Origin of the sequence: Tsukamurella strandjordii (assembly GCF_039525985.1) — a bacterium.
GTDB classification, from domain to species: Bacteria; Actinomycetota; Actinomycetes; order Mycobacteriales; family Mycobacteriaceae; genus Tsukamurella; species Tsukamurella strandjordii.
The window spans coordinates 279548-335717 of record NZ_BAAAII010000008.1; the positions used below are offsets into that span (position 1 = coordinate 279548).

Consider the following 56170-nt stretch of genomic DNA (forward strand, 5'->3'; position numbering starts at 1 on the left):
CTGATGCCGGACCTGGTCGCTCGCCTCGAGGATCTCCTCCGGGAGAGCGGTCGCCGCCCCGAGGAGGTCCGCGGGGTGGGGATGAGCATTCCCGGCACCGCCGATCCGCAGCGCGGATGCAGTCTGGACTCTCCTGCGATCAGCGGTTGGGACGGCATCGCGCTGCCGCCCTATCTGCGATCGATCACGGCTGCGCCCGTGTTGCTGGACAACGATGCGAATGTGATCGTCCTGGCCGAGCGTCGCGGACAGCGCGATCGGTTCGACGACATGTTGCTGATCAAGGCGTCCACCGGACTGGGCGCGGGCATCGTTGCCGGTGGCGCGCTGCAACGCGGTAAGCGCGGCGGCGCGGGCGAATTCGGGCACACGAAGATCCCCAGTGCCGCCGGCATTTCGTGCCGCTGCGGCGACACGGGTTGCCTGGAGGCGGTGGCCGCGGGCTGGGCACTCGTCCGCGACCTACGCGATCAGGGTCGCGAAGTGGCGCACGTCCGCGATCTGGTGGACTTGGCGATCGCCGGTGATGCGGAGGCGCGCAGGCTGATCCGGGACAGTGGTCGCCATATCGGCGAGGTGCTCGCCGGCGCCGTGAACCTGCTCAACCCGGACGCGTTGATCATCGCCGGCGATATGGCCGGAGCCTACGACCTCTTCGTAGCCGGACTCCGGGAATCGGTGTACGGCAACGCCACTACGCTGGCGACCCGTGAACTTCAGATCCTTCCGTCGACACACGGCGAGATGTCCAGCGTGAAGGGGAGCGCTACGTTGATCCTGGATCACGTGCTGCGGGCGGAGGCGATCGACGCAGCGCTGTGATCGAGGCCGCACGCTGCGGGAGGTGGGTCCAGTCGGTGACGATCAGCGCGGGCGCAGGACTATCTCCGTGGGGTGCGCATCGGCGGGGGTGTGCACGGCCTGCACCACCGCGCGCGCCACGGTCTCGGGGCGCAGCAGGTTGTCGGCCGAGTAGTCCCGGCCTTCGAGGGCGAAGATCCCCTCCTGCATCTGCGTGTCGATGCGGCCGGGGAAGATGCTCGTCACCCGGAGGGCGGGCTCCTCGGCGCGGAGCGCCTCGGCGAACGAGGTGAGGCCGAACTTGCTGGCGGCGTACGCGCCCCAGCCGGGGTTCGCGCGCTTGCCCGCGCCCGAATTGATCAGTACCACATGGCCACCCGCGTCGCGCAGTGCCGGCAGCAGTGCCTTGGTCAGCTCGACCACGGCCAGCAGATTCACCTCGAACATGGTGCGCCAGTCGTCTGCGGTGGTGTCCTCGATCCGTGCGATCGAGGCGATCCCGGCGTTGTGCACGAGCACGTCGAGGCGTGGAATCGATTGCGCGAGAGCGGCCACCGTCGCATGGTCGGTGAGATCGGCGGCGAAAGTGAGTGCCCCGAGCTCCGCGGCGAGCGCGTCGAGTTCGGGGGAGGGGCGGCCGCCGAGCACCAGGTCGTGCGTCTCGGCGAGCTGCCGTGCGATCTGGGCGCCGAGCCCGCGGGAGGCGCCGGTGATCAGGGCGAGAGGGCGTTGTTCGCTCATGCGCTCCACGGTAGTTCACCGCCGAACGACGAGAGCGGCACCGTCCGGCGTGGACGGTGCCGCTCTGCGCGCGAACGGATCAGAACTCCTGGTCTCCCACCAGGGCGGCCTCGGCGGGCACCTCGTGGGTATCGGCCTTGCTGTCGCGCACCTGGGTGAGCACCACGGCGGCCACCACGCAGGCCAGGGCGCCCACGAAGAAGGGCGCCGCCGGGCTGCCGAACCACTGCGCCACGTGGGCCACACCGGTCGCGGCGATGGCGCCACCGGCCCAGCGCAGGAAGTTGTAGCCGGCCGAGGCCACGGGCCGGGGTGCATCCGCGATCGACATCGCGGTGCCGGTGAACAGGGTGTTGAGCACGCCGGACGGGATACCCGACAGCACCACCACGGTGACCACGACCGCCACGTTCTCGTGGCCGATCGCCGCGATCAGTAGCAGCACGCCGTACCCGAGGACGGCGGCGATGGCGCCCCGTCGTTCACCGAGCGAGGCGGCCACCTTGGGGGCGAGCCACACGCCGCTCACCGCCACCAGCAGGCCCCAGCCCACGAACACGGCGCCCACGAAGTACGGGCTCTTGTGCAGCACGAAGGGCGACCAGGCGAGCACTGTGAAGAAAGCGGCGGTGTAGAACGCCGAGCCGAGACCGGTGAGGAACAACCCGCGCTGGCGCAGCGCACGCAGGGGCGCCATGGGGGAGACGGTGCCCTCGGTGGCGCGCTTCGCCTTGGCCTCGGCCGCATCGGATGTGAGCATGGTGGCGCACAGGATGGCGCCGATCAGCATCAGCGTCGCGGTGCCGGCGAACGGACCGCGCCAGGAGATGCCGCCGAGCACGGCGCCGAGCAGCGGACCGACGGCCAGGCCCACGCCGAGCGCGGCCTCGTACAGCAGGATCGCGCCCTGCTGGCCGCCGGTGGCGGCGGAGACGATCACGGCGAGCGCGGTGGCGATGAAGAGGGCGTTGCCGAGGCCCCACACGGCGCGCCAGGCCACGAGCTCACCGATCGAGCCCGCCAGGGCGCAGGCGCCGGAGGCCACGACGATCAGCAGCAGGCCCGCGATCACGGTGCGCTTGGCCCCGAACATCGAGGTGAACCAGCCGATGAACAGCATGGCGATCACCTGCACGCCGAGGTACGAGGAGAACAGCAGCGTGGTCTGGCTCGGGGTGGCGTTGAGCCCCTTGGCGATCGATTCGAGGATCGGATCGACCAGGCCGATGCCCATGAACGCGATCACCGCGGCGAACGCCGTGACCCACACCGCCTTGGGCTGGTGGGAAAGTGTGTCGCGCAAGCTCGGGTGTGCGTGGTCCGCGTTCTGTTCGGCGGTGATCGTCACGTGCAGCTCCTCTCGTATTACTACGAAAGTCTAAGCAATATGGCTCACGAAGAGCAAGCTCCTGTGACGGATTCCTCAGCCGTCCTCGCGGTAGCGGTCGATCAGCAGGTTGAGCGCCGGAATCGCCGCGTTCAGATGCACGCGGTCCTCCTCCGACAACTCGTGCAGGTGCCGCGCCAGGACGGCGTTGCGCGCCGCGATCAGCTCCGAGGTCAGCTGCTGGCCGTGCTCGGACAGCTGTACCACCACGGCCCGCCCGTCGTCCGGATCGGGGCTGCGCTGCACCAGGCCGAGCCGTTCCAGACCGTCCACCGCGCTGGTCGCCGAGGGCAGCCGGATCCGCAGGAAGCGGGCCAGCTCGCCCATCCGCACCGGACCCAGCCGCAACAGGCTCTGTAGGGCCGACTGTTGCGCCGGAGTCAGATCCGGCCCCGGGGTCGTGCGCTTCATCAGGAAGTGCAGCTGCAGGAGTGGGGAGCGCAGTTGGGCGGCCAGCTCACCGATGCTCGCATCGAGTGCGGCGGTGGAGGCGGCGCCGGAGTCATGGGACGCGGGGGTCATGACTCCGATACTAGGCACAGATTATGGCGGTGCCGGTCCCCCGAACGGCCGGACCGACACCGTCAGATGGCGGGAGAGTTTGCGATCGCGCTACGAACCAATGCTCCCGTTTGTTTTCCAGATCGCCACCACCGCAGGTCGGGGCTCATTCGTCCCGCCGTCGGGCCAGTGCGAGGTGGGGCTGCCGGCGCCGCCGTCGTCTGTCTCACCCGGATGCTGAACTGCGACAAGAACGCGGTTATCCCGGATCACCGGACCACAGGTCTCCGCGCCGTAGGGCACGGTGAGGAACTGCTTCGTCAGGCCCCGGTCCTTGCCCTCCAGCACCACGCCGAACAGGCCGTCGTTGCTCTTGAAGGTGTCCTGCGTGCCGTCGGTCGAGATCCACAGATTGCCGAAGGAATCGAAGGCCACGTTGTCGGGGCAGCTGATCCGGGAGACCTTGGTCTTGTCGTAGCCGCCGTAGTAGGTATCGGCCGCGGCCGGGTCGCCGCACACCAGCAGCAGGTCCCAGGAGAACTCGGTGCCCGTGTGATCGTCGGTGATCTCCAGGATCTGGCCGTTCTTGTTCTTCACCCGCGGGTTGGCGGCGTCGATCCCGGCCTTGCCCTCCGCGCCGCGATCGCTGTTGTTGGTGAGCGCGCAGTACACCTTGCCCGTCTTCGGGTGCGGCTGGATGTCCTCGGGACGATCCATCTTGGTGGCGCCCGCCTTATCGGCCGCCACCCGGGTGTACACCGCCACGTTCTCGGCCGGCATCCCGTCGATGTGCGAGGTCGCCTTGCCCGCGGCGTCCACCGTGAGCAGCGGCATCCACTTGCCCGTGCCCTTGTAGCCGCCGGCGGGCACCTTGCCGTCCTCCACCTTGGGGCCGTCGAACTTCGCGACGTACAGCGTGCCCTCGTCGAGGATCCGCATGTTCGACTCCATCGCGGCGGGACCCTTGCCGTCCTGGATCTTTCGCGAACTGACGAACTTGTAGATGTACTCGAACTTCGAATCGTCGCCCGAGTACGCCACCACGGTGCCGTTGGAGGTCACGTGGATGTTCGAGCCCTCGTGCTTGAACCGGCCCATGGCCGAATGCTTCACCGGGGTCGAGCGCGGATCGTGCGGATTGAGTTCGACGATGTAGCCGAATCGGTTGGCCTCGTTGGTCTCCTTGGCCAGGTTGAACCGGTCCTCGTACTTGCCCCAGTTGTGGTAGTCCGAATCCTTGCCCAGGCCGTACCGCTTCCAGCCCTCCTTGAGGCCGTCGATCGGCGGGGTGTCGGCACCGGAGAAGTAGTTGGTGTAGTTCTCCTCGCCGGACAGCATGGTGCCCCACGGGGTGATGCCGCCCGAGCAGTTGGCGATGGTGCCCAGCACCCGGGTGCCGGTGGGATCGGTCGCCGTCTTACAGAACCACGAACCCGCCGCCGGGCCGCGCAGCTCGAACTCCGTCGAGGCCGTGACGCGCCGGTTGTACTCTCCCAGAACGGGAGTCAGCTTGCCGGAACCCGGCTCGCCCTTCACCTCGACCACGGCCAGGCCGTGTGCGGCCATCTCCACGCGCACCTGGTTCTCGGTGGGGTTCTTCTCGTCGTAGCCCTTGAACATGTGCTTGCCCGTGGTGTACTCCTGGTTGCACACCATCAGGAAGGTGTCCGGCTTACCGTCCACCGGGATCAGATCGGTGAAATCGTTGTTGTAGCCGAACTGCTGGGCCTGCGCCTCGGGAGTCTGGTTGTCGAAGTCGAACTTCGGCGCACCGGGCAGCACCGGATCGCCCCAAGCGATCACCACGGCCTGCTCGTACCCCTGCGGAATCACCACGCGGTCTTCGCTGTTCGCGGCGACCGAGGTGAAATTCAGTCCGGGAGCCTTGATATCGGCGCCGGGCGCCGCACCTGCCGACGAAGACGAACCCGCCGAGCCCGTGCTCGCATCACCGCACGCGGCGAGCACCGTCGTCGCACCCACGCCGACCGCGGCGATGCCCGCGCCCTTGAGCACCGTGCGGCGGGTCAGATCGCCGAAGTACTCGTTCTCGGAGGTGTTGTCGTGCGGACGGAAGCACTGCTCGCCGCACTTGTACTTGCAGGTGGTGTGCGAGCGGGTGGACTGGCCGTCGTGATCGACGAGCAGGCGCAGATTGGGCAGACGCATGAGGCTCCCTCGGGGCTGAGGCGGGGATCGGCTGAGTGAATCAGCGACAATGTCTCAGGGCCACGTGAGCGGCAGGGAAAGTCTTGGTAACGCGGAGGCAAAGTACCGTCAGGCGGCGTCCGCGGGAACCTGCCCCGCCGCGATCCGGCGGTTGCGGATCACGCTCGAGATCATCGCCGCGATGATCAGCACCAGGCCGATGAGTCCCGTGACCACCTCCGGTACCGGGGTCCCGATCGAGTACAGCAGGATCACCGCCAGGGCGCCGATCGCCCAGTGCGCGCCGTGCTCCAGGTACACGTACTGCGACAGCGTGCCCTGGCGCACCAGGTACACCGTGATCGAGCGGACGAACATCGCACCGATCAGGCCCAGGCCCAACGCGATGATGATCGGGTCGGCGGTGATCGCGAAGGCGCCGATCACCCCGTCGAAGGAGAACGAGGCGTCGAGCACCTCGAGGTAGAGGAACAGGAAGAAGCCCGCCTTGCCCGTCGCCTTCGCCAGGTCCGACGGTCCGCTGTTCGGCTTGCTCTGCGCGTCGAGGTCGGCGATCTCCGCCTCCTCGTCGATGTGGAAGAGCTCGCCCAGCCCGTTCACCACCAGGTAGGTGATGAGGCCGAGCAACCCGGCCACCAGCACCGTGGTCTCCTCGCCCGGGTGGGCGATGTACATCGCGGTGTACAGCAATGCGCCGCAGGCGATCACCACCGACAGCTGATCGAGCCGGCCGATCTTCTCCAGCGGCTTCTCGATCCAGCTCAGCCAGGTGACGTCCTTCTCCGACAGCACGAAGTCCAGGAACAGCATCAGCAGGAAGATGCCGCCGAAGGCCGCGATCTGCGGATGCGCCGCGGTCACCAGCGATTCGTAGGTGGGGGAGCCGTCGGTCGGCGGGTTCAGCGCGAGCCGCATGGCATGCACCGGATCGAGCCCGGCGGTGATCCACACGATGGCCAGGGGGAACAGCAGTCGCATGCCGACCACCGCGATCAGGATGCCCACGGTGAGGAACATCTTCTGCCAGAAGTCGCTCATCCGGCGCAGCACCGTCGCGTTGATCACGGCGTTGTCGAAGGAGAGGCTGATCTCCAGCACACCGAGGATCGCCGTGAGGAACAGTGCCTGGGGGCCGCCGTAGAGGTACGCGACGATCAGGGCGGCGATCGTGACGACGATCGAGAGGCCGAAGGTCCGCAGTGCCACCGGGCGCCTTTCCATGGGGTCGGGCTCGGTGGGTCACCGAGCTGGTTCGCACATCGAACCTACGCCGCTCGTAGCCCGCACGCTCACAGGGCCGTAGTGACGCGGCGTCGGGTGACCGCAGCAGTCGGTGGTGGCCGAGCTGTGAGCGGGTCAGCCGCGGTCTTCGGGGAGGCCAACAGCGATGACTTCCTGCGCGTCGGTGTGCACCGCCTCAGCGGCGGTAATCCTGCGCACGGCGAGATAGGTGTCGACGAGCCGATTGCCGACTGCGTAGCCGGCACCGGTCGGCACCCCGAGAGGAGGGGCACCGAACCGGCCCGCGATCGCGTCGCCTAGCACCCATGAGGCGAAGTTCTGCATCCCCGTGACATCCAGATGGTCGGCAACGGTCGCGAACAGCGCATCGTCGTGACGGTGACGCACGCCGATCCGGGAGGCTCCGAGTTCGTCGCCGAACTGCTGGCGGGCAAGTGCATCCGCTAGCCCCTCGGAGACGATCTGCTCGCCGACGGTGACCGTCGTCGGGTCCCAGACGACGCCGCCTGGCGCATACCGCACGTTATGGTCGAATTCGTGCACGGCCGTTGCCTCGACCCGCTCGAGATTCTCCGGGGATGGCCAGATATTCAGATACAGATAGCCGGTGACGCTGCCGTTCGCGGTGAGGCCGAGCGCCTCCTCGAGAAAGATCCGATCACCCGGGTCGCCCACGACCAGCAGGACTGTGACTGCCGGTAGATCGACCCGCTCCAGCCCATCCTGGAGCCAGGCGGAGGCCTCATGAAGCGCTCGCTCGACCCGTCCCCAGGCATCCGCCGCATGCAGACGCTCGACGGCGTCGATGCAAGCTTCCGTGTCACGGTCAAGCGGAAATCCCGACGAGGCCCGGTGCATCGCCGCCAAGTCCACGGGTCCGGGGAAGTACCGGTACATCCCCATCATCGGCTGCCACATTCGCTCAAGTAGCGCCGGGCGCTCAGCGGCAGGCGCCTGCAGGACTGTCAGCATGGATGTGTACGTATCGAGGACCGTGATCTCCATACCGCGACCGTAAAGCCTCCCGTGACGGGAGGGTCAAACCGTAGCGCTACCTACCACTGCGCCGGGACGAACCTCCGTGCGGTGAAGCCGGCCCAGTCTCCCGATCAGGACGTTGCGGGCGTGAGGTGCCGCGCGGCGAAGGCGTCGAGGGCGTCCTCGGTCCCGAGGTAGGGCTCGTCGGGGCGCGGCCAGTGCAGGATCACGTCGGTGAAGCCCAGCTCCGCGGCGCGCCCCACGGCATCGTCGGCCGCATCGGGTGAGCTGAGGCTGTAGGTTCCGCCCGAGTCGATCGACAGGTGCCGCTCGATGCTCGCCGGATCGCGCCCGGCCTCGGCCAGTGCATCGTCGAGCCGCGTGCTCAGCTCGGCGACGCGCGACCACCAGGCGTCGCCGCCGTCACCGTCGGGGCCGGTGGTCACCCAGCCCTGCCCGAGTTCCGCCACCAGTCGCAGGCCTTTCGGGCCGTTGGCGGCGAGCACGAAGGGCATCCGCGGGCGCTGCGCCGGCTCGCCCACCATGCGGGCGTCGACGGCGCGGAAGAAGTCACCGTCGAAGGAGATGCCGCCGGGCTCGGTCTCGTACCGCAGCAAGGCGTCCAGGCCGCGGGTGAATTCCACGAAACGCTCGTGCCGCCGCCGCGGGCTCAGCTCCTCCTGCCCGAGCACGAAGGAATCGAAACCCGTTCCGCCCGAACCGATCCCCAACACCAGGCGGCCGCCCGAGATCTCGTCGACGGTGCCCAGGTCCTTGGCGAAGGGCACCGGGTGCCGGAAGTTCGGCGAGGTGACGAAGGTGCCCAGACGGATCTTCTCGGTCACCAGCGCGGCCGCCGTCAACGTGGGGATCGTGGCGCCCCAGGGCTGATCGGCCAGGGTTCGCCAGGACAGGTGGTCGTAGGTCCAGGCGTGATCGAAGCCCAATTCCTCCGCCTTGCGCCACCGCCGCCGGGCCTCGGGCCATGGGAATTGAGGCAGGATCACCACACCGAAACGCAGGGGATTTCGCACCCCGCCAGCCTACGACTCGGTACCTCACCGCACGACCTGTCCCGTTTGCGGCATACGATCGCGGCCTTGGTCCTAGGGTTTTCTCGTCGGTCGACCCGACCCTCACCGCTGATAAGGGGTACACATGTCCAGTCCGGCTTCCGCCGCGCCGCGATCCGGCGTGCGCGAGCTGACAGTCCGCGGCATCGCACTCGGTGCCGTGATCACGCTCGTCTTCACCGCCGCCAACGCCTATCTCGGGCTCAAGGTGGGTCTCACCTTCGCCACCTCGATCCCGGCCGCCGTGATCTCGATGGCGCTGCTGCGCTACTTCGCGAACCACTCGATCATCGAGAACAACATCGTCCAGACGATCGCGTCGGCCGCGGGCACGCTCTCGGCCATCGTCTTCATCCTGCCCGGCCTGGTGATGATCGGCTGGTGGCAGGGCTTCCCGTACTGGACCACCACCCTGGTCTGCCTGGTGGGCGGCGTCCTGGGCGTCATGTACTCGATCCCGCTGCGGCGGGCACTGGTCACGGGATCGGATCTACCGTTCCCCGAGGGTGTCGCGGCCGCCGAGGTGCTCAAGGTGGGCGACACCGCCGAGGGCGCCAAGGAGAACAAGACCGGCCTGCGCCTGATCCTCGTCGGCTCGCTGGCCTCCGCGGGCTACGCGCTGCTGGCGAAGATGAAGGTGGTCGCCGAGTCGATCTCGATCCCGGTGAAGATCGGTAGCGGCGGCACCATCGTGGTTCCCGGCCTGTCGTTCGCGCTGATCGGCGTCGGTCACCTGGTGGGCGTCACGGTGGGCATCGCGATGATCGTGGGCCTGGTCATCTCCTACTTCGTGCTCCTCCCGATCTGGACCGCGGGCGATCTGGGCGGCAGCGAGGCCTTCTCGGACGTGGTCAACAGCGTCTTCAAGAACGACATCCGGCTGATCGGCGCCGGTGCGATCGGCGTGGCCGCCGTGTGGACGCTGCTCAAGGTGCTCGGACCGGTGCTGCGCGGCATCGGCGAATCCATCGCCTCGGCGCGCAAGCGCCGCGACGGCCAGCTGGTGGACATCACCGAGCGGGACATTCCGTTCCCCTACGTGGCCGGCGTCGTGCTGGTCTCCATGGTTCCGGTCGGCGTGCTGCTGTGGCTGTTCACCACCGACACCGCGCTCGACGGGAAGGCCGGCGGCATCATCGCGCTGAGCGTTCTCTTCGTGCTCGTGCTGGGCCTGCTCGTGGCCTCCGTGTGCGGCTACATGGCCGGCCTGATCGGCGCCTCCAACAGCCCGATCTCCGGTGTCGGCATCCTCGTGGTGATCGCCGCCGCGCTGCTGATCCGCGCGGTGTACGGCCCCTCGACCGGCGACGAATCGCTGGCGCTCGTGGCGTACACGCTCTTCACGGGTGCGATCGTCTTCGGCATCGCCACCATTTCCAACGACAATCTCCAGGACCTCAAGACCGGTCAGCTGGTGGGCGCCACCCCCTGGAAGCAGCAGGTGGCCCTGGTGATCGGTGTCGCCTTCGGCTCGGCGATCATCCCGCCGGTGCTCGATCTGCTGCAGAAGGGCTTCGGCTTCGTCGGTGCTCCGGGCGCGGGCGATAACGCGCTCGCCGCACCGCAGGCCTCGCTGCTCGCGAAGCTCTCCGAGGGCGTCTTCGGCGGCGATCTGGACTGGGGCCTCATCGGCCTGGGCGCGCTGATCGGCGTGGTCGTGATCGTGATCGACGAGGTGCTCACCCGCGCCGGCAAGTTCCGGTTGCCGCCGCTCGCCGTGGGCATGGGCATGTACCTGCCGATGAGCGTGACGCTGATGATCCCGGTGGGTGCCGCACTCGGCTACTACTACAACCGCTGGGCCGACCAGTCGGCCAACGCCGAGGGGCGCAAGCGCCTGGGCACGCTGCTCGCGACCGGCCTCATCGTGGGTGAATCGCTGTTCGGCGTGCTGTACGCCGCCATCGTGGTGGTCTCGAACAAGGACGAGCCCCTCGCGCTCCCCTTCATCGGCGAGGGCTACCTGCACTGGGGCGAGGCCCTGGGCGCGCTCATCTTCGTGGGCGTGATCTACGTGCTGTACACCCGCACGAAGAAGCTGGCCGCCGCGGAGGGCTGACGATCTTCTCGCTCCCAGAACAGACTCCCGCTCCCGGAATTCCGGGAGCGGGAGTTCGTTTCGGGAGCGAGAGTGCGGGCCGACGGTGCGCGGGACTAGAAGTCGAAGCCTCCGAAGTCGCCGCCTCCGAAGTCGCCGCCTCCGAAGTCGCCGCCGCCGAAGTCGCCGCCTCCGAAGTCGCTGAAACCGCCGCCGTCCCCGCCGAAGTCGCCTCCGCCGATGTCACCCCCGGTGTCGCCGCCGTCGAATCCGCCGTCCATGCCGGCACCGTCGGCCATCACGGCCGGACCGACCCCGGCCATACCGGCGAACAGCGAGCTGAACAGCAGGTAGCTGCCCACGCCCCAGGCGCCGGCCACCAGCGCGGGCTTCCACCAGGGCTCGCTGTACCAGCCCGCGGGCACGGGGCGGCCGGCCACGACGCCGCCGGGGTAGTAGTTCGGCGTGCGGTCCGACGGCCCGGGGGAGGCCGCGAGCTCGCGACCCTCGACCTCGACGGTGCGGTCCTCGGTGACGGAGCCCGCGGCGCGCTGACCGTCGAGCTCGGGGATCGGCGGCCCCGGATCGAGATTCATGGCCACCCGGGCGGCCCGGGTGTAGTACAGGCCCTCCAGCGCGGTCTGCTTGGCGAGCCGGGCCTGCGCGGGCGTGGTGGCCTGCGCGATCTGGGAGCCCGCGGCGTTGTACCGCTCGCCGGCATCGGCGAGCGCCTGCTGCGCGGCCTCGTTGGACCCGACCAGGTTGTTCACCTGGCCGGAGAGCCGTTCGATGGTGGCGCGGGCGTCGGCCTGTGCATCGGCGAGGGCCTCGGCCTTGTTGTTGCGGCCGCGGGCCACGCTCACACCGGCGAACGCGACGGCGGCGATCACGACGAGGACGAGCACGATTTCCATGTCTTCGACGCTACCGACGGCGCGTGCCCCGCGGCTTACAGAAGTATGAAGAATCGGACCTTTCGCCGGCAGCGAAAAGCCCGCCACCGCCGGACGGACCGGGGGTGACGGGCTGATCGAGTCGAACGCGGGGACTAGTCCGCGCCGATGATGAACTCCTCGAGCTGCTTGCGCGCGACATCGTCGGCGATCTGCTCGGGCGGCGACTTCATCAGGTACGCCGAGGCGGGGATCACGGGGCCGCCGATACCGCGGTCCTTGGCGATCTTCGCGGCGCGCACGGCGTCGATGATGATGCCGGCCGAGTTGGGGGAGTCCCACACCTCGAGCTTGTACTCCAGGTTCAGCGGCACATCGCCGAAGGCGCGGCCCTCGAGGCGCACGTACGCCCACTTGCGGTCGTCGAGCCACTCCACGTAGTCCGACGGGCCGATGTGCACGTTCTTGTCGTGCACCTTGCCCGACAGCGGGCCGGTGAGGTTCGAGGTGACGGCCTGCGTCTTGGAGACCTTCTTCGACTCGAGGCGGTCGCGCTCGAGCATGTTCTTGAAGTCCATGTTGCCGCCGACGTTGAGCTGGTACGTGCGGTCCAGCGTGACGCCGCGGTCCTCGAAGAGCTTTGCCATCACGCGGTGGGTGATGGTGGCGCCCACCTGGCTCTTGATGTCGTCGCCCACGATCGGGACGCCGGCCGCGCGGAACTTCTCGGCCCACTCCGGGTCGGAGGCGATGAACACGGGCAGCGCGTTGACGAAGGCCACGCCCGCGTCGATGGCGCACTGCGCGTAGAACTTGTCGGCCTCCTCGGAGCCCACGGGCAGGTAGGAGACGAGGACGTCGACCTCGTTGTCCTTGAGCGCCTGCACCACGTCGACGCCCTCACCCGGCGCCTCCTCGATGGTCAGGCGGTAGTACTTGCCCAGGCCGTCGAGGGTGTGGCCGCGCTGCACGGTGACGCCGGTGGGCGGCACGTCGGCGATCTTGATGGTGTTGTTCTCCGAGGCGTTGATGGCATCGGAAAGGTCGAAGCCGACCTTCTTGCCGTCCACGTCGAACGCGGCGACGAACTCGACGTCGCGCACGTGGTACGGGCCGAACTTGACGTGCATGAGGCCCGGGACCTTCGCATCGTCGGCCACGTCCTTGTAGTACTGCACGCCCTGCACCAGCGACGAGGCACAGTTGCCCACGCCGACGATCGCAACGCGCACCTTAGTGGAATTGTCAGTCACCGTTCTTCCCTTCATTCGGTGTCAGTCGGTCGGCTCCGGGAGCGGAGCGAGCGGGCCGATCCAATTGGTCGGAGCGCGATTCAGCGGCGATCAGCTCATTGAGCCACCGCACCTCACGCTCCGTCGTCTCCAGTCCCAGCTCGTGCAACTGCCGCGTGTACGTCTCGCTGGCACCCCCGGCCGCGAGGGCCCGACGGAGCTCCTCCCGCCGCTCCTCGACCTGCCGGCGGCGTCCTTCGAGGATGCGGAGCCGGGCCTGGGCGGGAGTGGCGGTGAAGAAGGCGAGATGCACGCCGAAGCCGTCGTCCGTGTAGTTCTGCGGACCCGTGTCGGCGACCAGGGCGGAGAACCGCTCCTGACCGGCGGGGGTCAGCTGGTAGACACGGCGCGCGCGGCGCTTGCGGGCAGCTGCAGGGGGGCCCGGCGCGGCTTCTTCGACGATGTACCCGGCGTCCTGCGCGCGGCGCAGGGCGGGGTACAGCGAACCGTAGGAGAAGGCGCGGAACGGGCCCAGCAGTTCCGTCAGCCGCTTGCGGATCTCGTAGCCGTGCATCGGGGAGTCGTGCAGCAGGCCGAGAACTGCGAGTTCGAGCATGTGACGCCTCCCTTCCTGCGCGGCGCCGGGCCGCAGGGGGCTGACGCGAGTGGATCTATCTCTTCAATGCGATCGGCTGTTGTATCGCGCCGATATATAGGACGATACCCCAGCGTGTGATGGGCGTTGCAATGGCACGGCGGTGTGAGGGCACGCCGCGGGCGGTATCCCCTTGTCGAGGCGTATCCCAGCCGGGGCACGTACATTGGATCCGTGCGAACGCAGAGGCAAACGGTGGACTACGCGCTGCAGCGGCGATCGCTGCTCGCGTCGGTCAACGCCGGGCGCACTGCGGTGAAGTCGGTGTGCGACGCCGATCCGTACCTGTTGCGCGCGGCCAAGTTCCACGGCCGACCGTCGGAGGTGCTGTGCCCCATCTGCCGCAAGGAACAGCTGACGCTGGTGTCCTGGGTGTTCGGGGATTCGCTGGGTCCGGCCTCCGGATCGGCCCGTAGCGACGCAGAGCTCGGTGAGCTCGAATCGTCGCGGCCGGAGTTCTCGGTGCACGTGGTGGAGGTCTGCCGGTCGTGCAACTGGAATCATCTGGTGGAGTCCTACGTGGCCGGGCTGCCCCCGCGGCCCAAGCGCAAGCGCCGCGCGGCGCCCGGATGAGCGCGCACGGGGGAAGTAGAACGATCACGACGAAAGACGGAGCGGAGAGCAAGCGGTGACGAACCCGGGCGGAAACGACGAGCGGAACGGGGCGGTCGGGCGACCGTCGCGCCCCGAGGGCGATGCCCCCGGGCCCGCCGGACAGAACCGGCCCCCGCAGAGCCCCGCGCCCCAGAACGGTCCGCAGGGCCCGCCGCAGGGCGGCCCGCAGCGGCCCCAGCCGAGCGGTCCGCGGCCCCCGCAGTCGCCCACTCCGCAGGCCGCGCCGACCGCGCAGTTCCCGGTCGTGCCGCCCCAGCCCTCGGACCCCACGCCCGCGGCCCAGAAGCCCGCGGACCCCAAGCCCGCCGATTCGAAGCCTGTGCCTCCGTCGCAGGCTCCGCAGTCCTCGGACCCGCAGCCCACGACCCCGGCGCAGGCTCCCCGGACCGAACCCGCGGCGTCCAAGCCCGCACCCCCCAAACCCGTCCCGCTGCCGGGCGGCCCCGCGAAGTCGGCCTACCAGCCGCTCTCCGGGCGCCCCGTCGACGAGCAGGAACTCGCGGCCGAGGCCGATCGCGGCGGTGCGTCGCGACCCGAACCCGAGGCGCCGGCCGAGGAGCCGCCCGTCGTCTCCCGGGGTATCGATCCCGCCGTCCCCGCCACCGGCGGCGGATCGGGCGGTGACGGACCGAAGGGTCCCGACGGCCCGGACGGTCCCGACGGCCCGAAGGGTCCCGATGGGCCCGACGGCGGAGACGATGCCGGAAACGGCGAGGAGGGACCCGACCGGAAGGGGTTGCGCGGACTCGTGGGTGGATCGACGATTCGCAAGGTGGTGACCGCCGGCGTGACCGCGGTCGCCGCGATCCTCGTGGTGGCCGTCGTGGCCTTCGGTATCGGGTATTGGCGCGCCGATGTGCCGCAGCCGGGCGAGATCGAGACCAACCAGGTGGCCACCATCGTCATGAAGGACGGCAACACCCCGATCGCACGGGTGGTTCCGCCGGAGGGCAACCGCACCATCATCCCGTCCGAAGAGATCCCGCAGGTCATGAAGAACGCGATCATGGCCATCGAGGACCGCGACTTCATGACCAACCCCGGGTTCTCGCTCAAGGGCTTCGCGCGCGCCGTGTGGCTGCGCATCCCGGGCGTCGCCAGCGACGGACAGGACGCCGGCGGTGGCTCCACCATCACGCAGCAGTACGTGAAGAACGCGGTCGTCGGCGACGAATCCTCGCTGACCCGTAAGTGGAAAGAGCTCATCATCTCCACCAAGATGTCGCGCAGCTGGTCCAAGGACGACATCATGGCCGCGTACCTCAACACCATCTACTTCGGTCGCGGCGCCTACGGCCTGCAGTCGGCCTCGCGCACCTTCTTCAACGTCGACGCCAAGGACCTCAAGGTCGATCAGGCGGCGCTGCTCGCCGCGATGGTGCGCGCACCGTCGATGTACGACCCGGCCACCAACCTCAAGGACGCCACGGGCCGCTGGAACCAGGTGCTCGACGGCATGGTCGAGATGAACAACCTCGACCCCGCGCAGCGCAAGGCCCTGAAGTTCCCGCGCGTGGCGCAGCAGTCGAAGAACCAGGGCGGCGATGAGCTGTCCGCCGGCCCGAACGGGCTGATCCGCACCCAGGTGCTCCGCGAGCTCAAGGACGCCGGGATCGACGAGTCGACCCTGAACACCCAGGGCCTCAAGATCACCACCACCATCGATCCGGCGGCCCAGGCCGCGGCGGTCAAGGCGGCCCGGAACATGGCCGAGAACCAGCCGAAGGACCTGCGCACGGCCATCGTCTCGGTGGATCCGAAGACCGGCGGCGTCATGGCCTACTACGGCGGCGAGGACGGCAACGGCTACGACCGCGTCCAGGCGGGCCTGCAGACCGGATCGTCGTTCAAGGTGTTCGCGCTGGTCGCGGGCCTGGAGCAGGGCATCCCGCTGTCGCGGGTGTACTCCTCGGCGCCGCTGAAGACCACCGGCGTCACGGTGACCAACTCCGAGGGCGAGTCCTGCGGCTCCTGCAACCTGGCCACGGCCATGAAGATGTCGCTCAACACGGTGTACTACCGGCTGATGATGGACCTGCGGAACCAGGCCCAGGACGTCGCCGACGCCGCGCACAAGGCGGGCATCGCCGAGAGCTTCGGCGGCATCTCCAAGACCCTGCAGCAGAACGACGGCAGCGGCGTCGAGGGCGGCGTGGTGCTGGGCCAGTACCAGAGCCGGCCGATCGATATGGCGTCCGCGTACGCCACGCTGGCCGCCGAGGGCATCTACCGCGCACCGCACCTGATCTCGAAGGTCACCACCGCCGACGGCCGCACCCTGCTGGACCGGCAGAGCGATCCCGGTGAGCGCCGGATGAGCAAGGACGTCGCGAACAACACCACCGCCGCCCTGCAGCCGATCGCCTCGTACTCCAACGGCAACGGCCTCGCCGGCGGGCGCGCCTCCGCCGCCAAGACCGGCACCGCGCAGTACCAGGACACCGGCCAGAACAAGGACGCCTGGATGGTGGGCTACACCCCGTCGATCTCGACCGCGGTGTGGGTCGGCAACGATGCGGGCGGCCCGATCAAGAACCAGTGGGGCGGCAGCATCTACGGTTCCGGCGTTCCGTCGACCGTCTGGAAGCAGACGATGGACGGCGCGCTGTCGGGTACCGATTACGAGACCTTCCCGACGCCGGGCGCGATCGGCGGACAGGCCGGTGTGCCGGTCGAGACGCGGCGCAGCAGCCCGGCCTCGGCGTCGGCGTCCTCGTCGGCCGATCCGAGCGGTCCGGAGACCTCGCGCACCATCCCGGGCCTGCCGGGCGTGCCGATGCCCACCTTCCCGTGGGATCCGACCACCACTCCGCAGACCGGCTACCCCACGTACCCGGGGCAGCCGACCACGCCGCCGCGGCGCCCGGTGCCGGGCCAGGGCCCTAACAACAACCCGGGCCAGACGGTGCCGCCGAGGGTCCCGAACCCGGTGCCGTGACGTCGGAGCCCGCGACGGATCAGACCGAGGACGACCGGCTGCACGTGAGCCCGGGGCGGTTCGACCCGGCCACGGTGGCCGAACCCGACCGTGACATCCCGAGCTACACGAACCCGGTCGCGCGGGACTTCTCGACGGCGCTGGGCGGCCCGGTCGGCGCGCACGCGCTGATCGGATTCCAGCGGTTCTTCACGCCGCTGCGGTTGATCCTGCTGGTCGCGGTGCTCTTTCTGGCGCTCGGTTGGACCACGAAGGCGGGCTGCCTGCAACAGAAGAACGACAACGGCAACCTGGTGCTGGACTGGTCGGCGAACCGACCGTACGCGTCGATGTGCTACTCGGACACCGTGCCGCTGTACTCCGCGGAGCGGCTCAACGAGGGCCTGATGCCCTACAAGACGCAGTTCTTCGACACCGATCCGCTGGGACAGCCGCAGGAGCGGTACATGGAGTACCCGGTGCTCACCGGCATGTACCAGTACCTGTCGATGCGGGTGGCCAAGCTGTGGACCTACCTGCACGAGCAGTGGGGGGTGCCGGCGGCCATCGAGGTGGTGCTGTTCTTCACCGTGGCCGCGGTGGGCCTGGCGCTGTTCTGGCTGATCGCGGTGTGGGCCACCACCCTGTTATCGGGGGCCGCCCGCCGGCCCTGGGACGTCATGCTGATGGCGGCCTCGCCGCTGGTGATCGTGCACGCCTTCACCAACTTCGACGCGATCGCCGTGGCGGCCACCGCCGTGGGGATGCTGCTGTGGGCGCGGAACCGTCCGGCGTGGGCGGGCGTGATCCTCGGCCTGGGCGCGGCGGCCAAGCTGTACCCGGCCTTCCTCCTGGTGGTGCTGCTGTTCCTGTGCCTGCGTGCGGGCGCGCTGCGGCCCTGGGCCACCGCCGCTGCGTCCGCCGCTGCGGCCTGGCTGGCGGTGAACCTGCCGGTGCTCGCGCTGTGGCCGAAGGGGTGGTGGGAGTTCTTCCACCGCAACTCGATCCGCGCCGTCGATATGGATTCGATCTACGCGGTGATCAGCTCCTTCACCGGGGGCTGGGTGTTCGGGGGCACCGGCCCACGCGGCGGCGCCTCCACGACCGCCAACATGATCACGCTGGTGCTGTTCCTGCTGGTGATCGTGGGCGTGGGCTACCTCGCGCTGAAGGCGCCGCGCCGTCCCCGGGTGGCCCAGCTCGCCTTCCTGCTGGTCGCGGGATTCCTTCTGGTGAACAAGGTGTGGAGCCCGCAGTACTCGCTGTGGCTGGTCCCGCTGGCCGTGCTGGCGATCCCGCACACGCGGATTCTGTTGGCGTGGATGACGATCGATGCGCTGGTGTGGGTACCGCGGATGATGTACTTCCTGGGCATGCAGAACAAGGGTCTGCCCGAACAGGCCTTCACCGGAGCGGTCCTGCTCCGAGATATCGCTGTGATCGGGTTGTGCGCCTTGGTGATCCGACAGATCTACAATCCGGACGAGGATCTGGTGCGGTCCACGTTCCCGGGGCCGTTCTCGCCGCCGCTGGACGATCCCGCGGGCGGCCCGCTCGACGGTGCGCCGGACTCGTCCTCGCTGCCGCAGTCGCTACGCAGCCGCAGCGGCCGACCGGGCAGGTACCAGAGGAAGAACAGCAGCATCGCGGCCCGGCCCCAGACGCCGATCCACACGCCCCACTGAACCCACCACGTGATCGGCTGGTTCGCCGCGTGCTCGGAGAAGTAGCTCCACACGGTGAGTTCCAGGCTCAGGTCGAACACCAGGTAGGCCGCGATCGCACGCCAGTCCACCTTGAGCAGGACGAAGAAGGGCAGCAGCCACAGCACGTACTGCGGCGAGTGCACCTTGTGGAAGAGCATGAACGCGGCCAGGATCGCGCCGCTCACGCCCAGCCACGGGTACACGCCGGTCCGCCGGTACCGGAGCCAGCCCACCACCAGGAGCACCACGATCGCCGCGACGATGAGCAGTGGCGACGCCCCGGAGACGAAGTCGTCGTAGTCGGCCGGGTCGCCGAAGATCTCGCGCACGCCCCAGTACCAGACCGAGTTGGTCGACAGGTCGGCCGTGCGCAGCTCCTGGAACTTCAGTGAGGCCCGCCAGCCCTCGTATCCGAACACCATGAAGGGCACGTTGATCGCCACCGCGACCACCACGGCGGTGGCGGCTGTGGCCGCCGCGCCCACCCAGTCCAGCAGCCGCCAGTCCACGCGGGCCCGCGGCCCGGGACCGTCGGGCAGGGCGACGGTGCCGCCCCGGCCGTGGGTGAGCACGTAGAGCACGAGCGGCGCGACGAACAGGCCCGGGTAGATCTTCAGATCGAAGCCGATGGCCAGGATCGCGGCCGCGGCCATGGCCGGGAGCCGGATCGAGCCGCCGTTGCGGTCGGCCCAGGCCATCACGCCGAAGGCGGCGGTGGCCGCCGCGACCACCGGCAGTTCCATGTTGTGGAAGGCGTACAGCGCGAGCGGCGGCGTGATCGCCCAGATCGCGGCGGTGCGGCCCGAGACCTTGGCGAGGATCCAGCCGGTGAGCAGGCCGAACGGCGCCAGCAGCAGCGCCATGTGCGCCAGGAACTCGGCGTCGTTGGTGGCGCCGATCGCACCCACCCAGAACAGCAGCCCGCTGAGCACGGGGTATTCGATCGCGCCGCCCTGCAGCTTGCCGTCGGCATCGATCCAGCCGGTGAGGTACGGGAAGACGTGGTTGTTCACATCGCGACCGGACCACAGGTACTGCAGGTCGGAGTAGCAGATCCGGGTGGGGGTATCGGCGAAGCCCATGGACCGGCCGAACTCGTCGAAGGGCGCGCCCGTGCATTGGGCCTTGATCTGATAGCCGATGACCAGGGCCAGAGCGGTGAGGCCGAGCACGGTCCACGCGACCCGGTCGAAGCGGATCGTGGGACGAGGCATGGCGTCCACCTTATCGCCCGTGGCCGCGATGTCCGGTTCCGGTCCGCTGCTAACGCATCAGCCGCTGCGGGCGATCACAGTGCGTACACCGAGGAGAGGCCGGGCATGCACCGATCGACGCGTTTCACGGCAACGACGGCACTGGCCGCGGCCCTGCTGCTCACCGCGGCCTGCGGCGGCGCCGGGACCACGGCGAGTCCCACGGTCACCGTGACCACGGCACCGTCCGGCGATCCGGGCGGTGCGGACCCGAGCACCTCGCCGACGGTGCCGGTCACGGCGAACGACACGGTGGCGCCCACGCCGCTGCCGCCCGGTCCCGGCGGCGCGAGCCGGGTGCTCACCGCATCGGGCAAGACCACCTGCAACATCCGCGCCGACCTGGTGGAGTGCCAGTCCGAGGAGTTCGGCCGCAGCTACCGCGCGAAGACCGGCGAGCCGGCCACCGGATTCGTCTACCGCGGCGGCGAACTCGGCTGGTACTACGGCAACATGGCGGTCACCGCGCCGGCCACCACCCTGCGCTACGGGAGCGCCTACTCCGCCTACGGCTGGGTGGTCACCGCCGGCCCCGAGCGGACGGTCTTCACCCGGGACGGGCACGGCGTCAGCGTGGACGTCGCGAAGACGACCACGTTCTAGGCGCCGTCAGGCGAAGGTGCCGAGCGTGGACGGGTCGATCGAGGCCCGCCGCCCGGCGAACTCGGGGTACGAGCGCGCGTCGGTGGTCTGGAAGGCGGAGACGGTGCGCTGCGGCAGGGCCCCGGCGAACCGGCCGCGCAGCCGCAGCGCGCTGCGCAGCACGGGACCCAGCCCGGGACGGGGCTTCGGGAAGCCGAAGGCCTGCGTCATCCGGCCGTCGATCAGCGCCTCCACCGCGGTGGCGACCAACCCGCGGGGCACCGGGTACCAGGACGCCAGCAGATCCACGGTGTACCTGCCGATCTCGGCGTTGGTGTCGGTGTAGACGAAGGTGCGCCGCTCGTAGTCCTCCTTGAACTGCTGGAGTTCGTGGAAGTCGGAGGGGATGTCGCGGATGCCCATCCGCTTGCCCACCTCGCGGTAGAACTCGAATGCGGCGATCTTCTCGTGCGGGTGCAGCGGCCGGTAGCCGTAGGCGTCGATCCAGTCCAGCGGGTCGTAGATGAACGTGGTGAGCACGTACATCAGATCGTCGTTGCTGATGTCGTAGCGGTGGTGCATCTGGTTCACCCGGCGCAGCGAGGCCTTGCCGCGGGGCGCGTCGTAGCCGTACTCGATCAGCTCGGCCATGAGCATCGCGGTGTCGTCGTAGCGCTTCTGCGGTCGCTCCCGGAATTCTCCGGTCTTCGACAGCAGGGCGCTGATGGTGGGCACGCAGTACGTGCGGAACAGCGCGAACTCGAGCGCGCGCACGTAGTCCCAGGGGAACTCGTACATCGCGGTGATCCGGTGGATCTCCTGGTGATCGCGCACCGGGTCGAGGGCGGCGATCCGCTCGAGATGGCTGCGCCGGCTCACCGCGAGTAGACCTTGGCCAGCATCATCCGCACGGTCTTCATATCGCGCTCCTTGCGGTTGAAGGTCAGCAGGTTCATCGGCAGCGCGAACTTCTGCGCGGCCACGGACTGCGGGCGGCTGAACTCGCGCAGGCCGTCGGCGCCGTGGATGCGGCCGAAGCCGGAATCGCCGATGCCGCCGAAGGGCAGGGCGGGCACCGAGGCGAAGGAGAGGAAGGAGTTGACGGCCACCGCGCCGGTGCGCAGCCGGCGGGCCAGTTCGCGGCCCTTGTTCAGGTCCTTGGTCATGATCGCGGCGGACAGCCCGTAGGTGCTGTTGTTGGCGCGGTCGATCGCCTCGTCGATGTCCTTGACGCGGTTCACCACCACGGTGGGGCCGAAGGTCTCCTCGGTCACCGCGGTCGAGTCCTCGGGCACGTCCACCAGCACCACCGGCTGGGCGGTGTTCTCGCCCACCGATTCCCGGCCGCCCACGAGGGCGCGGCCGCCGCGGTTGAGGGCGTCGTCGATGTGGCTGGCGATGATCTTCAGCTGCTTGTGCATGGTGGCCGGGCCGTAGTCGGCGGAATCGTCCGAGCCGCCGTGGATCTCGCGTGATTTGGCGGCGAGCTTGTCCACGAACTCGTCGTACTTGTCGCCCACCACGTACACCCGCTCGACGCCGGCGCAGGTCTGACCCGCATTGCCGAAGGCGCCGAAGACCGCGGCGTCGACCGCGTTGTCGATGTTCGCATCGGAGTCCACGATGAAGGCGTCCTTGCCGCCGCCCTCGATGGTGACGGGGGTGAGGTTCTCGGCGCAGGTGGCCATCACCTTGCGCGCGGTGGCGGCCGAACCGGTGAAGGCCAGCTTGTCGACCGCGGAACGGCACAGGGCGGCGCCGGTCTCGCCGGAGCCGTGGATCGCCTGCAGCACGGGCTGTCCGGGGCAGGCGGCGGCCCAGGTATCGGCCAGGAACTGGCCCACCGCGGGGGTCAGCTCGCTGGGCTTGAAGACGATGGCGTTGCCGGCGGCCAGCGCGTACGAGATCGAGCCCATCGGGGTGTACACCGGGTAGTTCCAGGGGCCGATCACGCCGACCACGCCGAACGGGCGGTATTCCACGGTGGCCGCCAGGTTCGCACCCAGCATGCCGGTGCCGACGCTGCGCCGGCCGAGCACCTTCTCGGCGTTCTTCGCGGCCCAATCGAGGTGCACCACGGCGAGCATGACCTCGAGGAGGGCATCGTCGACGGGCTTACCGGTCTCGGCGGCGATCACCGCGGCGAGATCCTCCGCGCGGCGCGAGAGCTCGGCGCGGAAGCGCAGCAGCCAGCTGCGGCGGGCCTTCGGTTCGAGGCCGCCCCACCACTGTGCTGCGGTGTGCGCGGTGGCGACGGCGGCGTTCACCGCGGCGGCATCGGCGACGGGGAATCGGGCCACTTCGGCACCGGTGCGGGGGTTGGTGGAGATGAGCTCTCCGGTCGAGGTCTCGGGAGCTGCGGTCATGATCGGTCCTCCACGGAAGTTAGTTCCTGTTCTCCCGCATGGTAGCGCGCGCACCGGTGGGCGGCGAGGAAATGGAGAACTCGCAAAAGTTAGAGAGCGTTCTCTCAGATGTGTTACATTCCGGACCATGTTCTCGACTCGATTCACCGAGGCTTTCGGTGTGCAGTATCCGATCGTTCAGGGCGGGATGATGTGGGTCGGCCGCGCCGAACTCGCGGCCTCCGTCTCCGAGGCCGGGGGCCTGGGGATCATCACCGCGCTCACCCAGCCGAGCCCGGACGCGCTGCGCCAGGAGATCGCGCGGGCGCGCACCCTCACGAGCAAGCCCTTCGGTGTGAACCTCACCGTGCTGCCCACCATCGATCCGCCGCCCTACGAGGAGTACCTGCGGGCCGCGGTCGAGTCGGGCATCACCATCATCGAGACCGCCGGCTCGAACCCCGCCAAGTTCCTGCCCTACCTCAAGGACAACGGCGTCAAGGTGATTCACAAGTGCACCAGCGTGCGGCACGCGCTCAAGGCGCAGGCGATCGGTGTGGACGCGGTGTCGATCGACGGCTTCGAGTGCGCGGGGCACCCGGGTGAGGACGACATCCCCGGCCTCGTGCTGATCCCCGCGGCGGCCGATGCGCTGGAGATCCCGATCCTGGCCTCGGGCGGTATCGCCGATGCGCGCGGCATGGTGGCCGCGCTCGCCCTCGGTGCCGACGGCATCAACATGGGTAGCCGCTTCCTGTGCACCGAGGAGTCGCCGATCGCGGCCGAGGTCAAGAAGCAGATCGTGGCGAACTCGGAGCTCGATACCAAGCTCATCTTCCGGACCCTGGGCAATACGGCCCGCGTCGCGAAGAACTCCGTCTCGGTCGAGGTGGTCGAGACCGAGGCGAAGGGCTGTGAGTTCGAGGACATCCGGCACCTGGTGGCGGGGGCCCGGGGCCGCAAGGTGTTCGAGGACGGCGATGTCGAGGCCGGTATCTGGAGCGTGGGCCTGTGCCAGGGCATCATCCGCGATGTGCCCTCGGTGGCCGAGCTGATCGATCGCATGGTGTCCGAGGCCCAGCAGATCATCACCGGCCGGCTCGCGGGAATGGTCGGGGCGCGGGAGACGGTGGCATGAGCGAGGATCTGCTCCGCAGCGTCGAGGGCGGGGTCCTCACCGTCACGATCAACCGTCCGCAGCGGATGAACGCCTTCGGGGTGGGGGCCTCGCGCGAGCTGGCCGGGATCATCAACGACGCCGATGCCGATCCGGACATCCGCGTGGTGGTGATCACGGGCGAGGGCAAGGCCTTCTGCACCGGCGCCGATCTGGCGGGGGAGCCGGCCACGCCGCAGGAGGCGATGGACGCGGTGAACTCCTACGTCCGCGCCATCGCCGCGGCGTCGATCCCGGTGATCGCCAAGGTGAACGGTCCGTGTGCGGGCATGGCCGTGGGACTCGCCCTCGCCTCGGACCTGATCTTCATGGCCGAGACCGCGTACTTCCTGCTGCCCTTCGTGGGGATCGGCCTGATCCCCGACGCCGGCACCTCGGCACTGGTGCCGGGCGTGATCGGCCGGACCCGGGCGATGGGGATGGCCCTGCTGGGCAACCGCGTGTACGGCCCGGAGGCGCTGGCCACGGGGATGGTCACCGCGGTGCTCCCGGCCGCCGAGCTCGACGGTGCGGTGGCCGCGGCCGCCGCGCAGCTCGCGCACGGTCCGAAGGACGCCATCGCCCAGACCAAGCGCGCCATCAACGCCACCACCCTGGCGCAGCTCGAGGGCGCGCTGGATCGTGAGACCGCGGTCCAGGTGGATCTGCTCCAGTCCGATGATTACCGCGAGGGGGTGGCCGCCATGCTCGGCAAGCGCCGCCCCGAATTCGCCCGCTGACCGTACCCACCCCTCGGGTACGCACGACCCCGCGACGGCTGCTCGTCGCGGGGTTCGTGCGTCCGCGGCCGGTCGCCGCCGTGACCTAACCCACGTTGTTGGTTACTGGAGCTACCGGTATCTTTCCCTTCGCACATCGTTCGTTGCCAGGGGGAGAATTCAATGACATATCAGCAGTACGAGTACGCGCCCGCGCCCACGCGCGATCCTGACGATCTAGCGAAGCCGCTCTACGGTGCGTCGTTCGGTGAAGCAACGGTGCGATTCGTCAAGAACACCTTCCGCTACAGCGGCCGCGCGTCGCGGAGTGAGTTCTGGTGGGCGGTGCTCGCGCAGTTCCTGCTCTTCGTCGCGTTCGTCGTCTTCGGTGCTCTCGGTGCCGCAGTCGAGAGCAATGCCGGGTGGGCTTACACCGTGTTCGAGAACCTGGCGCGGGTCGCGGTCCTCGCATACCTGCTCTCGGTGGTCCCGTTGATCGCGCTGGCCGTCCGTCGTTTGCACGATTCCAACAATTCGGGCTGGTGGTTGCTCTGTGTGTTCATCCCGTTCTTCGGCGGCTTCACCGGGCTGGTCGTCGGATTGCTGAACAGTGAGCCTGCGGGCATCCGCTTCGACAAGGCGTAGCGAGCCCGCACCCGACTCCATCGAAACTGCGTTCCGGGACGCTTCCGGCCGGGAATCCGTCGCAGAATGCAGTCTCGGCGTGGGGTGTGCGGATTCTGCATGACGCGCGGGAACGAAACGGGAGAGGCCCGGCACCGTCGAGAAGACGGTGCCGGGCCCTTTCCGTGAATCAGTGCGGCGCGGGTCTACTCGTAGGTCTCGCCGGCCTCGGCCTTGGCGACCAGCGAGGCGGGCGGGGTGAACTGGGCGCCGTACTTGGCGGCCAGATCGTTCGCGCGCGCGACGAAGGCCTTCGGGCCGATGGAGCCGTCGGGAGCCTCGTAGCCGTTGATGAACTGCATCACGCCACCGGTCCACGCGGGGAAGCCGATGCCGAAGATGGAACCGATGTTGGCGTCGGCCACCGATTCGAGCACGCCCTCGTCGAAGCAGCGCACCGTCTCGATCGACTCGATGAACAGCATCCGGTCGATCATGTCCTGCAGCGGAATGTCCTTGCCCGCCGGGAACAGATCCTTCAGTCCGGGCCACAGGCCGGCGCGCTTGCCGTCCACGTAGTCGTAGAAGCCCGCGCCGTCCTTGCGGCCGGTGCGGCCGTTGTCGACCATCGCGTCCACCACGGCGTCGCTGCCGTGCGGGGGCAGCGGCTTGCCGGCGGCCTCGGCCGCGGCGCGGGTCTCCTTGCGGATCTTCTGCGGCAGCGTCAGGGTGAGCTCGTCCATCAGCTGCAGCGGCGCCGCCGGGTAACCGGCCTGCTGGCCGGCCTGCTCGATCAGCACCGGGTTCACGCCCTCGCCCACGGCGGCGATCGCCTCGTTGACGAAGGTGCCGATCACGCGGGAGGTGAAGAAGCCGCGCGAATCGTTGACCACGATGGGGGTCTTCTTGATCTGCAGGGTGTAGTCGATCACCTTGGCCAGCACGGCGTCGGAGGTCTTCTCGCCCTTGATGATCTCGACCAGCGGCATCTTGTCCACGGGGGAGAAGAAGTGGATGCCGATGAAGTCCTCGGAGCGCTTGACGCCCTCGGCGAGGATGGTGATCGGCAGCGTCGAGGTGTTCGAGCCCAGGATGGCGTCGGGCTCGACGATGTCCTCGATCTCCTGGAAGACCTTGTTCTTGACCTCGACCGATTCGAAGGCGGCCTCGATCACCAGATCGACACCCGCGAAATCGGCGGCGTCCACGGTGGGCGTGATCCGGGCCAGCAGCTCGGCCGACTTCTCGGCGGTGGTGCGGCCCTTGGCGAGCGCCTTCTCCTCGAGCTTCTCCGAGTACGCCTTGCCCTTCTTCGCGGCCTCGATGTCGATGTCCTTGAGGACCACCTCGATGCCGGCCTTGGCGGAGACGTAGGCGATGGCCGCGCCCATCATGCCGGCGCCGATCACGCCGACCTTCTTGGCCTGGTACTTCGGGTAGCCGTCGGGCCGCGATCCGCCGCCGTTGATGTGCTGCAGATCGAAGAAGAAGGCCTTGATCATGTTCTTCGAGACCTGGCCGGTGGCCAGCGAGGTGAAGTAGCGGCCCTCGATCACGCTGGCGGTGTCGAAGTCCACCAGCGCGCCCTCCACGGCCGCGGCCATGATGGCGCGGGGCGCGGGCATCGGGGCGCCCTTGAGCTGCTTGCGCAGGTTCGCGGGGAAGGCGGGCAGGTTCGCGGCGATCGCCGGCGAGTTCGGCGAACCGCCGGGGATCTTGTAGCCCTTGACGTCCCACGGCTGCACGCCGCCCTCGGGGTTCGCCTTGATCCACGCCTTGGCGGCGGGGATGAGCTCCTCGACCGTGCCCACGACCTCGTGGACCAGGCCCACCTCCTTGGCCTTGGCCGGCTTGAGACGCGGGCCCTGCAGCAGCACGCCCATGAGCGCACCCTGCAGGCCCAGCAGCCGCACGGTGCGGGTCACGCCGCCGCCACCGGGCAGCAGGCCGAGCGTGACCTCGGGGAGGCCGATCTGCGAGCCGCGCACATCCGCCGCGATGCGGTGGTGGGTGGCCAGCGCGATCTCCAGGCCGCCGCCGAGCGCGGCGCCGTTGATCGCGGAGACCACGGGCTTGCCGAGGGTCTCGAGGCGGCGCAGCGCGGCCTTCATCGACTCGACGTTGTCCGAGAGGGCCTGCGCATCGGCCTTGGTGGCCTTGCGGATCAGGCCGAGGTTACCGCCGGCGAAGAAGGTCTTCTTGGCGGAGGTGAGCACGACGCCCGTGATGGAGTCCTTCTCGGCCTCCAGGCGATCGATGGTGGCCGCCATCGACTCGCGGTACAGGTCGTTCATCGTGTTCGCGGAGCTGGTGGGGTCGTCCATCGTCAGGAGGACGATGCCGTCGGCGTCCTGCTCCCAGCGGATCATGTTGTCTGCCATGATGTTCGTTCGAATCCTTCGTAGTCCGGGGCGGTCAGAGACGCTCGATGATGGTGGCGATGCCCATGCCACCGCCGATGCAGAGGGTGATCAGGCCGTAGCGGCCGCCGGAGCGCTCGAGCTCGTCGAGCACGGTGCCCACCAGCATGGCGCCGGTGGCGCCGAGCGGGTGTCCGAGGGCGATGGCGCCGCCGTTGACGTTGACCTGCTCGCGATCGAGCTTGAAGTCCTTCATCCACTTGAGAACCACGGAGGCGAAGGCCTCGTTGAGCTCCCAAACGTCGATGTCGTCCTTGGTGAGACCGGCCTGCTTGAGGGCCTTCTCGGTGGCCGGGGTGGGGCCGGTCAGCATGATCGTGGGGTCGGAACCGGTGATCGCGGTCGAGACGATGCGGCCGCGCGGGTTCAGGCCGGCCTTCTTGCCCGCGGCCTCGCTGCCGACCAGCACCAGGGCGGCACCGTCGACGATGCCCGAGCTGTTACCGCCCGTGTGCACGTGGTTGATCTTCTCCACGGTGTAGTACTTCTGCAGCGCCACGGCGTCGAAGCCGCCCATCGCGCCGATGCCCTCGAAGGCCGGCTTGAGCTTGCCGAGATCGGCCGGGGTGGTGCCGGGGCGACGGTGCTCGTCGTTGTCCAGGATGGTGAGGCCGTTGATGTCCTTGACCGGCACGACCGACTTCGCGAAGCGGCCCTCCTCCCAGGCCTTGGCGGCGTTGGCCTGGCTCTGCGCGGCGAACTCGTCGACGTCATCGCGGGAGAAGCCCTCGATGGTGGCGATCAGGTCGGCGCCGATGCCCTGCGGCACGAAGTAGGTGTCGTAGTTGGTGGTGATGTCCTGGAACATCGCGCCACCGTCGGACCCCATCGGCACGCGCGACATCGACTCGACGCCGCCGGCGAGCACCAGCTGGTCCCAGCCCGCGCGCACCTTCTGCGCGGCGGTGTTGGTGGCCTCCAGGCCCGAACCGCAGAAGCGGTTGATCTGCACGCCCGCGACGGTGTCCGGCAGGCCGCCGGCCATGGCGGCGGCGCGGGGGATCACGCCGCCCTGCTCGCCCACCGGGGCGACGACGCCGAGCACGATGTCGTCGATATCCGCCGGATCGAGGGCGGGGAAACGGGTCTTGACCTCGTCGATCAGGCCGACCACGAGGTCGATCGGCTTGGTCGCGTGCAGCGAGCCGCCGCGCTGCTTACCGCGCGGAGTGCGGATGGCCTCGTAGATGAATGCGTCGGACACGGTGTTCCTTCCTGGTGTGCTGTCCCGTCGGAGCATCACAAGTGAATCACTATTCTCTAACTTTTAGCGATTCGGCTCCGATCGAACATGTTCTAGAACACAATCGCATACATGACCGCTGAAGAGAACATCGCCTGGTATCCCCGCACCGAGGAGCCCCGCAGCTCCCAGCGCAATACCTGGAACAATCAAGTCCGCAACCACGCCGTCATGCGCGGCGATCAGACCGCCCTGCGGTTCCTCGACAAGAGCGTCACGTGGGCGGGCTTCGCCGACCGCATCGGCGCCTTCGCGGGCGCCCTCGCCGAGCGCGGCATCAAGGCCGGCGACCGGGTGCTGATCCTCGGCCTCAACCGCATCGAGTACGTCGAGGCGGCCCTCGGCGTCACCGCCCTCGGCGCCATCGCGGTGCCGGTCAACTTCCGCATGGCGCCGCCCGAGGTGGCGTACCTGGTGCAGGACACCGCGTGCAGCGCCGTGGTCTACGAGGCGCCCTTCGATCCGCTGGTCGCCGGCGTTGCGGGCGCGGGCGCCGAGTTCGGCCTGCGCATCCGGTTCGACGGTGCCGACGAGGCCGCGGGAGCGCTCGGCTTCGAGGACCTGATCGCCGAGGGCCGCCCGGATCCCCGGATCGACGTGCCCGAGGATTCGCCCGCGCTGATCATGTACACCTCGGGCACCACCGGCCGCCCCAAGGGCGCCGTGCTGACCCACATCAACATGGCCGCGCAGGGCTGGACCAATCTGGTCGCCCCCGGCTCGGTCGACCCCGACGCCGTGGGCGCCATCGCCGTCCCGATGTTCCACATCGCCGGCTTCGGCGTACTGGCCACGGCCTTCCTGCAGGGCCTGACCTCCGTGATCTTCCCGCTCGGCGCCTTCGATCCGGCGCAGACGCTGGATGCGCTCGAACGCGAGGGCATCACCAGCATGTTCATGGTGCCGATGCAGTGGCAGCTCGCGGTGAACGAGCAGAAGGCGCGGCCGCGCAACCTCAAGCTCCGCTACGTGTGGTGGGGCGCCGCCCCCGCGAGCGAGACGCTGCTGCGCGAGCTCACGGCCACCTTCCCCGACGCCGAGATCTGCGCCGTCTTCGGGCAGACCGAGATGTCGCCGGTCACCTGCGCGCTCTCCGGCGCCGACACGCTGCGCAAGTTCGGCTCCGTGGGCCGGGTGGTGCGCACCGTCGCCGCCCGCGTGATCGACGCGGACGGTAACGACGTGCCGCGCGGCGAGATCGGCGAGATCGTGTACCGCGGCCCGAACATGATGTCCGGCTACTGGAACAACCTCCAGGCCACGCAGGAGGCCTTCGCGGGCGGCTGGTTCCACTCGGGCGATCTGGTGCGGATGGACGACGAGGGCTTCGTCTACGTGGTGGACCGCGCCAAGGACATGATCATCTCGGGCGGCGAGAACATCTACTCGCAGGAGGTCGAGAACGCGGTCGCGGCGCATCCGGATGTGACCGAGGTGGCGGTGATCGGCCGGCCCGACGAGAAGTGGGGTGAGGCCGTGGTGGCGGTGGTGCAGTTGCGCGAGGGCGCCGCGCTCACCGTCGAGGCCCTCTCGGAGTTCCTCACCGAGCACATCGCCCGGTACAAGCACCCGCGCGATGTGATCGTGATCGACGCCCTGCCGCGCAACCCCACGGGCAAGATCACCAAGCCCACGCTGCGCCAGCAGTTCAGCTGATCCGGCCGCGAACCACGAAAGCCGGGCTCCCCCACGGGAGCCCGGCTTTCGTCGGATCGGATCAGACCAGCGGACGGCCGAGCTTGGCCCGGGTGCGCATATCGGTGAGCAGCAGCCGGTACGGCAGCTGCCCGATCGCGGTCGGCACGAACCGGTTCGCGAAACCCACCAGGCGCCAGAAGCCGTCGAACAGCCGCTGATCGCGCGCCGACCACTCGATCTCCATGGCCTCCCGGAACTTCGGCGCGAGGAAACCGGCGGTCTGGAACCGGGAGAAGGCCTTGAGCGGACCCGGGACGGTGCCCACGAAGGTGAGGTCCACCAGCTGGCGCAGGTAGTCGCGGGTATCCGGGGTGGGCGCGATCTTGGTGCGGCACAGCTCGACCCACACCGCGTCGAACTCCTCCGGGGTGGCCGGCCACTGATCGGGATGCACCTGCAGCGTGGTGCCGAGCGGGGCGGCGTCGCGGTAGAACAGTGCGCGCTGCTCGGGGCTCATCGGGCCGCGCAGCAGCGTGTGGGTGTCCTCGAAGCCCACGTACAGGCACATGGCCACCCACAGCTGCAGGTTGCGGTCCATGGCGTTGTACTTGACCGGGCTCTTCTCGGTACTGCGGACCTGACGGTGCGCGGTGTTCACGGCCTCCCGGTAGCGCTTCTTATCGTCCGCGGTGCCCAGCACGGCCACCGCCAGGTAGGTGAAGGTGGTGCGGGTGCGCTTGATCGGATGCTTGTACAGCGCCCCCGATTCGACGGGCGACTCCATCACGCCGTAGGCCACGGGGGGATCGATCAGCTGCATCACCACGTTCGCCGGGCCGGCCGCGGACGAGGGCGCGGTCATCGAATCCGCCAGCGTGGTGAGTACGTGCGCCGCCCGCGCGGGTGTCGAGATCGGGATCCGGTACCCCTGCGCGACCGGGTCGACGAGGCCCGCCACCGCGGCCGGGTGCGCGGCCGCCGGATCAGCGGGGCTCGTGACGATGCGCTCTGCGCTCGTGGTCATGAGCGGTTCCTCCAAGTGTTCGCACCGAAGCGGTGTGTGAATGTTCACTTACTTATAGGCTTGACGGTACACCGAGGAGGGCCTTACGTCAGTGAGTACTCTCTATGCGGACGGCGGATGAGGAGTTGACGTGACCCAGGCGCGGCGCAAGCGGCCCAAGGATCGGCGCGAGCAGATCGCGCGGGTGGCGGCCGAGGATTTCTCCCGGCGCGGCTACCACGGCGTGGGCATCGAGCAGATCGCCGCCTCGCTGGACATCTCCGGGCCTGCGGTCTACCGGCACTTCCCGAACAAGTACGCCCTCCTCGAACACGCCATCACCTCGGCCTCCGATGCACTGAGCACCGCGGTCGCGCGGGCCGCGACCGAGACCGAGGGGCAGGCCGCGGACGCACGGATCGACGCCATCGAAGACGCCGCGCTGCGGGTGGCCTTCGAACGGCGCAACACGGGCGGCCTGTTCCGCTGGGAGCAGCGGCTGCTCGAACGCGAGGATCGCGACCGCATCCGCGACCAGCTCACCGCCATGATCGCCGCCTTCGCCGATGCGGCGGAGCCGGCTCTGCCCTCGGTCGATCGCGCGGATCTGGAGCTGCGGTGCGTCGGAGTGATCAGCGTGACCGGCAGCGTCACCGCGCATCGCACCGTGCTCGCGCAACGCCGCGCCGAGGCCGTGCTCGCCGCCGCGGGCCGCCGACTACTGGCCCTCCCGGCGCCGCCGCTGGAGTACTCGGTGGCACCCGCCGCCGAACCGGAGGCCGAGACCGGACGCCAGGGCCAGGTGCTCGACGAGGCGATCGAGCTGATCTTCACGCACGGCTTCCACAACGTGAGCATGGGCCAGATCGGCCAGGCCGCCGGCATCGTCCCCTCCGGGATGTACCGCTACTTCCCGAACAAGGCCGGAATCCTGGTGAGCGCGCTGGAGCGCTCCGGCGCCGCCTTGGTCGATGCGGTCGCCGCGGTGGTCGACGCCAACCCGGACCCGCGCGCCCGGCTCGCGGCCCTCGCGCAGGCCTACGTCCAGCTGTCCTTCCGGCAGTCGAAGCTGATGACGGTGTACTTCCGCGAGATCGGCAATGTGCCGGACACCGACCGCAGCCGCCTGGCCGGGGTGCAGCGCGCCAACATCGCCGCCTTCGCCGACGCGGTGATGGCCGTGCGCCCCGAGCTCACCCAGGCCGAGGCGGTCTTCCTCGTGCACGCGGCCTTCGCCGTGGTCTTCGACGTGGGGCGCACCCGGCGATTCGACCCCGACCCGCAGTTCCAGGCCGAGGTCTTCGCGATGATCTGCGCCGTGCTCTTCGACTCCTAGGGGCTCGGCACAGGCTGCGCGGGCGCCGGAGCTGCTCCGCCCACCGGGACCGGGGTGTTGCCCAGGCTGTTCCCGTAGTCGGTGATCTTCCAGTCCTGATTGCGGTCCACGGTGATCACGTACGCCGTGGTGGTCACGGTGCCCTGCGGCGCCTGCACGCTGGTGGCGGACATATCGACCACGGTGGCCACCTTGTAGACCCCGTTCGCCTCGTCGGTCACCTTGGTGACCACCAGCTTCCCGGTGGACTGCAGGCGCACCGCCGTGACCACCTGGCGCATGGTCTCGGCGATGCCGTCCATCTTCTTGGCCAGCTCATCGCTGACGCCGTCCTTCATCGACCGCAGCCAGGGCGCGAGATCGTTGAAGTCCAGGGTCGACGCCCCCACCCCGTACTTCCCGGCGATCTCCTCGGCCCGTGCCCGATCGGCCGCGCTCTGCTGCAGGTCGCGGGCCTGGCCGCGATAGTCCAGCGCGAAGTACGTGGAGACCGCGGCCGCCACCGCGAGGAGCGCGACGATCACGGTGAGCGCCACCGCTTTTCCGGTCCGCGGCGCCCCCGCGCCGGCCGTGGCCGGGGCCGCGGTTCCGCGGTCGGCGCTCCGCGGTGCGGCGGACTTGCGGGCGGGCTTCACCGGCGCCGGCGCGGCGGGCTCGCCGGCCTCCGTGGGTTCGGCGGGTTCGGCCGCCGGGTGTTCGGCCTCGGCGGGTTCGGTGGCCGGCGAATCCTCCGGCACCGTGTCCGCGTCGGTCTGCTCGGGCGTCGGGTCGTTCGGCATCGTCACCTTGGGGTCGTCGGGGCGGTCGGGGGCGGGGACGGGCGGGTCGACGGTGCGCCCGGCCGCGGCGCCGTCGTCGTGCTCGGCGTCGCCGTGGTCGACGGTACCGCCGAGCCCGACGGTGCCGCCGAGGGTTTCGGCGCAGCAGCGGGCGCGGGCCCGCCGGGGACGGGGATCGTCACCTCGAGCCGGGGCGCACCGTCGTTGCCCACCATCGCGAGCGCCGAGGAGAGGAAGGCGCTGAGATCGATCTGCGGCACGGTGCCGTTGATCGCCTTCGCGATCGGCAGGCTGGGGCCGAGGATCTCGGCGATCTTGGGAATGAGCTCCTCGAGGTAGGGCTGCAACCGCACGAAGAACGGGTGCAGCACATCGCTGAAGGGCCCGGGCAGGCCGAGCTCGGTGACCAGTGCCAGCACCTTGTCGACGGCCGGCCGGATCACGCCGATCGTGCTGCGGAAGGCCGGGCCGAACTCGGTGATCGCCGGCCCCATCCACTCGAGATCGGCCGAGTACACCTGGGTCTGGGTGAACATCTGCCGGATCTGCGGCATCCGCGACATCAGGGTGGAGGTGAGCAGCTCACCGGCCTGGGTCAGCCGCGGCATCGACTCCTCCGTCCCGGTGGTCGCCTGCCACATCGTCTTCACGATCTCCGACAGCGGGCCCACGTCGGCGATCTTGCTGACCGCGGCGAGCGACCGGAAGACCTCCGGGATCGAGGTGGGCACCGACACCCGCTTCGGATCGACGATCGTGCCGTCGGTGAGGTACGGGCCCGCCGTTCCCTGGGGCGCGAACTCGACGTACGGTTCGCCGAGCGCGCTGAGCTGCTCGATCGAGACATCGGAATCGACGGGCACCTGGGTGGAATTCGGATACTTCAGGCGTACCGAGACACCGCGGGTATCACCGTCCACCCGCTCGACCTCCCCGATCCGCACCCCGCGCAGCAGCACCGACGATCCGGTCACCAGCTGCGAGGAGCGGGGGAGCTGCAGGGTCACGGTGGTGTACTGCGTGCCGGGCCGCACCCCCATGTACCCGAACACCAGGGCGCTCAGGCCGATCGCGAGCACCGCCACGAAGGTGACGATGTTGGCCACCAATTCCCGTTTCATCGGACCACCCCCAGCATCCGGAGCGTCTTCACGGCCTGATCGGCCTGCTCGCCGCTGGGCATCTGATCGCCGATGCCGAGCCGGACCACGTTCACCTTCGCGCCCTCGCTGAGGTACGGGATCACGGTGTCACGCAGCAGGTTGCGCAGATTGACGATGTTGTCCGGCCGCGTCGATCCGGCGGGCCGGTCGAAGTACAGCAGGGGCCGCACCACGGCCCTGAGCAAGGTGTTGGTCTCGCGCAGCGTGGGCACCAGGAAGGTGGCGTTCGCGAACACCGGTGCCAGCGCGGCGAAGACGCCCACGATATCGCCGGTCTCGATCACGGTGCGCCAGCGCGGCATCGCCTCGGGGGCCAGGTACTGGCCGAGCAGATTCCGCTGCTCCGCGAGCTTGTCGGTGAGCTGCACCAGGGAGACCAGCGCGATGTCGAGGCTCTTGGTGTCGTTGGACCAGGCGTTGACGGTGGTGGTGAGGTTGCCCACGATCTTGCGGGTGAGCGCGGGATCCTCCGGGAAGCTGCTGTTGAGCCGGTCGAAGGTGTTCCCCATCTGGCTCAGGCTGCCGCTGCCGAGGAAATCGGCCAGGCTGGTGAGCATCTGCTCCATCTGCACCGGGGCCCGGGTCTGCGACTGCGGCACGGTATCGCCGTCGGCGAAGAACGAGCTGCCCTGGTTGTCGGCGGGCGGGGTGAGCGCCACGTAGATGTCGCCCAGCGGCGTGTCCTGCCGCAGCTCCGCGATCGCCGACCGGGGGACGCGGGTCTGTCGTTCGATCCGCAGCGTCGCCTCGGCCTTCTTCTCGCTGAGCCGCACGCCCTCCAGCGATCCCACGTCGCGGCCCAGGAGCCGCACCTTGGCGCGGTCCGGGAGGTTGAGCACGTCCGGGAACTGGATCTTGAGCTGCCATCCCGACGATGCGGCACCGGGCGTGGGCAGCGTCGAGGGACCGATGCCGCGCAACCCCCACAGACCCGCGATCACCAGGACGACGGCCAGCAGTGCCGGCCACACCGCGCGGATGCGTGTGCTCATGATGCCGCCCCCGTTCCTCGCAGGATCACCGACATGATGTCCACCCGGATCTTGCCGCCGGGCAGCACCTGGCACTGGCCGGGCACGATCCGGTTCACGTTCGTGCAGGTGAGTTCCGGGTTCGCCGCCGGGAAGGCGGTATCGGGCAGCGGCTGGTAACCGATCTTCAGCCGCGCATTGGCCTGGTCGTAGTTGACGTTGAAGGCCGAGATGAGCGGCGGCACGATCCCCAGCAGGTCGCCGTAGTTGCGGAATCCGGCCGCCACCAGGCGGGTGACCGGCACCGCCATGTCCAGCACCGGGAAGATCATGTGGCCGTACTGGCCCACCAGGTTGGTGAGCATCTTGCCCAGCGGCATCAGGGTGGTGGCGAGTGCGCCCACCGTGGAGCCGAGCGGGGTCATCACGTTCACCAGGTAGGCGGGCAGATTGCTGAACAGGGACTTGATATCGCCCCAGTTCGAGGTCATGCCGTAGGTGAGCGGCGCCAGGGCGTCGAAGGCCCGCGCGAGATCGTCCATCCCGGGGCCGGGGTTGTCGAGCACCGTCGCGAGCTGGGTGAGGATGCCGTTGATCTTGGGGCCGGTGCCGTTGGTCTCCTTGGCCAGCGCGCCCAACGCCTGCTGCGCCTGGAGGGTCTGCTCCGGTCCGCCGCCGGTGGTGATCTGCGAGGTGAGCTGGTAGACGCCCTCCAGCGATTTGGTCAGCGAGAGCGGGGTCTTGGTGTCCGCGATGCACTTGCCGGGTTGCAGTGTGGGACCGCCGTTGTCGTCGCCGATCAGGGCCAGCTGGCGCGAGGCGATGAGGGATTTGGCGACGGTCACGGCCCCGGCGTTCGCGGGGATCCGCTGGTTCGCGTCCACGGACATCTCCACGCGGGCCTTCGCACCGTTGGGCGCCACCGAGGTGATCTTCCCGACCGTCACCCCGCGCCGCGTCACAGGATTGCCCTCGAACAGGCCGACCGCGTCGGGCATCTGCGCGCAGTAGGTCACGGTGCGCTCGGTGCCGCCGCGCAGGTACCAGGCGCCGCCCAGGCCGAGCGCCACGACCACGAACACGGCGATCCCGCTGATCAGCCATTTCGATCCGAGTGCCGAACGGAACATCAGCAGTTCACCCCCTGAATAGGAATGCAGAACGAGGAGGCCAGCACCGTTTTCCCGCCCACCTTGATGCTGCCGTCGGGCTGGACCGCCTCGTTGATCCGGGACAGCGCCTTCTTCCCCTCGTCGATCATCGGCTCGAACTTGCGGAGCAGCTCCTGCATCTGGCCCGAGATCACCCGCAGCTGCTTCTCGAAGCCGTCCACATCGCGCATGTAGAGATCGGCCACCGGCTTGATCCGCAGCAGGGTCATCTCCAGGCCGCGCATGAAGGCCTTGTAGCCGGAGATGTTGAGCGAGGCGGTGGACAGGAAGGTGCTCATGTCCTGCATGATCGCGGTGAGGCGGTCGCCGTTGGCGTTCACGGCGCCGGTGTACTCCGAGACCGTGGTGATGAACCGGCCGATCTGATCCTTCTGCCGCCCCAGCGCTTCCACCATCCCGGACAGCGTGGTGATCGCGTGATTGAGCTGACCCGGCTGGCCGCTCGCGGCCTGCTGGATCTGCACCAGCGACTCGCGCAGGGGCTGCCCGTCGACGGCGGCCAGCTTCGGCCCGGCGGTCTGGAAGGTCTCGGTGAGCGTGTACGGCAGGCGCACCCGCATCGCCGGGATCGACGAGCCGCCCAGCGAATTCGCGCCGAGCGAATCGATGTCGAGGTAGTACCCGCCCACCGCGGTGAGCATCTTCACCGCCGCGGTCGACTGATCGCCGATGAAGGCGCTGCGATTGACCCGGATGGTGACGCGAACATCGTTGCGGCGCAGGTCGACCGCCGAGACCGTGCCCACCGGGACGCCGGCCACCCGCACATCGTCGCCCTTGCGGAGCTGGCCGGTCTCGCTCATGTCCACCGCGTACGAGGTGGTTCCGGGCGGCGCGAGCGAGAGGTAACCCGCGGCCAGCACGATGACGGCCGCCACCATCGCCGAGGCGATGCCCCAGCCGAGCTGACGCCCGGAATCGTTGCTGAACCGGAACCAGGTGCGCCGCCACACCCGCCGCGGCGGACGCCGCCGCAGGGCACCGGCCACCGCCCGGCTGGCGAAGTCGGCGTTGTTCGGGTCGTCGGGATCGTTCGGATCCCCGGTCGTCACGGATTGCACAGTGTGACCTTCGCTCCACGGATGAACATCTGCACCTCGGCCGGCAGGGCCTTCTCGCCCCTACTGCACCTGCTGTCGCCCTTCGCCTTCGGGACGCCCTGCCCGGTGAGGAGGGCGAACAGGCCGGGGATGAGCGCCGCGAGATCGACCAGCGGCCCGAGCTTCTTGGCCTCGGGGGAGAGCAGGTCGTCGAGCCACGGATTGGTGTTCGGGGTCATGCCCAGGTTCGCCAGGAGGGCATCGGCCGCGGTGATCACCTGGGCGCCCTGATCGGACAGGATGCGGTACGCGGGCGCCGATTCCGCCATGATCCGGGCCAACCGCTGCAGGTACCCGACGAGCGTGGTGACCGAACCCGACTTCCCGCCGATCGACTCCGAGAGGTCGGAGAAGTTGCGGATCAGCGTCTCGAACAGCGCCGCCCGGTTGTCGGTGAAGGTGGCCAGCTTGTCGATCGCGCCCAACATCGGTCCGAGGCCGGAGCCGTCACCGTTCATGACCACCGCGACGGACTCGGCGAAGTGGTCGATGTCCTCGGGCCGCATCGTCGACAGCACCGGCTGCAGCCCGTTGAAAACGGTGGTGATGTCGAACGAGGGCACCGTCTGGTCGGTCTTGATTGTGGCGCCCTCCGGCATCGGATCGCCCGTCGCTGCGGCGCGCTGCAGATCCACGTACCGCTGGCCGGTGAGGTTCTGGAATCGGATGGCCAGCTTGGAATTGCGGTAGATCCTCTGATCGTTCTCCACCGACAGCGCCACCTCGGCGTAGGAGCCGCGGCCGCCGTCCCCCCGGCGCAGCTCCACGGACTTCACTTTGCCCACCTGCACGCCGAGCACGCGCACATCGTCGCCGGTGCGCAGGCCCGAGGCGTTGGTGAACTGCGCCGTGTAGCCCACCTGGGTGCCGGGAGCGGGCCGCTGCAGCGCCCGCACCGTGAAGGTGGTGCCCAGCACCACGATCACCACGAAGACCAGGAATCGGATCAGCGAGGAGCGGAAGCGGGTCACCGTCCACCTCCCTGCGGCGGCGTGATCGGCACGGGCCGGGCCTGCACGTCCAGGTTGAGCACCTTGCCGTTCGGGGTGTCCTTGATGGAGCGGCGGATCGCCTCGATCAGGTCCGAGACCTGCTGGCCGTTGCGCGCGGCATCGGGCATCGAGGAGACCACGCGCCGTTCGGCGTCGACCAGGACGGCGAGCGTGGGCGCCAGCGGCTGCAGCGATTTCACCAGGTTCGCCAGATCGGGGGAGGTCTTGTTGGTGAGCGCGTCGATCGTGGCGGTCTGCGCCGCGGGGTAACCGGGGGCGTCGGGACCCGGCCAGTCCCACATCATCTTGATCGCGCTGAGCACATCGTCGGACGAGGCCCCGATGCCCTGCAGCGCGTTCGCCAGGATCGGCAGCGTGTACGAGGTGGGGACCTTCTGGGTCTCGGCGTTCGTCTGGGCGACGGCGCCGAGCGCGCGCACCATGGGCAGGAATCCCTTGGTGGCGGTGTCGCTCTGGCGCAGCAGGTCCGACATGTAGGGGCGCAGCGCGGTGGACTCCATATCGGCGAGCGAGCGCAACAGGCCGGACATCGTCGAGTCGGTGGGCGCGGTGGCCGGCAGCACGGAGGCGCCGTCGCGCAGCGGCTGTCCCGTGGGCGACGGGGTGATTTGCACGGACGTGATGCCGAACATGTTGTTCGGGGTGAAATCGGCGACGAAGCCGTCGGTGAGCCCCTTGCTCTTGTCCGGGTCGAGGTCCATCCCGATGCCGAGCCGTCCGGAGCCCTGTTGGGTGATCCCCGAGACCCTGCCGATCTGCACGCCGTTCATCTCGATCTGCGTGCCGTTGCTCACTCCCGGCGCAACGGCGTTGGTGAGCAACGTGATCCGCATCGGTGTGGGCCGCAGCAGCGCGGTGATCCCCCAGGCCAGCAGGGCCAGGATCAGCACGATGGCCAGCGTCAGCGCGCCCCGTCGAACCAGTTCCTTGGGTTCGACGGTCATTCCGGGGACCGAAGCTATCGATGCCATGCCTACCCCCGGAACACCACGGGCGAGTTGAAGCCCCAGATCGCGGCGGTGAGGATCATGTCCAGCACCACGATCGCGACCATGGAGGCACGAACCGCGCGGCCCGAGGCCACGCCCACGCCCTCGGGCCCGCCGGCGGCGAAGAAGCCCTGGTAGCAGTGGATCAGGATGACCACCACGAGGAAGATGATCACCTTCACCGTGGCGGCCAGGATGTCCGGGCCGGAGAGGAACTGCCGGAAGTAGTGGGTGTAGGCGCCCACCGATTCGCCCTGCGCCACCGTGACGATCACGCTGCAGGCGAAGAAGCTCACCACGATGGCGATGAGGAAGGTGGGGATCACCGCGATCAGCCCGGCCAGTACGCGGGTGCTCACCACGAAGGAGATCGAGCGCAGGCCCAGCGATTCGATCGCGTCGATCTCCTCGTTGATGCGCATGGCGCCGATCTCGGCCGTCATCCGGCAGCCGGCCTGCACGGCGAATCCGGCGGCGGCGAGGATCGGGGCGAACTCGCGGGTGTTGGCGAGCGCGCTGACGGTGCCGGTGAGCGGGCCCATGCCCAGCAGGTCGAGGGTGGCGAAGGCCTGGACGGCGACGGTACCGCCGACGGCGAGGCCGAGGACCACCATCATCAGCGAGGTGCCGCCGCCGACGATCACGGCGCCGCGGCCCCAGGTGAGATCGGTGACGGTGCTGATGGTCTGGCGGCTGTAGTGCCGCGCGGCGTGCGGGATCATCACGATCGCCTGGACGCAGAAGCCCATCATGTGGCCGAGCCGGGCCAGCAGGGTGCGCAGCCACGCGTAGACGCGGGCGATCGTGCGTGTGCCCTTCGGGCGATAGGTTGCGACGGACACGGGCTAGCCCACCTTCGTACTGGGGTGAAGTGGGTGGCTCATGGGCGAGACCGGTGCGTGGGTGACCATCAGCCCACCTTCATCGGGAAGAAGACCGTGTACGCCTGGGTGAGGGCGAAGTTGAGCACGATGATCGCCACCGTCGACACCACGACGGTGGCGTTGACGGCATCGGCCACACCGCGGGCGCCGCCCTTGGCCTCCAGGCCGTGCTGGCAGCCCACGATCGCGATGATGGCGCCGAACAGTGCGGCCTTGACCATGGAGAACAGCAGGTCGCGCACGGTGGCGAAGGCGCCGAAGCTGAGCCAGTAGCTGCCCGGGGTCACGTCCTGGCCGAGCACGGCCACGTAGAACGCGGCGATGATGCCGACCACCACGATGAACAGGTTGAGCAGCGGCGCCACCACGACGGCGGCGATGAGGCGCGGCGCCACCAGCCGGTGCACGGGGTCGATGCCCATCGTGCGCAGCGCGTCCACCTCGTCGCGGATGGTGCGGGCGCCGAGATCGGCGGCGATCGCGGAGGCTCCGGCGCCGCCGAGCAGCAGTCCTGCTGCGAGCGGGGCCGCCTGCTGGATCACCGCCAGGCCGCTGGCCGCGCCGAGCAGCGAGGACGCGCCGATCTGCTGGACGATGCTGCCCACCTGGATGGTGACGATCACGCCGAACGGGATGGCCATGAGGAACGCGGGGACGGCGGTGACCGACACCAGGAACCAGGCCTGAATCACGGTCTCGCGCAGGGCCAGGCGGCCGCGGATCGTGTCGCTCACCGCGGCCATCACGGTGGTGGCCGCGAGCTGGGCCGTGCGGCCCAGCGTGCGGAGCGGGCCGAGGGCGTTGCGATCGATGTTGTCGAGGAAGATCCGGGTATCGCTCGGCCGACGCGTCGGCGCCGATGACGACGCGGAATCCACCCCCATTTTTCGCCTTCCCTCCCGGTTGTTGAACGCCACCTATGTTAGGCATCGTTCTCGGTCCGGGTGTGACTTTACGCACAAATACCTGCGATGTCCCGTGTCGAATCGAGATTTCGCAGGTGGGGAGCCCATGCGGTAGCCTGGTGCGGTTGCCGACACGGCAACACTCCTGCCGCGGAGAGTCCGCGGCCGCATAGTCCATAGGAGGAGGCGAAAAGCCCATGCGTAAGTACGAACTGATGGTGATCCTGGATCCGAGCCTGGATGAGCGCACCGTTGCACCCTCGCTCGAGACCTTCCTGAACGTGGTCCGTAAGGACGGCGGTTCGGTGGAGAACATCGACATCTGGGGCAAGCGTCGTCTGGCCTACGAGATCACCAAGAACTCCGAAGGCATCTACGCGGTGATCGATCTGACCGCCGAGCCGGCCACCGTGAACGAGCTCGATCGTCAGCTCAAGCTGAACGAATCGGTGCTCCGCACTAAGGTGCTGCGGCAGAGCTAGCTCTACCGGACGCGTACCGAACTACGAGGAGAGACACCATGGCGGGCGACACGATCATCACGGTCATCGGCAATCTGACGGCGGACCCGGAGCTGCGCTTCACCCCGTCGGGTGCTGCGGTGGCCAATTTCACCGTCGCCTCCACGCCCCGCACCTTCGACCGGAACACCAACGAGTGGAAGGACGGCGAGGCGCTGTTCCTGCGTTGCAACATCTGGCGTGAGGCGGCCGAGAACGTCGCCGAATCGCTCACGAAGGGCACGCGCGTCATCGTCTCCGGTCGGCTCAAGCAGCGGTCGTACGACGACCGCGAGGGCCAGCGGCGCACGGTGGTGGAACTCGAGGTCGATGAGATCGGCCCCTCTCTCCGGTACGCCACGGCGAAGCCGACGCGCACGCAGCGCGGCGGCGGTGGCGGCGGTTTCTCCGGCGGTGGCCAGGGCGGCGGTGGCAACTTCAGCCAGCCCGCAGCCCAGTCGGCGCCCCGGCAGAACCAGCCGCAGGAAGATCCGTGGGGCAGCGCCCCCGCGGCCGGGAGCTTCGGCGGCGGTTCGGACGACCCGCCGTTCTGATCCCCGGGATCGAGAACTGTGCCGGGCCCATCGCGGCCCGGATATGACCTAATCAAGGAGTACCAACACCATGGCCGGTAAGGGCAATGGCCGGAAGGTGCGCGTCGAGAAGGCCGTCAAGGCCAAGGCGTGCACGTTCTGCAAGGAAAAGAACATCAAGATCGACTACAAGGACACCACGCTGCTGCGTCGTTTCCTGTCGGAGCGGGGCAAGATCCGCAGCCGTCGCGTGACGGGCAACTGCGTCCAGCACCAGCGCGACGTCGCGATCGCCGTCAAGAACTCGCGTGAGGTGGCCCTGCTGCCGTTCACGTCGACCACTCGATAAGGAGAGAAGTCATGAAGCTGATTCTCACCGCTGATGTCGACAACCTGGGCGCGCCCGGCGACACCGTCGAGGTCAAGGACGGCTACGGCCGCAACTACCTGCTGCCCCGCGGTCTGGCCATCGTCGCCAGCCGCGGCGCCGAGAAGCAGGTCGAGGGCATCCGTCGCAGCCAGGAGGCCAAGCGTGTGCGCGGCCTCGATCACGCCAACGAGCTGAAGCAGGCCATCGAGGGCCTCGCCGCCGTGAACCTGACCGTGAAGACGGCCGAGTCGGGCAAGCTCTTCGGCTCGGTCACCGCGTCCGATGTCGCCGGCGCCCTCAAGGCCGCCGGTGGCCCGGTCGTCGACAAGCGCAGCATCGAGCTGCCGCAGGGGCACATCAAGTCCACGGGCACCTTCCCCGTGGTCGTGGTGCTGCACCCCGAGGTGCGCGCCAAGTTCTCGCTGAACGTCGCGGCGAACTAAGCATCGATCGACGTGAGAAGCCCCCACCGCGAGGTGGGGGCTTCTTCGTGTTCGGGGCCCGGTTCCCCGGGGCGACGGTGCGTCAGGCCACGATGGTGCCCACGCACGGGGTGCTGACCTGGGTGCCGATCCACTCGGTCCCCGCGCCGGTGCGGATCACCACGTTGTAGGTGACCGCGCCCTTGCCGGTGTCGATGGCGACCCGGTTCAGCGTGGGCAGGCCGCCGGTGCCGCCGAACTTGACGCTGCCGAACTTGCCGGTGGTGGTGTTGTTCCAGGACAGGGTCGCGAGTGAGGCGAACTGGCTGAGCACGAAGTCACGGGCGCCGGCGGTGCCGGTGCCGGAGAACTCGACGCGGCCGGGCCGCAGCACCTTGGCGTTGACCTTCCAGTTCAGCGTGTCGTTGCCCATGACGAACATGGGGTTGCCGCTCGAGCAGGTGGCGGTCGCGGTGACCGGTGCGGGCTTCGGAGGCGCGGGCGCGGGTTCGGCGCCGGCGGGACCGATGGCGCACGTGGCGACGGCCGCGAGCGCGACCGCGACGCCGACGGTGCGCGTCGTGATCTTGGAGCTGTTCATCGGGGGTCCTTCCGTAGCGCCTGATGCTCGATTCAGGGTACTTGGTACGAATGCCGCATTGAAGTCCGATCTCGCGCGAGTGATGCGTCCGTGCAGGTGGGGGCCGGTGTCAGGTGACCGGCGGGTAACAACGAGGGGTGGTTTTGTTCGCGCGGAGACCAACGATGCACTGACGACACGCCCGAATGTCGGAATAGTACGACACGCTGAGGATTCTCGTTCCACAGCCGGTGGATGATCGTTGGCCCGTCTGACCTGCCCCGTCGTGCAACAACGCGCGTAGTATCCACAGGTTTTCCCCATCGGTCCACACCGGCGCCCACATGCGGAGCGCGCGTCCTCCACACCCTGTCCCCAAGTTCGTCCACAGCCGGACTTTGCGTCCGCGACGGCAGCGCCTAGCGTTCACGGGCGTCGGTCTCGGGCGCGCGCGGGTGAAAACCTGTCAGTGCGTGGCGGTAGACCCGGTGTTGGAACGAGTGCGTCCGCGCGGCCCCACAGGGAAGCGCGGACCTGAGGCGAGAGCGGGTGCGCGATGTCGGTGACGGACGAGCAGGAGTTCACACCGGGGCCGGCGGGTCGCCCCGATGCTCCGCCGTCCGAGGCGCCGCCCGCCGAGGACTTCGGCCGGCAGCCCCCGCAGGACATCGCCGCCGAGCAGTCGGTGCTGGGCGCCATGATGCTGTCCAAGGACGCCATCGCGGACGTCCTCGAGGTGGTGCGCCCGGGCGACTTCTACCGGCCCGCGCACCAGTCGGTGTACGACGCGATCCTCGATCTCTACGGCGCGGGTGAGCCCGCCGATGCCGTCACCGTCTCCGCGACGCTCGACCGCAAGGGCGAGCTCAAGCGCGTCGGCGGGGCCCCGTACCTGCACACCCTGATCTCCACCGTGCCCACCGCGGCGAACGCCGGCTACTACGCCGAGATCGTCGCGGAGAAGGCCATCCTGCGCCGCCTCGTGGAGGCGGGCACCCGCATCGTCCAGTACGGCTACTCCGGGTCCGAGGGCGCCGATGTGGCCGAGGTGGTCGATAGGGCGCAGGCCGCGGTGTACGACGTGACCGAGCGCAAGGCCTCCGAGGACTACGTGGTCCTGGAGGAGCTGCTGCAGCCCACCATGGACGAGATCGACGCCATCGCTTCCCGCGGCGGCGTCAGCATGGGCGTTCCCACGGGCTTCACCGATTTCGACGCGCTCACCAACGGTCTGCACTCCGGGCAGATGATCATCATCGCCGGCCGTCCCGGCGCCGGTAAGTCCACCGTGGCGCTGGACATCCTGCGTTCCTGCTCGATCGCCAACGGCATGGCCGGCGCCCTGTTCAGCCTGGAGATGAGCAAGACCGAGGTGGTGATGCGCCTGCTCTCCGCCGAGGCGCGGATCAAGCTGGCCGATATGCGCTCGGGCAAGATGACCGACGACGACTGGACCCGCCTCGCCCGCCGCATGTCGGAGATCTCCGAGGCGCCGCTGTTCGTGGACGATTCGCCGAACCTCACGATGATGGAGATCCGGGCCAAGGCCCGCCGGCTCAAGCAGCGGCACGATCTCAAACTGATCGTGATCGACTACCTGCAGCTGATGACCTCCGGCAAGAAGGTCGAATCGCGTCAGCAGGAGGTCTCGGAGTTCTCCCGCCAGCTCAAGCTGCTGGCCAAGGAGCTCGAGGTCCCGCTGATCGCCGTCGCACAGCTCAACCGTGGCCCCGAGCAGCGCACCGATAAGAAGCCCCAGGTGGCCGACCTCCGTGAGTCCGGCTCGTTGGAGCAGGACGCCGATATGGTCGTCCTGGTGCACCGTCCCGACGCCTACGAGCGCGACGATCCGCGCGCCGGTGAGGCCGACTTCATCCTCGGTAAGCACCGCGCCGGTCCCACCGCCACCGTCACCGTGGCGCACCAGCTGCACTACTCCCGGTTCGTCGATATGGCCAAGGGCTAACCGAAAGGGGCATCGTGCGTCCAATGGGAGTTGTTTGCGCGAAGGATCGCTACACGTGGGTGCTCGTGGAAGGCACTAGCATTGCTATGGCACAGCTGATCGAGCGCAAGGTTGTGAAGATTCCAGCCGACGTCCGTGAAAATGAACTGGCGTGGGTAAGGAGGGACTTTACTGAATTGCTAGTGAGTCTTGCGCCAGAAAGTGTCGTAATTCAGGCAGTCGGCGGATCGCCGAACGGAATCTCTGATGCAACGGTGGCTAGGGTCGAGGTAGAGGGCGTCATTCGGTCTGTCTTGGGGGAGCTAGGTGTTCCCGGTAAGTCGATCAAGAAGGTTTCATTGGCCAGCGCCTTCGGCATAAAACGCGATGAATTTGAAGAACTACAAAATTCGATCGACTTGATCGCGCAGGCCCCGAAAAGTCACCGGCCTGAGCTGTTGCTCGCGGTATCGCAGCTGGGATAGTGGTGAGTCAGTACGAGTATGTCCGAAACCTGGGCGCCGGACACTTTGGTCACGTGGACCTTGAGTGGGATCGCTCATTGGACCGTATGTGCGCCGCGAAGTACGTCACTAGGCAAATCGATACCGACGAATTTTCCGAAGCGCGGGCGATGGAAGTTGGGAGGCATGACAATGTTGTCTCGGTCTATTCGGCCGACTTATCTAGCGACGGCCATCCAGTAATTCGAATGGAATACCTCGAACGAGGTAGTCTGGCAGACTACTTGCGCGGCGAGGCCTGCCCGATCCGGTCAGCTGTAAAGATGCTGGAGACTGCTTGCAGGGGGATCGCCCGAATTCATGCAGTTGGTTTCCTGCATAGGGATATCAAGCCGGCCAACATGCTCTTGACATCAAACGATGAGGTCAAGGTCAGCGACTTTGGGCTTGCTTGCGCTCGCGGGGCGGCGTTGGAAACAGGGATCGCGTATTGGCCACATCTTCCGCCCGAGTCGATAAGTGAAGGTCGAATTACAACGGCGAAGGGCGATTTGTACGCGCTAGGCGCTTCAGCGTTCCGAATACTAAATGGGGATATCAGAGTTCGATCAAGCATTCTGAATGCGGATACATCGGTGGCATCCGAGACGTGGCTGCCACATATTCCGATGAAGCTTAGGGCATGTATCGCCAAGGCGATGCACGCGAACCCTGGTTCCAGATTCGAAGGCGTCGAAGAGTTCCGGCGCGCGTTAGAGGCCGCGCGCCCACGCGTTGACTGGCAAATGTCCGAACTTGCCCCAGATGAGCTTGAATGGTCGGGGGCGGGATTTGATGGAAAGGTGTGGTCTGCCTCCTTCCGGAAAAGGAAGAGGGTCGCCAAATGGGAATTTGACGTCAAAGTATCCGTCGGTGGAAAATCTCCGAGAAGCCGGGGCTCCGACAAGTTACTAACTGACGACCGCGCGGTCGCATTTCGACACGCTGAAAAGGTGCTGCAGCGAATCGCTATGAGCGGAGAGTAGTGACGCGCAAGATGGTGGCGTCTGACGGATCGTGTTGCCGCATGACGAGGCGCTGCATGGACGGGCGACGTCACCCCACGGGCGAGGACGGCCACCACGGTCACCAACTGCACTACTCCCGGTTCGTCGATATGGCCAAGGGCTGACCCCAGGCCCGGTCGGGGAGGTGCAGGAGCACCAGCCCGAGGCCCGCGAGCACCACGTATCGCAGGGCGCTGTCGAGCCCGTTCCACGTGGTGGAGCGCCACATCTGGAACCATTCACCGCCGATCGCGATGAAGCCGCCGCCGAAGATGAGCACGATGAGCGTGAGTCCGGCGCTCGACCAACGCCGGGCGCGGTCGTAGCTCGCCGAGCCGAAGAGCGCGCGGGCGAAGTGGACCAGGCCCACGATGAGGACGACGGCGGCGAGGGCCTCGGCGGCGATGATCGCGGCGTAGCCGATGTGCCACAGGGTCGAATCGTCGATCGCGCGCCACATCACGTCCTGGTCCAGGCCCACCCCCGCGGGCTGACCGAAGTTGGTGGTGTCCATCGACATCACGTGTTGCACGAAGGCGAGATTGGTGTGGAAGTCGGTGATGTTGCCGATCGCGACCAGCGTGATGTACATCGCGTTGATCAGCACCAGTACCGCGGCCGCCGCCGGGAGGGTGCCCAGGACGCCGCGGAGACGGCCGGTGTCGGCGGTGGAGGAGTCCGGCATGGGATCGCCTTTCTGAGCGGATGTTGCGGATCGAAAGCTGTGACCCCGTGCACGATTCGGTGTCGCGGTGGTTCGGCGCCGCGGACGGCCGGGGCGCACCGTGGCGAGCATCACCTGGAACACTGCGGCGCGCAGCGATAGATTTGATGATTATTTCTATCGCCTGGTGAACAGGCTCTCGTGAAAGGGGTGGACATGGTCAGCGTGTTGGCACTCGTCGCCTTCGTCGTCGTCCTGGCATGGCTCACGCACGACCCGAGCGATCTCGATTTCCGTGCTCGCGACCGGCGGCAGGCCGCGGCGGACCGCGATCGACACTCGGGTTCCGACGGTGTGATCGTTCCCTGATCCGGCTCCAGCTGGAAGGCGCGGTCGCGGTCAATTGTCGATCCAGCCGTCGTAGCGGTGCGCCGCCCGGACCGGATCGTAGGTGTGCCGCCGCCACAGCAGCGCCGCACCGGTGGCGACCAGCGCGGGGATCGTGATCGACAGCAGGACCACCGGCTGCGCGCCCTGCTCGCGGAGCAGGGTGAGGTGGATCGCGGCGACGGCGGCGATCGTCGCGACGGTGAGCGCCGACGCGATCGGCAGCGCGCCCACATGGAAGGCGCGCCCGATCCGGCGGCACCCCGCCAGGAGGAGTCGCACGAGCAGGTACAGCACAACGGCGATGACGCGGTAGACCATCACGCCCTTCACAATACATGCGTAAGTGCGCATATAAATGTGAGTGGTCTCGTGGCGCGGTTCGCCGGATGCCCCAGGTCGAGCGAATGACATTATCGCCGTGGAGATTCCGTCTGACACAGACCCGCCGATCGGCTGGTGGAACCCCCGTCGTCCGGTCGGAATCTGAGCCGGGGCATGCACCGTCGCGGAGCATCGTCTGCGCCCCTGACCTGCGCGGACCCGAGAATCGGCGGCACAACCACCTCGCCCGTACCCGCGCGATCGCGGGTGACCGGCGCCGCGCGCGTGGCTAGCGTCGGGTCATGAACAGCACACCGGCCCCTGATTCCGAACTCCTTGTGGGCTCGATCGCTCCGCCGCTGCGGGTGGAGGAGTTCGTCAAGGGCGAGCCGGTCGATCGCATCGAGCACGGCATCGTGCACGTGATCGAGTTCTGGGCCACCTGGTGCGGCCCGTGCCGCGAGAGCATCCCCGCACTCACCGCGCTGCAGGCCCGCTTCCCCGAGGTCCGCGTGATCGGAGTGGCCGTCTGGGAGGACGACGGAATCGACGGGGTGCGGGCCTACGTCGACGAGATGGGTGACGCGATGGGCTACCGCGTCGCAGTCGATGCGCCCGCGCCTCCGGATGCCGGTGGTTCCCCCAATGACGGTGTCATGGTGCGCACCTGGCTCGCGCCAGCGTACGTACAGGGCATCCCGTACGTGATGGTCGTGGATACCGACGGGTGTATCGCGTGGTCCGGGTACCCCCACGATCTCGCCGAGGACGACATCGCTGCGATCGTCGCGGGGGCCTTCGATCGCGACGAGGCTGCGGCCCGCCAGAAGGAGCAGATGGACCGCGAACTGGTGCGCGAGACCTACGCCTTGGAGGCCGCCCTGCAGCGACTCGAGGCCGACGATGCCGCGGCTGCTGTCGCCACCTACGACGAGGCCTTCGGCTCCTGCCCCGAACTCGAATGGTCGCAGGTGGGTGGCGTGGGCAAGTTGGTGCAGTTGGCCCGGCTCGACGACGACGCCGCGGATCGGTACGCCGACCGGCTGGCGGCGCAGGCCGGGGACGAGCCCTTCGGGCTGCTACGGCTCGCCACCTATATCGCCGGGTTGACGGGGTGGGGGAGGCCGGGGCCTCGCCTCGCCCGTAAGGGGCTGCAGATCTTGGCGGCGGCGAAGGAGCGGGGAATCCGGCCGGCGGCAGCGGCCGCGGAGATCGAACGGGACCTCGGCTGCCCCGCCGAAGCGATGGACGCGGAGCTCGAAGCCGTCCTGCTCGCCGCCGCCGGCGATACCGAGCACGCCCTGCTCCACGCGCAGCGCGCGTATGCGATCGCCGCATCCGCGGGCGCCGACGAGGGCACGCTCGCCGGTTTCGCGGCGACCTGTGACGAGATCCGCCCGGGGAGCGCCCCGGGAGGAACCCGTGGCGCGGACGTGCCGCCGCCGGAGACGGTGTGCGAGGACGGGGTCTGCCGCATCGTGCGCGGCGCCCCACCGCACTGATGACAAGCTGTCGGCATGAGGAAGTCGCTCGTGCCGCTGCTGGAATCCCTGCTCACCGCGCTGGGCCTGGTGTGGCTCGCCCTGGTGCTGTTCTTCGGCCGCTCGGCAGTCGGCCTGCTCGTGACCTGGGACGTCGCGGCCGCCGGGTACATCGTGCTCACCTGGGTCGCGCTGCGCCGCAACATCCCCGACGAAGAGTCGGTCGAGAACGATGTCCGCGCCCCGGCCTGGCAGGCCACCCTGTTCGCGCTGGTGGCCTCGGGCTCCGGGCTCGCGGGCGGCATGCTGATGATCGCCGGCCGGGACGACTCGACGGCCGACCCATGGCTGCAACCGGCCGCCGCGGCCACCGTCCTGCTGTCCTGGGTGCTCCTGCACATGGCCTTCGCGCAGATCTACGCGCGCGCCTTCTACACCGACGGCGGCCTCGACTTCCCGCGGTGCGAGAACCCCCAGGCCACCGAGTTCCTGTACTTCTCGTTCACTGTGGGCACTTCGTTCGCGGTCTCCGATGTCACCGTGACCAGCACGCCGATGCGGCGCCGGCTCATCGCGCACAGCGTGCTGAGCTTCTTCTTCAACGCCGCCGTCGTGGCGATCGCCCTGGACTGGATCAAGGGCTGATCCGGTCCCTCCGACTTCGAACCAGTCTGATCGCCAACCGCACACGATTCGTCGAACAACTGTAGGTTCGTTCGAGTGGACCTCCGCAGATTCCTCGACGGTCGCGGGGATCAGCTCGCCTTCCTCACCTACCAACACGCCTCGCTGGTGATCCAGTGCGTGCTGGTCGCGGTGGTGATCGCGCTGGTCCTGGCCGCCGCGGTGTACCGCTCGCGCATCGGGTCCGCGATCGCCACGGCGATCGCCTCGGTGGGCATGACGATCCCCTCCCTGGCGCTGCTCGCGCTGCTGCTCCTCGTTTTCGGCCTGGGCGTGGCCCCGTCGGTCACGATGCTGGGTTTCTACGCCACGCTCCCCATCCTCACCAGCGCGATCGTGGGCCTGCGGGCGGTGCCGCCGAACATCGTGGAGGCCGCCCGGGGCATCGGTATGCCGCGCTGGCGGGTACTGGCCACGGTGGAGCTGCCGCACGCCTGGCCCGTGATCCTCACCGGCATCCGGGTGAGCACCCAGCTGGTGGTGGGCGTCGCCACCGTGGTGGCCTACGTGCTCGGCCCGGGCCTGGGCTCCCTCATCTTCTCCGGCCTTGCCCGCCTCGGCGGCGCGGGAGCCCTCGAATCCGCCTTGACCGGCACGGTTCTCGTGGTGATCGTGGCGCTCGTGCTCGACGGCCTGCTGGTGCTGCTCGGCCGGTTCACCGTCTCGAAGGGGCTGCAATGACCACCTTCCACCGCCCCGTGTCCCCGACTGAACGGATCCCCGCATGACCGAGACCACGGGCGTATCGATCACCCTGGACAAGGTGGTCAAGAGCTACCGCGGCCAGAAGAAGCCGGCCGTCAAGGAGCTCACGCTGGAGATCGCCGCGGGGGAGACGGTGGCCATCGTCGGACCGTCCGGTTGCGGTAAGACCACCACTCTGAAGATGATCAACCGGCTCATCGAGCCCACCTCCGGGAAGGTGATCATCGGCGGCACCGATGCCACCGGCGTCGATCCCGACGAGCTGCGCCAGGGCATCGGCTACGTGGTCCAGGCCGGCGGCCTGTTCCCACACTGGACCGTGGAGAAGAACATCGCCGCGGTGCCGAAGCTGCTGGGCTGGGACAAGTCCCGGATCGACACCCGCGTGAACGAGCTGCTCGATCTGGTCGGCCTGGACCCTCACGAGTTCCGCGGACGCTTCCCCAAGGAGATGTCCGGCGGCCAGCAGCAGCGCGTGGGCGTGGCGCGCGCGCTCGCCGCCGATCCGCCGGTGCTGCTCATGGACGAGCCCTTCGGCGCCGTCGACCCCATCACCCGGGTCCGGCTCCAGGATCAGCTGCTCGCGATCCAGGAGGACCTGCACAAGACCATCGTGATCGTCACGCACGATGTGGACGAGGCCATCAAGCTGGGCGACCGCGTGCTGATCCTGTCGGAGGGCGGCCAGGTGGAGCAGTTCGCCACCCCGGAGGAGATCCTCACCGCCCCCGCGAACGAGTTCGTCGAGGAGTTCGTGGGATCCGGCGCCACCCTGCGTCACCTCACGCTCACCACCGTGAGCGAGATCCCCAGCGCTCCCGTGGTGCTCACCCACCCCGGTGAGGACTCCGAGGAGGTCGCCGCGCGCGCCAAGGAGGCCAAGCTCAGCTGGGTGGTGGTCACCGATGCCGACGGCCGGCCCCGCGCCTGGCCCTCGGTCTCGGAGGTGTTGAGCAAGCCGGTGATCTCCGACTACGTCGATCAGCGGCTCCCAGTGGTCGAGCGCACCGCCACGCTGGCCGACGCCCTCGACGTGATGCTCGCCGCGAGCCAGGGCGGCGTGCTGGTGACCCATCGCGACCGGGTGACCGGATCGCTCACCATCGAGCAGGTGGCCTCCCGCATCCGCGAGCGTCAGGCGATCGCCAATCCGGAGCAGGCCGCCGATACCTACCGGGCGGCGCCATGACCGCCACCGTGGACACCGAGGCCAAGAACCGGTTCGCCGGCGGCCCGCCCTTCGACCTGATCCTGGAACCGCTGCTGGTGGTGGTCGGATTCGTCGGCTACCTGATCTGGCACGCCACCCAGACCTTCTCGGAGACCGAGGCGGTGCAGCTGCAGTGGTCGGCCCTGGGCACGTCGGTGTGGCAGCACATCTGGCTCACCGGGGTCTCGGCCGTGCTCGTGGTGATCATCGCGATCCCGCTGGGAATCCTGGTGACCCGCAATCGGTTCGCCCGCATTTCCCCGATCGTCGTGGGACTGGCCAATATCGGCCAGGCCGCGCCCGTGCTGGGCATGGTGGTGCTCTTCGCCATGTGGTTCGGCACCGGGCGCTGGACGGCCGTCGCCGCGCTCGTGGTGTACGCCGTGCTCCCCATCCTGCAGAACACCATCGTGGGCCTGCGCCAGGTGGACGACCGGGTGATCGAAGCCGCCCGCGGACAGGGATTCTCAGCATTTCAGGCGCTGCTCAAGGTGGAGCTCCCGCTCTCGGTGCCCGTGATCCTGCACGGTGTGCGCACCGCGCTGGTGATCCTGGTGGGCACCGCCACCCTCGGCACCTTCATCGGTGCCGGCGGCCTGGGCGTACTGATCACCACCGGCGTCACCCTGTACCTGCCGCCGCTGTTGTTCTCCGGCGCTCTCCTGGTGGCGCTGCTCGCGCTCGGGATCGACTGGGTGGCGCGGATGGCCGAGTACCTGCTGTCCCCGCGCGGCCTGCGAGGAGTGCCCGCATGAGCCGCCGGCCGCTGATCGTCGCCCTGGTTGCGGCGCTGACCTTCACGCTCGGCGCCTGCGGGCTGGAGAGCTCCTCGGGACATTTCGTGCGTGCCGAACCGGCCGACGGCCAGAAGCCCCTGGCGGGCGCGAAGATCTCGGTGACCTCGAAGTCCTTCTCCGAGGGCGTGCTGCTCGGCAAGATCACCACCACCATGCTGCAGGCCTCCGGCGCCGATATCACCGATATCACCAACGCCCCCGGCTCGATGTCCTCGCGCCAGGCGATGACGAGCGGGGCCGCCGATGTCTCCTGGGAGTACACCGGCACCATCTGGGTGAGCTACCTCAAGCAGACCGAGATCATCAGTGACTCGGCGGAGCAATGGCGTCGGGTTCGCGATGCGGAGCGGGCCAACGGCATCGAGGTGCTCACGCCCGCCCCGTTCAACAACACCTACGCCTTCGCGGTCACGCCGCAGCAGAAGGCGCAGTTGAACCTGCGCACGCTCAGCGATCTGTTCCGGCTGCCACCGCCGCAGCGGACACTGTGTGTCGATCCCGAGTTCCAGTCCCGCCCTGATGGCCTCGGCCGGGTATTGGCCAAGTACGAGGTGCCCCTGGGGGGCGGTACGCTGCCGAACAGTGTGACCACCATGGATGCCGGTGTCATCTACTCGGCGATCTCCGGCGGTACGTGTCTCGCGGGCGATGTCTACGCCACCGACGGCCGGATCCGCAAGCTCGGGTTGGAGCTGTTGGAGGATGACCGGAAGTCTTTGCCTCCCTACGACGGCGTGCCGGAAGTGCGTTCGGACGCGCTCGCCAAGTACCCCGCTATCGCTGACGTGCTCGGGAAGGTGAGTCGGCTGCTGAACACTGAGACAATGCAGGAACTGAATGGCCAGATCGATCTGGAAGGTCGCGATCCTGCCGATGTGGCCGCCGCCTGGCTGCGCCAGGTGGGCCTCGTCCGCTGACCAGCGGCGATCGGCATTGCGGTCGCGCTGAGCGGAAGGGTTCTCGGTATCGCGCGCCCCGCCGACACTGAGGTGCATGACCGAGCACGTACCGGACCTGTTGGCGCTCACCGCCGCCGAGGCGGACAGGGTGCGCGCGGGCGATTACGACCACCTCATCCCCGATGCCTGGCCGCCCGGCGAACGCTGGGCCGCGCGGCTCTGGGGCGACGACGAGGTCGATGTCTGGCTGATCTCCTGGGTCCCGGAGCGGTCCACCGAACTGCACGACCACGCCGGCTCGCTGGGCGCGCTCACCGTGGTCGACGGTGCGCTGTCCGAACGCAGCTGGGACGGCGAACGACTCCGCGAACGGCGGATCGATCCGGGCGGGCAGGCCGGCTTCGACCGGGGCTGGGTGCACGATGTGACCCGGCACCCCGATGCGCACGACGCCGCCTCCGGTGAGGCCGATAAGCCGACGCTGTCGGTGCACGCCTACTCGCCGCCGCTGACGGCGATGTCGTACTACGAGGTGCGTCCCGACGGGCGGCTGCGGCGCGTGCGCAGTGAACTCACGGACGAGCCGGAGGCCCCGCCGAAGCACCGCGGCATCGACGCCCTGCTGGCCGCCGCCCGCGGCCGGATCGAGCGGGTCCCGGCTGCGGCGGTGGCCCGCGAGCTCGCCGCGGGCGCTCACCTCGTGGACATCCGGCCCGCGGCCCAGCGCGCCGCCGAGGGCGAGATCCCCGGCGCCCTGGTGATCGAGCGGAACGTGCTCGAATGGCGCCTCGACCCCGCCTCCGCCGCCCGGATCGACGAGGCGGTGGACTGGGACGTGCGCTGGCTCGTGATCTGCTCCGAGGGGTACACCAGCTCACTCGCCGCGGCGGCGCTGCGGGACATCGGCCTGCATCGC

The 56170-nt window shown here is 68.6% G+C and carries 53 protein-coding genes and 2 pseudogenes (1 of these 55 only partly in view); 27 read left to right on the top strand and 28 right to left on the bottom strand.

All coding sequences use genetic code 11. From position 1 onward, the window contains the following. Window positions 1-822: ROK family protein (locus ABD108_RS15935; RefSeq protein ID WP_343930786.1), on the top strand; the 822-nt coding region annotated here is incomplete at its 5' end. A 42-nt stretch (window positions 823-864) separates the two neighbouring features. On the opposite strand, the gene ABD108_RS15940 is transcribed toward ABD108_RS15935, so the two are convergent. The 7 genes from ABD108_RS15940 to ABD108_RS15970 form a co-directional block, all read right to left on the bottom strand. Then, the gene (locus ABD108_RS15940; protein ID WP_343930787.1) at window positions 865-1542 is read right to left on the bottom strand and encodes an SDR family oxidoreductase; all 678 of its coding nucleotides are present in this window, start codon (window positions 1540-1542) and stop codon (window positions 865-867) included. Window positions 1543-1621: 79 nt separating this feature from the next. Then, complete coding sequence (locus tag ABD108_RS15945; protein WP_343930788.1) at window positions 1622-2890, bottom strand: MFS transporter; 1269 nt, start codon at window positions 2888-2890, stop codon at window positions 1622-1624. A 75-nt stretch (window positions 2891-2965) separates the two neighbouring features. Further along, on the bottom strand, window positions 2966-3451 hold the full coding sequence (locus ABD108_RS15950; RefSeq protein ID WP_220657217.1) for a MarR family winged helix-turn-helix transcriptional regulator: 486 nt from the start codon (window positions 3449-3451) through the stop codon (window positions 2966-2968). 90 nt (window positions 3452-3541) lie between these two features. Beyond that, on the bottom strand, window positions 3542-5599 hold the full coding sequence (locus ABD108_RS15955; protein WP_343930789.1) for a PhoX family protein: 2058 nt from the start codon (window positions 5597-5599) through the stop codon (window positions 3542-3544). Between the two features lie 108 nt (window positions 5600-5707). Continuing rightward, entirely contained in the window at window positions 5708-6805 is a 1098-nt protein-coding gene (locus tag ABD108_RS15960) for a DUF475 domain-containing protein (protein ID WP_220657219.1), read from the bottom strand. A gap of 150 nt (window positions 6806-6955) precedes the next feature. Beyond that, window positions 6956-7846, bottom strand: a complete 891-nt coding sequence (locus tag ABD108_RS15965; RefSeq protein WP_343930790.1) for a DUF2268 domain-containing putative Zn-dependent protease — start codon at window positions 7844-7846, stop codon at window positions 6956-6958. A 104-nt stretch (window positions 7847-7950) separates the two neighbouring features. Further along, window positions 7951-8853, bottom strand: a complete 903-nt coding sequence (locus tag ABD108_RS15970; RefSeq protein WP_343930791.1) for an LLM class flavin-dependent oxidoreductase — start codon at window positions 8851-8853, stop codon at window positions 7951-7953. 124 nt (window positions 8854-8977) lie between these two features. On the opposite strand from ABD108_RS15970, the gene ABD108_RS15975 reads away from it, so the two are divergent. Continuing rightward, the gene (locus tag ABD108_RS15975) at window positions 8978-10951 is read left to right on the top strand and encodes an OPT family oligopeptide transporter (protein ID WP_343930792.1); all 1974 of its coding nucleotides are present in this window, start codon (window positions 8978-8980) and stop codon (window positions 10949-10951) included. Window positions 10952-11046: 95 nt separating this feature from the next. Here the strand turns inward: ABD108_RS15975 and ABD108_RS15980 are convergent, their stop codons facing one another. The 3 genes from ABD108_RS15980 to ABD108_RS15990 form a co-directional block, all read right to left on the bottom strand. Then, on the bottom strand, window positions 11047-11844 hold the full coding sequence (locus ABD108_RS15980; protein ID WP_343930793.1) for a DUF1542 domain-containing protein: 798 nt from the start codon (window positions 11842-11844) through the stop codon (window positions 11047-11049). 134 nt (window positions 11845-11978) lie between these two features. Further along, a complete protein-coding gene (locus tag ABD108_RS15985; protein ID WP_220657223.1) occupies window positions 11979-13091 on the bottom strand; it encodes an inositol-3-phosphate synthase in 1113 nt (370 codons plus the stop codon). After that, a complete protein-coding gene (locus ABD108_RS15990; protein WP_305112239.1) occupies window positions 13069-13671 on the bottom strand; it encodes a PadR family transcriptional regulator in 603 nt (200 codons plus the stop codon). The genes ABD108_RS15985 and ABD108_RS15990 overlap by 23 nt, the downstream gene beginning before the upstream one ends. 213 nt (window positions 13672-13884) lie before the next feature. Here ABD108_RS15990 and ABD108_RS15995 point away from each other — a divergent pair, with 213 nt between their 5' ends. Genes ABD108_RS15995 through ABD108_RS16005 form a run of 3 tightly spaced genes read left to right on the top strand, consistent with a single transcriptional unit; the run spans window position 13885 to window position 18927 of the window. Beyond that, a complete protein-coding gene (locus ABD108_RS15995; protein ID WP_220657225.1) occupies window positions 13885-14283 on the top strand; it encodes a DUF5318 domain-containing protein in 399 nt (132 codons plus the stop codon). Between the two features lie 55 nt (window positions 14284-14338). Further along, a complete protein-coding gene (locus ABD108_RS16000; protein WP_343930794.1) occupies window positions 14339-17263 on the top strand; it encodes a transglycosylase domain-containing protein in 2925 nt (974 codons plus the stop codon). A gap of 44 nt (window positions 17264-17307) precedes the next feature. Next, entirely contained in the window at window positions 17308-18927 is a 1620-nt protein-coding gene (locus tag ABD108_RS16005; RefSeq protein WP_343930932.1) for a glycosyltransferase family 87 protein, read from the top strand. A 158-nt stretch (window positions 18928-19085) separates the two neighbouring features. On the opposite strand, the pseudogene ABD108_RS16010 reads toward ABD108_RS16005, so the two are convergent. Next, a pseudogene (locus ABD108_RS16010) lies at window positions 19086-20162 on the bottom strand (hypothetical protein); the annotation flags it as partial. A 105-nt stretch (window positions 20163-20267) separates the two neighbouring features. Here ABD108_RS16010 and ABD108_RS16015 point away from each other — a divergent pair. Further along, entirely contained in the window at window positions 20268-20804 is a 537-nt protein-coding gene (locus ABD108_RS16015) for a hypothetical protein (protein ID WP_343930795.1), read from the top strand. 6 nt (window positions 20805-20810) lie between these two features. Here ABD108_RS16015 and ABD108_RS16020 read toward each other — a convergent pair whose 3' ends face one another. Beyond that, the gene (locus ABD108_RS16020) at window positions 20811-21662 is read right to left on the bottom strand and encodes an oxygenase MpaB family protein (protein ID WP_220657229.1); all 852 of its coding nucleotides are present in this window, start codon (window positions 21660-21662) and stop codon (window positions 20811-20813) included. Beyond that, window positions 21659-23149 (bottom strand): aldehyde dehydrogenase family protein, encoded by a 1491-nt coding sequence (locus ABD108_RS16025; RefSeq protein ID WP_343930796.1) that lies wholly within the window; start codon window positions 23147-23149, stop codon window positions 21659-21661. The genes ABD108_RS16020 and ABD108_RS16025 overlap by 4 nt, the downstream gene beginning before the upstream one ends. 127 nt (window positions 23150-23276) lie before the next feature. Between ABD108_RS16025 and ABD108_RS16030 the strand changes: the two genes are divergently transcribed. The 3 genes from ABD108_RS16030 (at window position 23277) to ABD108_RS16040 (ending at window position 25648) form a co-directional block, all read left to right on the top strand. Next, window positions 23277-24266 (top strand): NAD(P)H-dependent flavin oxidoreductase, encoded by a 990-nt coding sequence (locus ABD108_RS16030; RefSeq protein ID WP_305112244.1) that lies wholly within the window; start codon window positions 23277-23279, stop codon window positions 24264-24266. Next, a complete protein-coding gene (locus ABD108_RS16035; RefSeq protein ID WP_220657232.1) occupies window positions 24263-25024 on the top strand; it encodes an enoyl-CoA hydratase-related protein in 762 nt (253 codons plus the stop codon). The genes ABD108_RS16030 and ABD108_RS16035 overlap by 4 nt, the downstream gene beginning before the upstream one ends. A gap of 162 nt (window positions 25025-25186) precedes the next feature. Beyond that, window positions 25187-25648 carry a DUF805 domain-containing protein gene (locus ABD108_RS16040; protein WP_220657233.1) on the top strand — a complete coding sequence of 154 codons (462 nt, stop codon included), beginning with the start codon at window positions 25187-25189 and terminating at the stop codon, window positions 25646-25648. 185 nt (window positions 25649-25833) lie between these two features. Here ABD108_RS16040 and ABD108_RS16045 read toward each other — a convergent pair whose 3' ends face one another. Beyond that, entirely contained in the window at window positions 25834-28008 is a 2175-nt protein-coding gene (locus tag ABD108_RS16045) for a 3-hydroxyacyl-CoA dehydrogenase NAD-binding domain-containing protein (protein ID WP_220657234.1), read from the bottom strand. 34 nt (window positions 28009-28042) lie between these two features. Beyond that, window positions 28043-29251 (bottom strand): acetyl-CoA C-acetyltransferase, encoded by a 1209-nt coding sequence (locus ABD108_RS16050; RefSeq protein ID WP_343930797.1) that lies wholly within the window; start codon window positions 29249-29251, stop codon window positions 28043-28045. A 111-nt stretch (window positions 29252-29362) separates the two neighbouring features. Here ABD108_RS16050 and ABD108_RS16055 point away from each other — a divergent pair, with 111 nt between their 5' ends. After that, entirely contained in the window at window positions 29363-30946 is a 1584-nt protein-coding gene (locus tag ABD108_RS16055; protein ID WP_305112248.1) for a long-chain-fatty-acid--CoA ligase, read from the top strand. A 61-nt stretch (window positions 30947-31007) separates the two neighbouring features. On the opposite strand, the gene ABD108_RS16060 is transcribed toward ABD108_RS16055, so the two are convergent. Further along, entirely contained in the window at window positions 31008-31952 is a 945-nt protein-coding gene (locus ABD108_RS16060) for an oxygenase MpaB family protein (RefSeq protein ID WP_305112249.1), read from the bottom strand. A gap of 130 nt (window positions 31953-32082) precedes the next feature. Here ABD108_RS16060 and ABD108_RS16065 point away from each other — a divergent pair, with 130 nt between their 5' ends. After that, on the top strand, window positions 32083-33267 hold the full coding sequence (locus tag ABD108_RS16065) for a TetR/AcrR family transcriptional regulator (RefSeq protein WP_343930798.1): 1185 nt from the start codon (window positions 32083-32085) through the stop codon (window positions 33265-33267). Here ABD108_RS16065 and ABD108_RS16070 read toward each other — a convergent pair. From ABD108_RS16070 to ABD108_RS16110, 9 genes are all read right to left on the bottom strand, one after another. Beyond that, a complete protein-coding gene (locus tag ABD108_RS16070) occupies window positions 33264-34052 on the bottom strand; it encodes a hypothetical protein (RefSeq protein ID WP_343930799.1) in 789 nt (262 codons plus the stop codon). The genes ABD108_RS16065 and ABD108_RS16070 overlap by 4 nt on opposite strands. Next, entirely contained in the window at window positions 34049-35167 is a 1119-nt protein-coding gene (locus ABD108_RS16075; protein WP_305112252.1) for an MlaD family protein, read from the bottom strand. The genes ABD108_RS16070 and ABD108_RS16075 overlap by 4 nt, the downstream gene beginning before the upstream one ends. After that, window positions 35164-36201, bottom strand: coding sequence for an MlaD family protein (locus tag ABD108_RS16080; RefSeq protein WP_220657241.1), 1038 nt, complete (start codon window positions 36199-36201; stop codon window positions 35164-35166). The genes ABD108_RS16075 and ABD108_RS16080 overlap by 4 nt, the downstream gene beginning before the upstream one ends. Then, on the bottom strand, window positions 36198-37310 hold the full coding sequence (locus tag ABD108_RS16085) for an MlaD family protein (protein WP_305112253.1): 1113 nt from the start codon (window positions 37308-37310) through the stop codon (window positions 36198-36200). The genes ABD108_RS16080 and ABD108_RS16085 overlap by 4 nt, the downstream gene beginning before the upstream one ends. Then, window positions 37310-38404: an MlaD family protein gene (locus tag ABD108_RS16090; protein ID WP_220657243.1), complete on the bottom strand. Its 1095-nt coding sequence runs from the start codon at window positions 38402-38404 to the stop codon at window positions 37310-37312. Before ABD108_RS16090 ends, ABD108_RS16085 begins: the two co-directional genes overlap by 1 nt. Continuing rightward, window positions 38401-39423 carry an MlaD family protein gene (locus ABD108_RS16095; RefSeq protein ID WP_343930800.1) on the bottom strand — a complete coding sequence of 341 codons (1023 nt, stop codon included), beginning with the start codon at window positions 39421-39423 and terminating at the stop codon, window positions 38401-38403. The genes ABD108_RS16090 and ABD108_RS16095 overlap by 4 nt, the downstream gene beginning before the upstream one ends. Further along, complete coding sequence (locus tag ABD108_RS16100) at window positions 39420-40409, bottom strand: MlaD family protein (RefSeq protein ID WP_343930801.1); 990 nt, start codon at window positions 40407-40409, stop codon at window positions 39420-39422. Before ABD108_RS16100 ends, ABD108_RS16095 begins: the two co-directional genes overlap by 4 nt. A 29-nt stretch (window positions 40410-40438) precedes the next feature. Continuing rightward, complete coding sequence (locus ABD108_RS16105; protein ID WP_220657246.1) at window positions 40439-41296, bottom strand: ABC transporter permease; 858 nt, start codon at window positions 41294-41296, stop codon at window positions 40439-40441. A gap of 68 nt (window positions 41297-41364) precedes the next feature. Continuing rightward, a complete protein-coding gene (locus ABD108_RS16110) occupies window positions 41365-42222 on the bottom strand; it encodes an MlaE family ABC transporter permease (protein WP_220657247.1) in 858 nt (285 codons plus the stop codon). Between the two features lie 218 nt (window positions 42223-42440). On the opposite strand from ABD108_RS16110, the gene rpsF reads away from it, so the two are divergent. The 4 genes from rpsF (at window position 42441) to rplI (ending at window position 44089) form a co-directional block, all read left to right on the top strand. Then, the gene (gene rpsF / locus ABD108_RS16115; protein ID WP_220657248.1) at window positions 42441-42725 is read left to right on the top strand and encodes a 30S ribosomal protein S6; all 285 of its coding nucleotides are present in this window, start codon (window positions 42441-42443) and stop codon (window positions 42723-42725) included. Window positions 42726-42763: 38 nt separating this feature from the next. Then, entirely contained in the window at window positions 42764-43297 is a 534-nt protein-coding gene (locus ABD108_RS16120; RefSeq protein WP_220657249.1) for a single-stranded DNA-binding protein, read from the top strand. A gap of 70 nt (window positions 43298-43367) precedes the next feature. Then, window positions 43368-43625, top strand: coding sequence for a 30S ribosomal protein S18 (gene rpsR / locus ABD108_RS16125; protein WP_013128725.1), 258 nt, complete (start codon window positions 43368-43370; stop codon window positions 43623-43625). A gap of 11 nt (window positions 43626-43636) precedes the next feature. Then, a complete protein-coding gene (gene rplI, locus ABD108_RS16130) occupies window positions 43637-44089 on the top strand; it encodes a 50S ribosomal protein L9 (RefSeq protein ID WP_220657250.1) in 453 nt (150 codons plus the stop codon). An 82-nt stretch (window positions 44090-44171) separates the two neighbouring features. On the opposite strand, the gene ABD108_RS16135 is transcribed toward rplI, so the two are convergent. Continuing rightward, window positions 44172-44669, bottom strand: a complete 498-nt coding sequence (locus ABD108_RS16135; protein WP_220657251.1) for a hypothetical protein — start codon at window positions 44667-44669, stop codon at window positions 44172-44174. Window positions 44670-45204: 535 nt separating this feature from the next. Here ABD108_RS16135 and dnaB point away from each other — a divergent pair. The 3 genes from dnaB (at window position 45205) to ABD108_RS16150 (ending at window position 48082) form a co-directional block, all read left to right on the top strand. Then, the gene (dnaB, locus tag ABD108_RS16140) at window positions 45205-46614 is read left to right on the top strand and encodes a replicative DNA helicase (RefSeq protein ID WP_220657252.1); all 1410 of its coding nucleotides are present in this window, start codon (window positions 45205-45207) and stop codon (window positions 46612-46614) included. 86 nt (window positions 46615-46700) lie between these two features. Continuing rightward, window positions 46701-47078 carry a hypothetical protein gene (locus ABD108_RS16145; RefSeq protein WP_343930802.1) on the top strand — a complete coding sequence of 126 codons (378 nt, stop codon included), beginning with the start codon at window positions 46701-46703 and terminating at the stop codon, window positions 47076-47078. A 2-nt stretch (window positions 47079-47080) separates the two neighbouring features. Beyond that, window positions 47081-48082, top strand: coding sequence for a serine/threonine-protein kinase (locus ABD108_RS16150; RefSeq protein WP_343930803.1), 1002 nt, complete (start codon window positions 47081-47083; stop codon window positions 48080-48082). Window positions 48083-48194: 112 nt separating this feature from the next. Here ABD108_RS16150 and ABD108_RS16155 read toward each other — a convergent pair whose 3' ends face one another. Next, window positions 48195-48788, bottom strand: coding sequence for a DUF2165 family protein (locus tag ABD108_RS16155; protein WP_343930804.1), 594 nt, complete (start codon window positions 48786-48788; stop codon window positions 48195-48197). Window positions 48789-48983: 195 nt separating this feature from the next. Here ABD108_RS16155 and ABD108_RS16160 point away from each other — a divergent pair, with 195 nt between their 5' ends. After that, window positions 48984-49136: a hypothetical protein gene (locus tag ABD108_RS16160; RefSeq protein WP_220657254.1), complete on the top strand. Its 153-nt coding sequence runs from the start codon at window positions 48984-48986 to the stop codon at window positions 49134-49136. A gap of 30 nt (window positions 49137-49166) precedes the next feature. Here the strand turns inward: ABD108_RS16160 and ABD108_RS16165 are convergent, their stop codons facing one another. Next, the gene (locus tag ABD108_RS16165; protein ID WP_343930805.1) at window positions 49167-49478 is read right to left on the bottom strand and encodes a hypothetical protein; all 312 of its coding nucleotides are present in this window, start codon (window positions 49476-49478) and stop codon (window positions 49167-49169) included. A gap of 302 nt (window positions 49479-49780) precedes the next feature. On the opposite strand from ABD108_RS16165, the gene ABD108_RS16170 reads away from it, so the two are divergent. The 8 genes and pseudogenes from ABD108_RS16170 to ABD108_RS16205 form a co-directional block, all read left to right on the top strand. Then, window positions 49781-50980 carry a TlpA family protein disulfide reductase gene (locus ABD108_RS16170; protein ID WP_343930806.1) on the top strand — a complete coding sequence of 400 codons (1200 nt, stop codon included), beginning with the start codon at window positions 49781-49783 and terminating at the stop codon, window positions 50978-50980. Between the two features lie 15 nt (window positions 50981-50995). Further along, window positions 50996-51604: a DUF1345 domain-containing protein gene (locus ABD108_RS16175; RefSeq protein WP_220657257.1), complete on the top strand. Its 609-nt coding sequence runs from the start codon at window positions 50996-50998 to the stop codon at window positions 51602-51604. Window positions 51605-51679: 75 nt separating this feature from the next. Continuing rightward, on the top strand, window positions 51680-52324 hold the full coding sequence (locus ABD108_RS16180; protein ID WP_220657258.1) for an ABC transporter permease: 645 nt from the start codon (window positions 51680-51682) through the stop codon (window positions 52322-52324). A gap of 43 nt (window positions 52325-52367) precedes the next feature. Next, window positions 52368-53537 carry an ATP-binding cassette domain-containing protein gene (locus ABD108_RS16185; RefSeq protein ID WP_343930807.1) on the top strand — a complete coding sequence of 390 codons (1170 nt, stop codon included), beginning with the start codon at window positions 52368-52370 and terminating at the stop codon, window positions 53535-53537. Beyond that, entirely contained in the window at window positions 53534-54313 is a 780-nt protein-coding gene (locus ABD108_RS16190) for an ABC transporter permease (protein WP_343930808.1), read from the top strand. Before ABD108_RS16185 ends, ABD108_RS16190 begins: the two co-directional genes overlap by 4 nt. Beyond that, on the top strand, window positions 54310-55272 hold the full coding sequence (locus ABD108_RS16195) for a glycine betaine ABC transporter substrate-binding protein (RefSeq protein ID WP_343930809.1): 963 nt from the start codon (window positions 54310-54312) through the stop codon (window positions 55270-55272). The genes ABD108_RS16190 and ABD108_RS16195 overlap by 4 nt, the downstream gene beginning before the upstream one ends. A gap of 76 nt (window positions 55273-55348) precedes the next feature. Further along, window positions 55349-55855 (top strand): annotated as a pseudogene (locus tag ABD108_RS16200) (cupin domain-containing protein); the annotation flags it as partial. A 66-nt stretch (window positions 55856-55921) separates the two neighbouring features. Continuing rightward, window positions 55922-56170, top strand: the 5' portion of a protein-coding gene (locus ABD108_RS16205; protein WP_255585740.1) for a rhodanese-like domain-containing protein. 54 nt of this gene lie beyond the right edge of the window; 249 of the gene's 303 nt are visible here — the first part of the coding sequence; it begins with the start codon at window positions 55922-55924; its stop codon lies off the right edge, out of view.

Bases quoted from the DNA above. Each gene is read 5' to 3' on its own strand.
- ABD108_RS16040 (WP_220657233.1), top strand. From the start codon at position 25,187: ATGACATATCAGCAGTACGAGTACGCGCCCGCGCCCACGCGCGATCCT.
- ABD108_RS16110 (WP_220657247.1), bottom strand. From the start codon at position 42,222: ATGGGGGTGGATTCCGCGTCGTCATCGGCGCCGACGCGTCGGCCGAGC.
- rpsF (WP_220657248.1), top strand. From the start codon at position 42,441: ATGCGTAAGTACGAACTGATGGTGATCCTGGATCCGAGCCTGGATGAG.
- ABD108_RS15980 (WP_343930793.1), bottom strand. From the start codon at position 11,844: ATGGAAATCGTGCTCGTCCTCGTCGTGATCGCCGCCGTCGCGTTCGCC.
- ABD108_RS15950 (WP_220657217.1), bottom strand. From the start codon at position 3,451: ATGACCCCCGCGTCCCATGACTCCGGCGCCGCCTCCACCGCCGCACTC.
- ABD108_RS15965 (WP_343930790.1), bottom strand. From the start codon at position 7,846: ATGGAGATCACGGTCCTCGATACGTACACATCCATGCTGACAGTCCTG.
- ABD108_RS16055 (WP_305112248.1), top strand. From the start codon at position 29,363: ATGACCGCTGAAGAGAACATCGCCTGGTATCCCCGCACCGAGGAGCCC.
- rplI (WP_220657250.1), top strand. From the start codon at position 43,637: ATGAAGCTGATTCTCACCGCTGATGTCGACAACCTGGGCGCGCCCGGC.
- ABD108_RS16175 (WP_220657257.1), top strand. From the start codon at position 50,996: ATGAGGAAGTCGCTCGTGCCGCTGCTGGAATCCCTGCTCACCGCGCTG.
- ABD108_RS15955 (WP_343930789.1), bottom strand. From the start codon at position 5,599: ATGCGTCTGCCCAATCTGCGCCTGCTCGTCGATCACGACGGCCAGTCC.
- ABD108_RS15985 (WP_220657223.1), bottom strand. From the start codon at position 13,091: ATGAAGGGAAGAACGGTGACTGACAATTCCACTAAGGTGCGCGTTGCG.
- ABD108_RS16145 (WP_343930802.1), top strand. From the start codon at position 46,701: ATGGCACAGCTGATCGAGCGCAAGGTTGTGAAGATTCCAGCCGACGTC.
- ABD108_RS16015 (WP_343930795.1), top strand. From the start codon at position 20,268: ATGCACCGATCGACGCGTTTCACGGCAACGACGGCACTGGCCGCGGCC.
- ABD108_RS16190 (WP_343930808.1), top strand. From the start codon at position 53,534: ATGACCGCCACCGTGGACACCGAGGCCAAGAACCGGTTCGCCGGCGGC.
- ABD108_RS16075 (WP_305112252.1), bottom strand. From the start codon at position 35,167: ATGAAACGGGAATTGGTGGCCAACATCGTCACCTTCGTGGCGGTGCTC.
- ABD108_RS16170 (WP_343930806.1), top strand. From the start codon at position 49,781: ATGAACAGCACACCGGCCCCTGATTCCGAACTCCTTGTGGGCTCGATC.
- ABD108_RS16025 (WP_343930796.1), bottom strand. From the start codon at position 23,149: ATGACCGCAGCTCCCGAGACCTCGACCGGAGAGCTCATCTCCACCAAC.
- ABD108_RS15940 (WP_343930787.1), bottom strand. From the start codon at position 1,542: ATGAGCGAACAACGCCCTCTCGCCCTGATCACCGGCGCCTCCCGCGGG.
- ABD108_RS16035 (WP_220657232.1), top strand. From the start codon at position 24,263: ATGAGCGAGGATCTGCTCCGCAGCGTCGAGGGCGGGGTCCTCACCGTC.
- ABD108_RS16155 (WP_343930804.1), bottom strand. From the start codon at position 48,788: ATGCCGGACTCCTCCACCGCCGACACCGGCCGTCTCCGCGGCGTCCTG.
- ABD108_RS16185 (WP_343930807.1), top strand. From the start codon at position 52,368: ATGACCGAGACCACGGGCGTATCGATCACCCTGGACAAGGTGGTCAAG.
- ABD108_RS16030 (WP_305112244.1), top strand. From the start codon at position 23,277: ATGTTCTCGACTCGATTCACCGAGGCTTTCGGTGTGCAGTATCCGATC.
- ABD108_RS16120 (WP_220657249.1), top strand. From the start codon at position 42,764: ATGGCGGGCGACACGATCATCACGGTCATCGGCAATCTGACGGCGGAC.
- rpsR (WP_013128725.1), top strand. From the start codon at position 43,368: ATGGCCGGTAAGGGCAATGGCCGGAAGGTGCGCGTCGAGAAGGCCGTC.
- ABD108_RS16045 (WP_220657234.1), bottom strand. From the start codon at position 28,008: ATGGCAGACAACATGATCCGCTGGGAGCAGGACGCCGACGGCATCGTC.
- ABD108_RS15975 (WP_343930792.1), top strand. From the start codon at position 8,978: ATGTCCAGTCCGGCTTCCGCCGCGCCGCGATCCGGCGTGCGCGAGCTG.
- ABD108_RS16100 (WP_343930801.1), bottom strand. From the start codon at position 40,409: ATGACCGTCGAACCCAAGGAACTGGTTCGACGGGGCGCGCTGACGCTG.
- ABD108_RS16060 (WP_305112249.1), bottom strand. From the start codon at position 31,952: ATGACCACGAGCGCAGAGCGCATCGTCACGAGCCCCGCTGATCCGGCG.
- ABD108_RS16135 (WP_220657251.1), bottom strand. From the start codon at position 44,669: ATGAACAGCTCCAAGATCACGACGCGCACCGTCGGCGTCGCGGTCGCG.
- dnaB (WP_220657252.1), top strand. From the start codon at position 45,205: ATGTCGGTGACGGACGAGCAGGAGTTCACACCGGGGCCGGCGGGTCGC.
- ABD108_RS16160 (WP_220657254.1), top strand. From the start codon at position 48,984: ATGGTCAGCGTGTTGGCACTCGTCGCCTTCGTCGTCGTCCTGGCATGG.
- ABD108_RS16080 (WP_220657241.1), bottom strand. From the start codon at position 36,201: ATGAGCACACGCATCCGCGCGGTGTGGCCGGCACTGCTGGCCGTCGTC.
- ABD108_RS15990 (WP_305112239.1), bottom strand. From the start codon at position 13,671: ATGCTCGAACTCGCAGTTCTCGGCCTGCTGCACGACTCCCCGATGCAC.
- ABD108_RS16085 (WP_305112253.1), bottom strand. From the start codon at position 37,310: ATGTTCCGTTCGGCACTCGGATCGAAATGGCTGATCAGCGGGATCGCC.
- ABD108_RS16195 (WP_343930809.1), top strand. From the start codon at position 54,310: ATGAGCCGCCGGCCGCTGATCGTCGCCCTGGTTGCGGCGCTGACCTTC.